Origin of the sequence: Desulfurobacterium indicum, assembly GCF_001968985.1 — a bacterium.
Taxonomy (GTDB): Bacteria; Aquificota; Aquificia; order Desulfurobacteriales; family Desulfurobacteriaceae; genus Desulfurobacterium_A; species Desulfurobacterium_A indicum.
In genome coordinates this window covers 57,672-104,798 of sequence record NZ_MOEN01000002.1, presented here as the reverse complement: position 1 = coordinate 104,798, position 47,127 = coordinate 57,672, and the positions used below count along the sequence as shown (strand labels likewise).

Here is a 47,127-nt window from a genome sequence, read left to right as displayed (position 1 = left end):
TATTTCCTCTAAGGTTACCTGCGATATTTTGCTTATGGTTGAGGGTGAGTATTTAAGTTCAAACACGCTTTCAAGAGCCTGGGCTACTGCTCTTGCACTCATACCAGAGGCAAACATCCCAAGTATTAAGTCTTCAAGATTGATATCTCTTCTTCTATAAGGTTCTATCAACTTTGTTCTGAATTTTCCCTCTCTATCTCTTGGAATTCTCAGATTTTCAAGCTTACCGATAACAGTATCTAAGTTTCTAACGTAAAAGCCGTTCTTTGTTCCTCCATGTTCTTTAAGAAACACTTCTCTTTCAGCCGTCATGATTGACTCTAAGGTTTGCTTTACCACTTCCTTAACTAGGTCTGGTAAAATCTTCTGTAGTTCCATTTTTGCCTCCTGGGGTTGGTATTTGTGGGGTGTTCCCCAGGAGGTTATCCCATTTCTCAAGCTTACACAAAATATCGTACACTACCAGGCCGTGGACTGCTTACGGAAGAATCTCACCAATGTTCGGAACAAGTTTTGGAAAAGTAGGATTAAACTTTGAATATGCAAAACAGGGCGGAGATACAACCACGGGAAGCAGCTATGACGGCTCTTTCTATAACATTTCAGTTAAACTGGGCAAAAAAGCATGGGGAACAGAGGCAGGATATGAATTCTATTCGGGAGATGACTCCACAACAACCGATGTCGAAAGCCTCAACCCTCTTTACTGGGCAGGACACAAATTTCTCGGTCTTGGCGATTATTACACAGGTTTCGTTGTCAAAAAAAAGGGAGCAAAAGATACCTATGTTAAATTTTCATTCAAACCTATCGCAAAAATGAAAATAGGAATTCAATACCACTACGTGAAAACCGATATTGGAAGTGCAACGGCAGGACAGGAAGTTGACTTTACCGCTTCATACAAATACACAAAAAATGTATCACTATTTGCCGGTGTTTATGTAATCATGCCTGACAAATCCTACACTTTAACAGATGTCGACGCAACAGGAACAAAAGGCGAAATCACAATGACCGTGAGGTTCTAACTCTGAGGGGGGTATCCCCCTCTTCTCAAATTATGTCCTCTTACTTTGAAGAAATCTTTTCCCGGCTTTATATATTGTTTGTATCGATTTTTTGTTTTTCCTGTAAAAAATCATAATATCTCTTATCAGGAGAACCAATGAAAAAAGCTGTATCACCGTTTTTATCTTACTTTTCTTCGCCATCACTCACCTTCTGCAAATTTTATTGTTGAACCGTTTGCAGTCCTTTCAACACGTATAATTTTATCACCTGCAACTTCAAGTTCCGGATCATGTGTTACAACAATCATCTGAGGTATTTTCCCCCTCAGGCTTAAAAGTATGTCTGCAAGCTCCCTTTTTCTCTCATCATCAAGATGTATGGTAGGCTCATCAAGGATCAACAGTTCAAATTTGGACATAAATTTCCTTGCCAGTGCAAACCTTAAAGCAAGGGCAAAAGCGACCTTTTGTCCCCCTGAAAGTTGATCAAGCGTAACGACGCCTTGTCCTGGAATGCCAAACTCTACCGTCAAATCTTCAGCTATGGTAAGCTCGCTAAAATCAAAGTTAAACTCGGCAAATATGGTTTTGCAAATGTTGGCTATTTCCGGCAAAAGCTGACGCCTCAATTCTGTCACAAAACCGGTTGACGGATGAAATCCTGATTCAACCTGTTTTATAACGTCATAAGCGCTTTTAAGAAGCTTTATCTTTTCCTTTACCTGTTCAAGCTCTTTTATCTCTTTTTCTGTTGTTACCAGAGTTTCTCTTTTTTCTGCTAAAGTTCCTCTTTTTTCGTTTAAAATCTTCAAAGCCTGAGATAGTTTTTCTTCACTATCTGCAACAGTTTTTATAATCGTTTCGTGCTCACTTTTATCGTAATCAACAGCTTTCAATTTTTCATCACAGTTCTTTATCTTTTCCTTTAAAGTTTCAATATTCTCTAAAAGAAGGGCGATTTCCCGCTCAATTTCGGGACGTGCTTCAATGTAAGCGGTAATCTTCTCTATCTCTCTCCTTGCTGCTTCTACATCTTCTATTGCCTGCTTCAACTCTTTAGCAGTTGAGATTGTTATCCCGGAAGCCTTTTTAAGCTCTGAAATGGCAGTTTTCAGCCGTCCAATCTCCTCTTCTGCGGAACGTATCTTCTCAGCATTCTTTTCCTCATCAAAAGCTTTTAGCTCTTCACTTAACTTTTCAATTTCAGGTTTCAGACGACCTTCTTCACTTTTTAAAGAGGAAAGATTATTTTTTAAAGACAAAAATCTATCTTTCAGCTTTTCAAGTTCTTTTTCTGTCGCGGCAAATTTTTCAGGAGAAAAGGAAAGCTTTGACAACTCTCTGAAAATACTGCTTTCATCATTTTTTAACGAAAGAAGCTCCTTTTCCAGGTTTTCCCGTTCTTTTAAATAAAGCAATGCTTCCTTTAAATCATTTTCAAACTTTTTTCGCTCTTTTTTCAAATTTTCAAGCTCTTTCCTCAATGTCTCTAATCTAATGCCATGTTCTCTTATAAAGGAAGAGGACTCAGCAACAAGCTGTTTAACCTTATCTGACGAAAGAACACTTCCACAAATAGGACACCTATCCACCTCACCGACTTCAAGTTTTTCAAGACGCTCTCTATGTATCTTAAGAAGAGATTCTATTTCAGCTATATCCTTTTCAACCTGTGAAATTCTCGTTTCCAGTTTATTAAGATGAATTTTCAGACTTTCTAAATCAAAAAGAGGCAACTTTTCCAGCTTTTCCTCTTTTCGTTCTATCTCCTTTCGAACGTATGAAAGTTTCTCATTCAAACTTTCATATTTTGATTTTGCAACCTTTAACGATTCATAAATTCCCCTCTTGTTGCTGACTTTTTCTTTAAGTCGCTCCAGCTCGGAGACTGCTCGAACGATTTCCTTCTCTACAAACTCAAGACGCTCTTTCTTCTTAGAAAATTCCCTTTTTAAGAGTTCAAATCTTTTCCTTTCTTCTTCAAGATTTCTCTTTCTCTCTACAAGAAGTTTAAGCTCCGTTACTTTTTCTTTAATATCTTTTAAAACAGGCAGTATTTTAACTTTTTCCTTTAATTCAGGAAGCTTTTTCTCTTCTCTATCTATTGTTACAAGTCTGTTTTTCTTTTTTTCAATCTCGGAAAAAAGTTTATCGAGTTGCTCTTTATATATTTTTTTTTCCTTTTCTATCGCTTCTACCCTGGCTTTTCTCTCTTCAAAACTTCTTAAAATTTCCTTCTGGCGTAAAAACAGAATCTTCATATCGGCAGTTTTCTTTTCTTCTTCAGTTATTTGACGCTCAAGTTCTTTTATCTCATGATTTATAGTTGAAAGTTTCTGACGAAGATTCTCAAGCTGATGAAGCTGGAATTCAAATTTACTAAACTCCATCTCTATCTGTTTCGCAAAAGCTTTTATAGTTTCGTGCTTTTTTGCTATCTCTTCAAGCCCGAACAGACGATTTAAAATTTCCCGTCTCGCTTTAGGTGTTCCCTCGAGGAAGGTAACCAGTTCTCCTTGAGGAACATAAACGGTATTCTTGAAAATTTCCGGCTCAAGACCTAAATCGCTTCTTAAAACCTCTTCGCAAACCTTAACACCGGTAGCATGTTTGATACCATCTCTATATAGCTCAACAGACTGATTACCTTTTGGAGTAATTTTCCTAATAACGGTATATTCCCGTCCACCTGTAAGAAAAGAGAGAGTAACTTCAGCCGACGTTTTCTCCCGATTAACAAGATTAATTAAATTTCGCCTGCCAAAAACTATATCTTCTCCGAAAAGACCGAAAAAAATACCCCGGAGGAGGCTTGTTTTTCCTGAAGCGTTTGAACCTAAAATAATGTATGAAGCATCCTCAAACGGCAAATCGGTATTTTTATGAGAGAGAAATCCTTTAAGGCTTAAGTGCCTGATGCGCAGCATATTATCTCCACAAAAAGAGCCGGTATTAAACCGGCTCTGGAATTATTATTTCTTATCCTTTTTCGGAGCAAGTATCATAAACATATCTCTACCTTCTTTTTTCGGCTTCCTTTCTATCTGGCCAATATCATCAACAGCTTTATAAATCTTATCAAGCTGAGCATATCCAAGCTCAAGGTGAGCCTGTTCTCTTCCTCTAAACATAATAACAACTTTTACCTTATTGCCCTTTTCAAGGAAACGCCGTGTCTGTTTTATACGGACGTTTATGTCATGCTCGTCAGTCCTCGGCCTGAGCTTTACTTCTTTCACTTCTATAACTTTCTGCTTCTTCTTTGCTTCCTGTGCCTTTTTCTGCTGCTGGTATTTATACTTACCGTAATCCATAATCCTGCAAACTGGTGGTTTGGCGTTCGGTGCTACCTCAACAAGATCAAGCCCCTGCTCTTTGGCAAGTTGCAGTGCCTTAAGAGCCGGCATCACTCCAAGTTTTTCACCTTCAGCACCGATAACAAGAACTTCTCTTGCTCTGATAGCCTCGTTAACCCTTGTTTTTTCTACTTTCTTACTTATGGCTCCCTCCTTCAAATTTTGTTTTCTATCTCAAATTTTAGCTTATCAACAAGTTTATCAAGGGGCATTGAACCTACATCTCCCTCTTTTTTACTTCTAACAGAAACTGTTCTGCTCTCCTGCTCCTTCTGCCCCACTATAAGCATGTATGGGATTTTGTGAACTTCTGCCTTTCGTATCTTAAACCCTACTTTTCCGCTTTCATCATCAAGCTTCACTCTTATTCCTGCTTCTTTAAGCTTTCTATAAACCTCATCAGCATAGTTCATATACTTATCACTTATGGGAATAATTACAGCCTGAACCGGGGCAAGCCAGAGAGGGAAAAGTCCCGCATAATGCTCTATCAAAAGCCCTATAAATCTTTCTACACTTCCCATTATCGCCCTGTGAACAAGAACAGGACGTTTCTTTTCTCCATCTCTATCTACATAATGAACGTCAAACCTTTCCGGAAGGTTAAAGTCAACCTGAATTGTAGGACCGTCCCACTTTCTGCCTATGGCATCGAGAACAGCTATATCTATTTTCGGACCGTAAAATGCTCCATCACCTTCAACTATGTTGTAGTCAAATCCTCTCTCTTTCAAAGCTTCGATCAAACTATTAGTGGCATGCTCCCACTGCTCGTCGGTTCCGATATATTTTTCCGGTTTAGTTCCTATATTTATCACATAATCAAGCTTAAATGTTGAAAGAAGATCCATAACATAATCGAGAACAGATTGAATTTCCTCTTTAAGCTGTTCGGGACGGCAGAATATATGTCCATCGTCCTGAGTAAACCCTCTAACCCTGAGAAGACCATGAAGAGAACCACTTTTTTCATATCTGTAAACAGTCCCAAATTCAAAATACCTGATAGGTAAATCCCTGTAAGATCTCGGTTGAGACTTGTATATAAGAATATGAGCAGGACAGTTCATGGGCTTGACAGCATACCAGTTGGCCCTTTTAATCTCTTCTGGAGTAAGAGGAATTTCTTCGTTACCAAGCTTTTCGTCTTCATCGTGTTCAACCACCGGAACAAAAAACATATTTTCTTTGTAAAAATCGTAGTGGCCGGAAGTCTTCCACAGTTCAGCCTTCATAAGATGAGGCGTATAAACCCTTTCATACCCGCGTTTTCTGTGCTCTTCTTCAGCCCAGTTTTCTATTGTCTGGCGCAGTATTGCTCCGTTTGGATGCCAGAATACAAGGCCGGGACCGGCTTCTTCATGAATTGAGAAAAGGTCAAGCTGTTTTCCCAAAATCCTGTGGTCTCTCTTTTTAGCCTCCTCAAGTCTATGAAGATATTCATCAAGTTGACTCTTTTTCCAGAAAGCAGTACCGTAAATACGCTGAAGCATTCTGTTTCTCGAATCGCCACGCCAGTAAGCACCGGCTACGGAAAGAAGCTTGAAAGCTTTTATCATTCCAGCATGTTCAACATGGGGACCGCGGCAAAGATCATAAAAATCATCTCCAAGCCAGTAAATAGTGATTTCAGCATCATCGGAAAGTTCACTTATAAGCTCAAGCTTGTATGGTTCATTTTTAAACAACTCTAAAGCTTTTTCTCTTGAAACAACCTCCCTTTTAAAAGGTTCTTTAGCTTTTATAATCTTTGACATTTCTTCTTCTATTTTTCCAAGATCTTCTTCGGAAATCGATTCGGGAATATCAAAATCATAATAGAACCCTTCACTGGTTGAAGGACCAATAGCAAGCTTAACACTATCTTCACCATAAATTCTCTTTACTGCTTTGGCAAGCACGTGAGATGCACTGTGCCTTAAAATGTGCAACGAATCTTCATCCTTTGCAGTTAATATCTTTACATCTCCGCTTACCTTTATAGGTGTCAATGTATCAATCAACTCTCCGTTAAAAACCGCTCCAACTGCATTTTTTTCAAGACTTTTAGCAATTTTACCCGCGATCTCCTTTACAGTTACGCCTTTTTCAAACTCCATTATGCTACCGTCAGGCAATCTTATCTCTATCATCTCTCTACTCCCGCTGAAAAATTACTTGTTTATTTTACGATAACCTTTCTTATATGGAAAATCCTGATTAATAGGTTTCCTTTCCATTTTATCTCCAACAAAGTAGTACTTATACTTATCCGGCTTTTCCCTCTCATAGAGCAAAATTCTTTCTGCTATTTCTCTAAATACAGGAACTGCAATATCGCTTGCCCAGAGTTTATTTTTGGGAACCCTGGGCTCATCTACGGTAACAACCATAACAAAATCGGGATCCGTTAACGGAAAAGCACCTGCAAACGTCGCAGTGATTTTACTCCGGTTGTAAGCCCTTATCCTCGGATCATATTTAACGGCAGTTCCCGTCTTACCACCGATGTAAAAGTTTTCCATCTTAGTATTCGTTCCTGTTCCACCTTCGACAACGGTGGCAAGAACCCTTCTCATCTCTTTTGAAACCCATGGTTTTATAACCTGACGTACCCTTATAGCAGGAAATTCTTTTATAATTTCTCCTTTATCATTGATGATCTTGGCTATTATTCTCGGTTTATAAAGGTAACCGCCGTTTACAAGAGCACAATAAGCAGTGGCAAGTTGAAGAGTATTAACCATTATATTGTGACCAAAAGCAAGCGTTGCAAAATCAACATTTTTCCACTTTTTATAGTTTCTCAAAGGATAAACAGACTCGCCAGCTATTTCTATACCAGTTTTTTGCCCGAAACCGAAAGCTTTTAAGTATTCATAATAGCGTTTCTTACCGAGCTTTTGAGCTATTTTGATAATACCAACGTTATCTGAATACTTTATAACTTCCCACGCAGCCAGTGTAACATTTTCTCCGTGAAATTCATTATGGAAAACCTTATCATCAACTCTGTAATTTGCAGGAGCCCTTATAGGAGTCATCGGAGTAACAAGTCCATCATTAATAGCAGCAGCCAGAACAAACGGCTTTATAACAGAACCGGGCTCATAAGGTGCACTTATAAATCGAGGATTTATCTCAGATACAAAATGTTTTCCTCTTTTAGAACCATACTTGTAAAATGGATACGAAGCAGCAGCAATAACATCTCCCGTTTTTGGATTCATAACTACTACATTAATAAAATCTGGATGCCACTTTTTCGCATACTTTTGAATTGTTTTTTCTATTATGTATTGAATATTCGCATCCACTGTAAGAACAACGTTATTTCCTTTTTTATAAGAAAGAAAAAGTGCATCAGGATCATTGACATAAAGATTTCCGCGAGCATCTTTTAGAGCCGGAATTACAACTTTATCACCCAGGATAATCTTCTTTTTTTCAAGGTAAAGCTCTAGCCCGCTTATACCTTTCCCGGCAGAATCAAGAACTCCAACAAGTGTAGAACCAACGTCATAAGGATGAACCCGATCATATTCTGGCATTACACCAACAAGATCAAAAAGTCTCGGTTTCGGTTGATGACTCTTTTCAAGATACTCTTTAACAACTTCAACTGCTTTTTTTCTAAATTCTTTTAAGCTTCCGTCTATATTCTTTTTTAGCCAGGTAAACTTTACATCTTTAGAAAAAACATCCTTAAAATCTTTCGCGGTAATACCTGTTTGATTTGAAAAGATACGTAGAAAAATGGTCTCAAAAAGCTTTTTATCCTTTATGAGTGCAGGTCTTATATAAAAAGAACATTTCTTCTTGCTTACAGCAAGGGGAATACCGTTCCTATCAAATATTTCTCCCCTTTCGGAGCGAAGCGTTAATTTACCAGTATACTGACGTTGGAGGAATGAGATATATCTGTTTTTATCAACGTAACATAAATCAAAAAGTCTTAGTGTAAAAATAATAACAAGAAAAATGGAGATGAACAGGAAAGAATTGAGTCTATCGTCCTCAAACGGTTTCACGAAATAATAAAGACGGTTCAGGAAATTAACTATATAGTAATATAATTTTCTCATTCTATATACAGAACCTCGTTCTCCTTCAAGTATCTCATTTTTTTCGTGGCATTATCCACATTTTCAGGCTTCAAAATACCGTAATATTTTATCTGCAAATTATTGTATTCAGATTTCAACTCCTGTATTTCGCTTATCGTTTTCGCTATTTTTCTCTTTTCTATTATGCACACGGAACGAAGATGTGCAAGCTTAAACAGTAGAAAAATGAATATAAATGGAGAAAGAAACAAAAATAGAAAATTGGCATAACCAAGATACTTTGACATCACGTTGCACCTTCAGCCTGTTTAACTATATTTTATTTAACCACTGCGCCTGTAGCTCAGCTGGATAGAGCCCAGGACTCCGGATCCTGGTGTCGCGGGTTCGAATCCCGCCAGGCGCGCCAATTAACTCTCCTTTTTAGCCTGCTCTATAATCTCTTCTGGTATTTCAACAGGATACTTACCGTCGAAGCAAGCAGTGCAGTAACCGCATTCTCTACCGCCAGCAGCTTTTATCATACCGTCAAGGGAAAGATAAGCAAGTGTATCAGCCTCTATGAATTTAGCTATTTCTTCAACCGTATAGCTCGAAGCAATAAGCTGATCTTTTGTAGGCGTATCTATACCAAAATAGCACGGCCATCTTGTCGGAGGCGAACTTATTCTCATATGAACTTCTTTTGCGCCAGCTTCTTTAAGCATTCTAACTATTTTACGGCTTGTAGTTCCTCTAACTATCGAATCGTCAATAACTATAACCCTTTTTCCACTTAAAACGTCAGGAACAGGATTTAGTTTAACTTTTACACTAATATCTCTTGTCTTTTGCGTCGGTTTAATAAATGTTCTACCAACATAATGATTCCTGATAAAACCGAGCTGAAATGGTATTCCGCTCTCTTCAGAATATCCTATGGCAGGGACAAGTCCCGAATCTGGAACAGCTATAACAACATCAGCATCTACCGGATTTTCTCTTGCAAGAGTTTTTCCAAACTCCTTTCTTACGGAATAGACACTCTTTCCAAAGATGTGGCTGTCGGGACGGGAAAAATAGACAAACTCGAAAATACATTGAGAACGACGGCAGTTAAGCCCCTCAAACGGATAAATCGTTTTTATTGAATCCTTTGAAACAATTATCATCTCTCCAGGTTCTACATCTCTGATATATCTTGCTCCGACAAGATCAAGAGCGCACGTTTCAGAAGCAAAAACTATTGAATCCTCCAATTCTCCCATTACAAGCGGCCTGAAACCCCAGGGATCTCTAACGGCAACTAACTTGTCATCTGCCATAATAAGCAGGGAAAAAGCACCTTTTAACTTTGTTATCGCATCAACAATTTTATCCTCAAAAGTAATTGCTTTTGATTTGACTATCAAGTGGACGATAACTTCCGAGTCGGTAGTCCCTCTAAAAATTGAGCCTTCATCTTCAAGCTTCTTTCTTAAAAGGAGAGCATTTACAATGTTTCCGTTATGAGATATCGCTATTTTTCCTATCCTTGAAGACACCACAATAGGCTGAATATTATCAGGGGAATCAGAAGCCCCTGATGTTGAATATCTATTGTGACCTATGGCAGTAAAGCCTTTCAGTTCCTCTAATATCCTGTGAGAAAAAACACTGGAAACAAGTCCAAAATCTCTATGATAAACAATTTTCCTGCCATCAAATACAGCAATTCCAGCACTTTCCTGGCCTCTATGCTGAAGAGCATAAAGTCCCAAATATGTATAATAAGCTGCATGAGGATTATTGTATATCCCGAAAACACCGCAGTATTCCTTCATATTTTTCATAACTTAGCCTCTCCAAAAGCACTTATTTCAGGCTAACAATTATAACATTGCCGGAAGCCTTTAAGGTATAATTTAAACTTGATTAGTATCAGAAAAGCACAACTTTATAGATAAAGGGAGGAAATCGTTATGGAAAGAGGAAAGCTCCTCTACGAGGGCAAAGCAAAAGCTCTTTACGAAACAGACAATGACAACCTGCTCATTCAGTATTTTAAAGACGACACCACCGCTTTTGATGGAGCAAAAAAAGAGCAACTTGAAGAGAAAGGAGTTATCAACTGCGCAATATCCACAAAAATTTTTGAATTTCTTGAAAAGAATGGTGTAAAAACGCACTTCGTGGAAACGCTTTCTCCAAGGGAAATGCTGGTTAAAAAATGCGAAATTATTCCAGTAGAAGTTGTCGTAAGAAACATAGCCGCCGGAAGTTTTTCCAGAAGATACGGCGTGAAAGAAGGAACTCCACTAAAGGAACCGCTCGTTGAATTCTTCTACAAATCTGACGAGCTTCACGATCCTATGGTGTGTCCGAACCATGTTTACCTTTTCGGATGGGCAACCAGAGAAGAACTTGCCTACATGACAAAAGAAGCGCTAAAAATAAACGAACTCCTTAAAAATTTCTTTGACGCTATAGATATAACGCTGGTTGACTTTAAACTGGAATTTGGAAGACACAACGGAGAGGTTATCCTTGCCGATGAGATAACACCGGACAGTTGCAGGCTCTGGGATAAATCAACCCACGAAGTTCTTGACAAGGATAGATTCAGGAAAAACATGGGCAAGGTTGTTGAAAGCTACAAAGAGATATACAGAAGAATTATGGAAAAATACGGAGAGTAAAGATGGAACGCAAGCTCATAAGCAATGTTGACAGGGAAATGAAAATCGCCCTCGAAAAATATAAGGAGCCGAAGAACATAAAGCGTGTTCTATCAGGAATGAGACCTACCGGGAAACTACACCTTGGTAACTATTTCGGAGCACTAAAAGCATGGATTAAACTTCAAGATAAAGCGGAAAGTTTCTTCTTTATAGCCGACTGGCACGCCATAACTTCCGCCTATCAAGATCTATCTTCTCTTTCTGAAAATACTGTTGAAATGATGGCTGACTGGCTTGCTGCCGGCCTTGACCCGGAAAAAGCAACTCTTTTCGTCCAATCCTGGGTAAAAGAACACGCCGAACTTTATCTTCTACTCGGTATGACTGTTCCTGTAAAGTGGCTTGAAAGAAACCCTACATACAAGGAACTCATGGAAAACCTGAAAGACAGAGAACTTGCAACTTACGGTTTTCTCGGATATCCTGTTCTTCAAGCTGCAGATATTCTGATATATAAAGCTGATGTTGTTCCTGTAGGAATAGACCAGATTCCTCACCTTGAACTTACAAGAGAGATAGCAAGACGTTTTAACAACTTCTTCGGCAATCTCTTTCCCGAACCAAAACCATACCTTTCCGAAGCGCCGAAACTTCCAGGCCTTGACGGAAGGAAAATGAGCAAAAGCTATGACAACTGTATTTACCTCTCAGATAGCGAAGAAGAGGTCAACAAAAAAGTCAAAACCATGTTTACAGATCCTTCAAGAATTAAGAAAACCGATCCTGGCCATCCGGAAACCTGCCCAGTATTTGCCTACCACACAATATTCACCGACGAAGAAACACTAAAAGAGATAGAAACAGACTGCAAAGCAGGAAAAATCGGATGTGTTCAGTGCAAGAGGAAGCTGGCAGAAAATCTTAACAACTTCCTTGAACCTATAAGAGAAAAACGAAACACCTATCTTTCAAGAAAGAAAGAAATGGTTGAAATCTTTGTAGAAGGAAGCAAGAAAGCCGAAAAAGTCGCACAGGAAACGATGGAAAACGTAAGAAACGCTATGAATTTCTTTAAACCGGAGGATATGTGAACATAAGAAAAATTGCTATAAGACTCGCAGTTGCATCTGTTCTTATTTATCTTTTAATTCTGTTTGTTAACCAGCACTGAGGCAAATGTGATGAACGACGACAGATACATGGGAATTGCAATAGAAGAGGCCTTAAGAGGGAAGGGTAAAACCCTTCCCAATCCTTCCGTGGGGGCCGTAATAGCCAAAAACGGAAAGATAATCTCAACAGGTTTCCACGAAAAAGCGGGAATGCCTCATGCGGAAGCTTTAGCAATAGAAAAAGCCGGAGAAAATGCAAGAAACGCAACATTATACGTAACATTAGAGCCGTGTAACCATTACGGAAAAACACCGCCATGCACGGAAAAAATAATAAAAGCTGGCATAAAGCGGGTAGTCATAGGTGTGAAAGATCCAAATCCTGTAGCATCCGGCGGAATTGAAAGATTAAAAAAATCAGGTATAGAAGTAACAGTTGGAGTAAAAGAGAAAGAGTGTAAAGAGCTAATAGATGATTTTACTGTACTTCTTAAAAAGAAACGAACCTTCTGTTCTTTAAAACTTGCCATGACGCTTGACGGGAAAATTGCTAAAAAGGACGGTTCGTCAAAATGGATAACAGGCGAACAATCCCGCCGCCTCGTTCACAGGCTCAGAGCAATACACAACGGTGTAATGGTAGGAATAGGTACCGTTTTAAAAGACGACCCATTACTGAATGTAAGACTCGTATCGGCTGAAGAGCAACCAAAAGCCATAGTCATAGATACCAGCCTTAAAATTCCTGTTCATGCAAAACTTGTAAAAGAAAGGGCAAAAGAACTTATAATAATAACAACCGAAAGGGCACTGCTATCATATAAAAGCGGTATTCTAAAAGACCTCGGCGTTACGTTAATTCCTGTTGAGGAAGATGAAACAGGAATAAACATGGAAGCAGCTTTAAAATCATTAAAAGAGATAGGTATTTACAGCGTAATGTGCGAAGGTGGTAGCAAACTTGCTTACTCTCTAATGAATAAAAATCTAACCGATAAGTTCTATCTATTCTACGCTCCAAAATTTTTCGGAGAAGGTATTCCACCGTTAAACGGAGGGGAGCTATATAAAAAGGTATCCATATTTGACATCGAACCGGTTGGTGATGACTTCCTTATAAAGGCTTATCCGGAGGACTCGTGAAAAAGAGACTCTTTATAGGAACAACGGTTACAATACCTTCATCAGAACTCAAAAAAATCAAAAAAGATATAAGTAATCTGGATATTTTCGGTAAATGGGTGGAGGAAGAAAATCTGCACTTTACATATAGATTTTTAGGAGAAGTCCTTTCTCCCTTTATCCCGGAAATCTCTAAAAACCTGATGAAGGCTCTCTCAAATGTTAAAAAGGTTGAAGCCGAATTGAAAGGATTAGGCGTCTTTCCGAATAATAAAACTCCAAGAGTTTTATGGATAGGTGTAAATGCACCTGGTATCGAAACCATTAAAATCGCCGTTGATGAATCCTTAAAACCAATGGGATTCAAAGAAGAAAACAAAGAATTCATACCCCACGTAACAGTTTTAAGGATAAAAAAATTTAGACATCGTATAAAATTTTCAAACTATCTGAACAAAATGAAAGATCATCTATTTTTGAAAACCACTGTAAAAGAAGTATCTTTAATAGAAAGTATCCTAACATCAGACGGTCCTGTTTACAAAAAACTGGAAACGGTGAAATTACTATGAACATACAGTTGTTAGTCCCTCCAGTAGTCGGCGGAATAATAGGATATTTCACAAACTACGTCGCGATAAAAATGCTTTTCAGGCCAAAAAAAGCAGTTTATCTTGGAAAATGGAAACTACCCTTCACCCCAGGACTTATTCCTTCAAAGAGGGAAAAGCTGGCTGTTTCCATAGCAAAAGTGGTGAAGGAGAATCTTCTAACGGAAGAAACAGTAAGAAAGAGATTAAACGAAAAAAAAGTCAAAAAAAGCATTGAAGATCTTGTTGATAAAGGAATAGATAAAATGATCGAATCTATACCAGAATATATGAAGAAAATAATTTCCTCCATAACAGACAAAAAACTGTTTGAAATAATAAACATAACCGATGTGGAAAGAGCTATTCATAGACTTGTTAACCATTTATATGAAAACAGAACAACCATAAAAGATCTAATCCCGGAATCCATTTTAAAGAGAAAAGAAGAAATCGCACAAAGCCTCACATTTAAAATTCTTGAAACAGCACAAGAAAAACTGAATTCCGACGATTTTCTGGAACTGATAACAGAAAAAATTCAAAGCTTCATGGAAAATTCCGGAAAAATACCGGATATTCTGATTTTTAAAAAGCCTGTTAAAGCCATAACCACCACAATAGCCACAAGAATAGTGAAAACCCTTAACGAAACTATAGAAAGTCCTGCGTTTCAAGAAACTGTAAGAACTTACATATTGCAAACAACTGATAGTTTTCTTGAAAAAGAGATTATTAATCTACTTGACAAAGATGCGGATAAAGAATCTCTATCAAGAAAAATTACGGCAATCATTTATGAAAACTTTAATACTTCAATAGGTGATCTACCTCTTATGAAAGAAGAAAACTACCGGCTTATTGCCAGCTGGATAAAAGCAGTAATCGAGAAAAACAGAGCAACACTTATTGAAACAACGACTTCAAAACTCCTTCAACTTATTGAGAAGGAACTTCCCATAATAATGGAATCAATAGACATAGAAAACCTTATTGCAGAAAAGGTGAACTCTCTCCCAATAGAAGAGGTGGAAGGAATAATTCTGAAACTTATTGACGAAGAGCTAAAGTATATAACCCTTTTAGGAGGAATTCTTGGCTTCATTATTGGAGCTTTTCAAGATATTCTATTTTTTGTAAAATAACTTATAAGACCGTTCGGTTTAGCTGTTGGGAGTTGAAAGTTATTTTATTATATATTCAGTTTATAAAACACAAAAGTTAAAGGATTAAAAATGTTAATCTTCAGGGGACGGGAGGTTTCAAAATCAAACCTGTTGATAAGCATACTTTTGACCCTCCTTTTTGTCGTATTTTTCGGATTTAACTTCATAATAAATACGGTGAAAATCTACAGGACAGATGATGCATTTATAATAAATCGTCTTGGACAGATAAGAGGTTCAATACAACGATATGCAAAACTAAAAGTCATAAACTTACCTGAAGCCACTCAGGTTAAAAATTATATAAATAAAGCATTTAAAGAAGTTGACAGAAAATACTTTAATAATAAAATTCTCGAAAGTTATCAAAAAAAGCTTCAATTTAGAAAATCCTATATAAACCTTAAGACCGAATGGAAAAAACTGGAGAGAACAAACTCTACACCTCAAATTCTCATCTTAAGCGAGCGATGCTGGCAACTTGCAGACCAGACAACAACAAAAGCACAACGCATAGCGGAGATGAAAGACGAACACCTATTAACCATCATGGAAAACGTTAGAAACTTAATTTTTTGCATAATTTTCATACTGATAGTAGCCATCTATTTCTTTGTTAAAAAAGACCTTGAAAAGAATGCTACTTTTGACAGTCTAACGCTTCTTTATAACAGAAACTATTTTGGCAACCAGCTTCAAAGATGCATATGGAAAAGTAGAAAAGATAACCTGCCCATATCTATTATTATGATTGACATAGACCACTTTAAAAAGATAAATGATACTTACGGTCATGCAAAGGGTGATGAGGTTCTGGCAAAAGTGGCACAGATAATAAGAAAACAGATAAGAGAATCAGATCTTGCCTTCAGATACGGAGGAGAAGAGTTTCTTGTTGCACTTCCTGGAACAGCTTCGGACGAAGCAGTTAAAATAGCCGAAAGAATAAGAGAGGCTATAAAAAATACAAATTTCGGAATAAAAAGAAAAGTAACAGTGAGCTGCGGAATAACAGAATATCGGGCAGGAGACACCTTGAAAGAGTTTGTAAAAAGAGCCGACAAAGCACTTTACACAGCGAAAAACAGAGGAAGGGACAGGTGTGAAATATGTTAACCGGGAACGACTTCTACCATTCCCGGTTTATGATTATTTTCTCGCCATTCTCTTTCTTTCGCTTATATCAAGGTATCTCTTTCTTATTCTGATACTTTCGGGAGTAACTTCTACAAGCTCGTCTTCCTCTATCCACTCAAGAGCTTTTTCTAGAGTCATTTCAACAGGAGGAACTAACTTTATTGCATCATCACTTCCGGCAGCCCTAACGTTAGTAAGCTTTTTACCCTTTATAGGATTAACATCAATATCACCGTTTCTACTGTGCTCTCCGATTACCATTCCCGTATAAACCTTATCACCCGGTTTAACAAACAGTTTTCCTCTCTCCTGCAAATTGTAGAGGGCATAGCCTGCCGCTTCTCCGTTTGCCATTGAAACCATGGCACCGTTACCGCGTTTGTATGGAACGCCTTTAAACTCCCTATATTCGAGGAAAGAACTGTTCATTATTCCTTCACCTTTAGTATCTGTTAAAAACTCACTTCTGTAGCCGATAAGGCCCCTTGAAGGAATCTCGAACTCTATTCTTGTTCTTCCATTTCCCATAGGCATAATCGTTACCATCTCGGCTTTTCTCCTGCCAAGTTTCTCTATTACTGTACCGACAAATTCATCTGGAACATCAACAACTAAAAGCTCGAAAGGCTCAAGATGTTTTCCTTTTTCTTCTTTAACGATAACTTGTGGCCTGCTTATGGAAAACTCATAGCCTTCTCTTCTCAAATTCTCGGCAAGGATACATATCTGAAGTTCCCCTCGACCGGAAACCTTAAACTTACCCTCCCCAATCTCTTCGAACCTCATGGCGATATTGGTTCTCGCCTCTTTAACGAGGCGATCCTTTAACTTTGTAGCCGTTACATATTTACCTTCCGTTCCGGAAAGGGGAGAATCGTTAACGCTAAGATAAACACTGAGAGTCGGTTCCTCTATATGAAGAGCCTCAAGAGGCTCAGGATATTCCATATCGGCAACGGTATCTCCGATGTCAATTGTTTCAAAACCTGCAAAAGCTATGATATCACCGCAAACTGCCTCATCTATTTCAATTCTTTCAAGTCCTTTAAAACCGATTAACTTTGTAATTCTTCCGTTCACCGCTTCACCGTTCTTTTTAAGAAGCAAAACACTCTGTCCTTTTTTAACTTTCCCGTTGAATATCCTCGCTACCGCCATTCTTCCCACATAATTATCGTAATCAAGAGTAAATGCCTGCATCTGAAGAGGAGCGTCCTCACTACCGGAAGGAGATGGAACATGAGACACAATCGTTTCAAAGAGCGGTTTCAAATCGACATTTTCATCGGTTAAATCATACTTTGCATAACCATCTCTTGCAGCAGCATAAAGCACCGGAAAGTCAAGCTGTTCATCCGTTGCACCTAAATTAATGAAAAGGTCAAAAACTTCATCAACAACCCTGTCAGGTTCTGCCGCTGGTTTATCTATTTTGTTAACAACAACTATCGGCTTTAGACCCAAAGAAAGTGCTTTCTTAACAACAAACTTTGTTTGAGGCATAACGCCTTCCTGGGCATCAACAAGGAGAAGAACACCGTCAACCATCTTCAGGACACGCTCAACTTCACCCCCAAAATCCGAATGTCCTGGTGTGTCAATAATGTTTATCTTATAAACATCGTAGTAAATAGCGGTATTTTTTGAAAGGATTGTTATACCCCTCTCTTTTTCTATGTCATTACTGTCCATTACCCTTTCACCAAAATCTCTTCTTTCGTTCAACGTTCCGCTCTGCTTCAAAAGTCCATCAACAAGCGTTGTTTTCCCGTGGTCAACGTGAGCTATAACTGCAATGTTCCTTATTTTCATCATGTCACCTCTTTATAGTTTAGACGGCTAAATATACCCGGAAAAAGTAATAAGTCAAATAGTATAATTTTCCGATAACCAGACCACCGCAGGGAGAGAAAAATGTTTGAACTACCGAAACACATAAAAGAAGTGCATGTTTACGAACCAGGAAAACCTATTGAGGAACTTGAAAAAGAACTAGGGATAAAAAACATTGTAAAGCTTGCTTCAAATGAGAACCCTTTGGGCCCTTCTCCGAAAGGCGTTCAGGCTATCATTGAAGACCTTAAGAACCTGAACCGTTATCCTGACGGAAATTCTTACTATCTAAAAAAAGCTCTGGCACGACATTTAAACGTAAAACCTGAAAGCATCTTCGTCGGGCTCGGCTCAAATGAGGCACTGGACATCATATCAAGGGCTTACCTTCGTCCCGGAAAAAATGCCGTTTACAGCGAAAAATCTTTTGCAGTCTATCCGATAGTTGTTCAACTTTCCGGTGCAGACCACAAAATAGTGAAAGCAAAAGACAACTATTACATGGATTTGAAAGCTCACCTTGATGCAATAGATGAAAACACGGCCGTTGTCTTCCTGGCAAATCCGAACAATCCGACGGGAACTGCATTTACAAAAAAAGAGTTCGAAGAATTCTTAAAAGAATTCCCCGATGATGTTTTACTGGTTCTTGATGAAGCATATTACGAATATGCAGTCGGTGCAGGCTTTGATATTGAAAACGGTGTTGAATACATCTACGACAAAAACATTCTTGTAACAAGGACATTTTCGAAAATATACGGTCTTGCAGGCTTAAGACTTGGCTACGGAGTGGCAAGAGAGGAAATAATCGCAGATATGAACAGGATAAGACAACCCTTCAATGTAACAAGACCTTCTCAAGTTGCTGGCGTTGCGGCATTAGAAGACAAAATGTTTATAAAGCAGTCGCAGGTAGTTAACGAAGAAGGCAAAAAGTACCTTTATAAGGAATTTGAAAAATTAGGACTGAACTATGTTCCCACCTATGCAAACTTCATACTGGTGGACGTTGGACTTCCCACAAGAGAAGTTTTTAAAAGACTCCTTGAAAAAGGCATTATCGTTAGAGCAATGGACGGTTACGGCTTTCCAACATGTATAAGGGTAACAATAGGAACAATGAAAGAAAACATTATCTTTATTGATAAGTTGAAAGAAGTCCTTGAAGAGATGAAAAAATAAGGAGGGAAACAATGGAATACCACGTAAAAGACCTCTCTCTTGCAGATAAAGGAAAAGACAGAATAGAATGGGCAGAGATGGATATGCCCGTTTTAAGGAAAGAAATCAGAGAACGCTTCATGAAGGTACAGCCCCTCAAAGGAATAAAATTGGGAATTTGCCTTCACGTTACAACGGAGACGGCAAACCTTGTAAGGACACTCAAAGAGGGCGGAGCAGAAGTTTATCTGTGTGCGTGCAATCCCTTATCAACTCAGGATGACGTTGCGGCAGCCCTTGTTAAACATTATGACATCCCGGTTTTTGCCATAAGAGGCGAAGACGAAAAAACCTATTATGACCACATAAAAACGGTTATATCAAAAGAGCCGGACATAACAATGGATGACGGTGCCGATCTTGTTTCAACGCTTCACAAAGAATACCCAGAACTCCTCGAAAAAGTCATGGGCGGAACGGAAGAAACAACAACAGGCGTCATCAGACTGAAAGCAATGGCAAAGGACGGCGTTTTAAAATACCCTGTCATAGCTGTAAACGAAGCCCTTACAAAACATCTCTTTGACAACAGATACGGAACAGGACAGTCAACAATAGACGGTATCTTGAGAGCCACAAACAGATTACTTGCAGGTTCCGTCTTTGTCGTTGCAGGTTACGGCTGGTGCGGAAGAGGCCTTGCAATGAGAGCAGCCGGCATGGGAGCAGAAGTTATCGTAACGGAAGTGGATCCGATAAAGGCAATAGAAGCGAGAATGGACGGATTCAGAGTTATGCCAATGGCAGAAGCAGCAAAGTTAGGAGATATCTTCTGCACGGTAACAGGAAACATCCACGTAATAAGAGAAGAACATTTTAACGTAATGAAAGACGGCGCGATTGTCTCAAACTCAGGCCATTTCAACGTTGAAATAGACGTTGCAGCCCTTGAAAAGATGGCTGTTAAGAAAAGAAGAGTGAGAGATTTTGTTGACGAATACACGATGAAGGACGGAAGACGTATCTATCTTTTAGGCGAAGGAAGACTTGTAAACCTTGCGGCAGCAGAAGGACATCCGGCTTCAGTCATGGATATGAGCTTTGCCAACCAGGCGCTGTCAGCTGAATTCATAGTCAAGGAAGGGAAAAATCTAAAACCCGATGTTTATGTTGTTCCCGGCCATATTGATAACAAAGTCGCCGAATTGAAGCTGAAAGCAATGGGAATAGAGATAGATACACTGACTCCCGAGCAGATGGAATATCTCAACTCCTGGGATGTGGGAACTTAAATTTTCGAAATGTTAAAATGAAGTTAAATCCTTATAGTGGAGGAAAGCAATGAGAAAGATTTTAGGACTTTTAACAGTCGTACTCTTCGTATCCTCAACAGCTGCAAACGCTCTGCCTCTTTTAACAATAGAAGCCGGAGCAGGTGCAGTTCAGGAACAACCTTCAGGATGGATCAACTATCAGGGAACTAATGCTGACGTAAAAAATGACCTTAACTTAGGAGATGAAACAAAACCTTTTGGGTGGGTAAGAATAGAACACCCGCTACCTATTATTCCGAATGTGAAAATTGAAGCAACAAAATACAACTTTACAGGTTCTAGAACCATTACTCAACAATTCCAGTTCGCAGGAAAAACATTTACTGCGAATGCAGATATTGATAGTGAACTGAGACTTGACCAGTATGATTTAACACTCTACTGGGGAGTTCCGTTTCTTGGACTTGCAACTCTCGGAACAACACATCTAAACTTCGGTTTAACACTTAAATACATTGACGGTTATGCATCCGTTAAATCATCAACTCTTGGTTTAGATGAATCAACTGACTTTCAGGTACCGCTTCCTATGCTTTACGGCCAGGGAGATTTCGGCGTAGGACCTGTCAGGGTAAATGCAGAAGTTAAATGGATAGGTTATTCGGGTAACCAATTTTTAGATGCAAAAGCAGAAGTCAGATATTCACCGATTCCACTGCTCTTTGTCGGAGCAGGTTACAGATATGAAAACCTGAAAATTGATGATATAGAAGACGTATCTTCAGATATCAAAATCAAAGGTCCCTATCTTGAAGCAGGCCTCAGCTTTTAATGCTGGGGCTTTTGCTTCTTACCTCCTTTTCCACAGAGGACGGTTTTCAATCTTTAATGAAATCAGTCCCTCATTGTAAAGATAAGAAAGGTAAGCTAAAATCCCTGCGTGAATCAGAAAATAATGGTGAACGGCCTTAACTTTCAAACCGATTTCCTTGAGAACAAAATCAACAATCTCCTCAGAAGAAGCCTCTTTTTCAAGGAAACCGAATATCATCCCTTTAATACGTTCTATCTGCCTTAAATTTTCAAGAACATAGAATTCAATATTTTCAACAGGCTCTCCATGAGAGGGAACATAAAGAGAAAAAGCAGTATTCTTCAAAAAGTTAAGAGTCTCTTTTTCCGTCTTTATATCAACGTTAAACGGAATAACAACCTTTTCAATAACTTCCGGGGCGAAAACCGCATCCCCGCAGAAAAAAATATCATCTGCTACAACTCCTATCTGCCCCGGAGCATGACCTGGAAGAGGAACAATCTTAATAACGGCATCCCCGATTTTAATTTCTCCCTCTTCTATCTCAACATCAACATTGGACGACTCAGCCATAACAAACTTGTTCATCAAATCCTTCACAGGATAAACACCGGAGAAAAGAGAAAAAGGATTTATGAAAGGATATCTTATAACCGTGGCTGCCACACTGGAAGCGTAAACTTTAACACCGACTTCCTCTTTCAAAATTTTATTCCCGCCGCAGTGATCCGTGTGAAAGTGAGTATTAACAACGGCCACAGGTTTTAACTTTTTATTTTCAAGAAACCTCAGAATCCTCTTTCCGCTACCTGAATCAATACCGGTATCAACTAAAATCACATCACTACCACCACATTTAATAACACCAACATTCGTCCTCCCGGGAATATAAGAAACATTTTCAGTCAAAGGCTTAATCTCCACAAAATCTCCCTTTATCAGAATTTTAATCATTTTACAAAATTTACAATTAGCTGGAAAAAAATTTTTTTCATCTTACCATAAATGGCTTTTTCATCATTCTGAAGCTACGTAGCCACAAAACAACCGAACGGTTTACCTGCTGTGTAGAATTAAATTTTCAATCTCTCTTACAACTTCCTTTATTGTTTTTCCCGTTGTGTCTATTATGCAGGCACCTTCCGGCACCGTTAAAGGTGCCACTTTTCTGTTTCTATCCTGATAGTCTCTTTCTTTAACCTCTTCCAAAACCTGATCAAAACTCACGTTATAACCCTTTTCTTTCAGTTCTCTGTATCTTCTTCTTGCTCTCTCTTCTGAAGAAGCGGTCAAAAATATTTTAACATCTGCATCAGGGAAAATATTTGTTCCCGCATCCCTCCCGTCGGTTATAACTTGTCTACCTTCAGCCGCTTTCCTTAAAACTTCAATAACCTTCCTCCTTACTTCAGGGAATCTTGCAATCTTAGAAGCTAAGATTCCACCTTCCGGCTTTCTTATTTCTTCCGTAAGGTCAACACCGTTCACGAAAACTCTACCACTATTTTTTATCTCTATAGAAAGAGATTTTAAAAAAGAAGAAACCGCTTCCTCATTATCAAGGTCAATTCCCTTTTTCTTTGCAGCAACTCCAATTGCTCTGTAAACCGCTCCTGAATCAAGATGCAAAAAACCCAATTTTTCCGCAAGAAGCTCTGCTATAGTGCTCTTACCCGCTCCAGCAGGCCCGTCAATCGTTATTTTTGTCACTTCCATTTCTGTTCCTCTATCTCTTTATACGTCCTGTCATAAAGTTTTTTCAATTCTTCCGAAATCTCCACCGGATAAACATACTTTGCGTAAATATCTTTCACTCTTTCATCCAGTATCTCAAACTCCGAGAGGAAATGCTCCCTTATCTCATTCAGAGAAGGAAGTCGTTCGGTTCTTTTTCCGTTGAGAAAAATTGGCTTTAAAAGAGGTCTACCGTTACTTTTTTCATCCCAAACAGTAACTCTGTCAAAAGATTCAAGGCGATAAACCTGCTTTCTACCGGGATACATTTTCTTACCGCTGCTCGTTTTCATTACAGGTTTTCCACCAAGTTCAACAAGCTTATAGACAAAATCAACATAAGGAGAATCTGATGACGTACCGACTTTCGTTCCGATACCGAATATATCTATTGGAGCACCACTGGATAAAAGTTCATCAACTTTATACTCATCAAGGCCACCACTGACTATAATTTTTGTCTCCTTAAATCCTTTTTTATCAAGCATTTCTCTTGCAAGTTTTGCAAGCTCAAGAACATTGCCGCTATCAAGTCTTATACCTCTCAAAGTGTAGCCCTTCTTTTTCAATTCAAGTGCCACTTCTATTGCCTTCTCAATACCTTTCACCGTGTCATAGGTATCAACAAGAAGGATAGATCTATCGGGAAATGTCTTCAGATAAGCTTTGAAGGCCTCCTCTTCTGTTTCAAAACTCATGATAAACGAATGAGCTACCGTACCTACAACAGGAATACCGTAAAGCTTTCCTGCCAGAACGTTGGAAGTGGAAGAAAAACCTGCTATGTAAGTGCTTCTTGCAACCTTTATACCGGCATCTTTTCCATGAGTTCTTCTTAAAGAGAAATCGGAAAGCACCTTTCCTCGTGAAACAGAATATACCCTTGCTGCCTTTGAAGCAATCAATGTACCTATGTGAGTCATGTTAAGTATGGCCGTTTCAAAAAGCTGCGCTTCATAGATCGGTGCCTCAATCCTTAAAACAGGTTCGTGGGGGAAAAAGGGCGTTCCCTCATCCATACTGTAAAGATTCCCGGTAAAACGAAATTCTTTCAAAAAATCCAGAAACCAATCAGGGAAAAGGTTAAGAGAGTAAAGATAATCTACATCATCTTTTGAGAACGAAAAATTTTCAAGATAATTAACAACATCCTGAAGCCCTGCATAAACAAGATAATTCCTTTTTTCAGGAAGAACCCTTGTAAAAAGTTCAAATGAAGCCGTTTCGGTTTTCTTGTTATCAAGATAGGCACACATCATCGTAAGCTCGTAAAGGTCTGTAAACAGCGCTTCAGTCATTACATTTCCTCCGTTACCTGCTCCTTTTTACACCCACTTTCCGGCAGTAATCTTTTATAGGACATACGCTACATCTTGGTGAAGTAGGATGACATATATGCTGACCAAGTGCGACCAAGAGCTCATTTATAATTTTCCAGTATTTTTTTGGAAGCTTTTTCCTCAGGGCAAATTCGGTTTCTTCCGGTGTTTTCGTTTTAACATAGCCAATGCGGTTCATTATTCTGTGAACGTGAGTATCCACACATATACCGGGCTTATTAAACCCCAGCGTAACAACAAGATTGGCTGTTTTTCTTCCAACACCTTTAAGCTTTAAAAGTTCATCAAGAGAATCGGGAACTTCACCGTTATACTTTTCAATAAGTGTTTTGCAGATCTCTTTTATCGTTTTTGCCTTGTTTCTGTAAAATCCAACAGGATAGACAAGTTTTTCTATCTCTTCTTCGGAAAGTTTAAGCATATCATAAGGATTATCAGCCTTTTTAAAAAGCCTCTCGGAAGCTTTAGCTGTCACTTCATCTTTTGTTCTTAAACTGAGTATCGTTGAAATCAAAATTTTAAAAGGATCTCTATCGTGCCGGGACATTAAACTCACAACGGGAACATCCCATTTTTTTGATTCTCTTTCAAGAATTTCAACTATTCTATCTATATCAATCTTTTTAACCTTTTCCGTCACTATTTCTCCTCACAAACTTGTAGAGTCTTACAAGCTCTTCAACAAGTAGCGGAAAATCCTTCAAAGGAAGCATGTTGGGACCGTCAGAGAGTGCTTTTTCAGGTTCCGGATGCGTCTCAAAAAAGAGTCCGTCAGCACCAACAGCAATAGCTGCCCTTGCAAGATATGGAACAAACTCTCTGTCTCCATCAGAAGCAGAACCAAGGCCGCCGGGTCTTTGAACAGAATGGGTGGCGTCAAAAATAACAGGAACCCCAAAAGATTTCATTATAGGAATACTTCTGAAATCAACAACCAGATTATTGTATCCAAAAATTGTTCCTCTTTCCGTTAAAAATATCTCTTTTGCTCCTGACTCTTTAAGTTTTTCAAAAACATTTTTCATATCCCACGGAGCCATAAACTGTCCTTTTTTAACATTAACAGGTTTACCAGTCTTTGCTGCAGCAATAAGAAGGTCTGTCTGGCGACATAGAAAGGCAGGAATCTGAATGTAATCAACAACACTTCCCGCAGGCTCTGCCTGATATGATTCGTGAATATCCGTCAGGACAGGCAAATCAAAATTTTCCTTAACCTTTGCAAGCATCCTCAAACCTTTATCAAGCCCTGGGCCTCTGTATGAACGGATTGAACTTCTGTTTGCCTTGTCAAAAGAAGCTTTGAAAATAACCTTTAATTCAGGAAATTTCTCCTGAACTTTCTTCACAACCTCTGCAATTTTAAACAACGTTCCTTCAGTCTCTATAACACAAGGGCCTGCAATTAATATCATGGTTTTTCTCCTTACTCATCTCTCTGTGGTAAAACAGGTATTACGCGACTATCTATCGAAGGAAGAGCAGTTAAGGATTCAAGAAACGTCTTTATACGCCAGGCTTCAACGTCGTTAAGTTTCTCACCCAACATCTTATCTGCCATAACCTTAACTGCAACATCAAGTCTTCTGACAGAACCGCTGTGAAAATATGGAGCTGTAAGCGCAACATTCCTCAAAGGTGCTGTTCTGAAAGCACTCTTATCAGTATCGTTCCCGGTTACCTCGTAACGTCCCGGATCATCATCAATCTTAAAAACGTGAAACTTGTTATCCGTGAGCATAGGCCCGTAATGGCAGGATATACAGCCCTTTTCTATAAACAGATTCATCCCCATCTTGGCATCATCGGAAAGGGCATTTGTATCACCGTTTAAAAATCTATCAAACGGAGAACCGAAAGTATTCAATGTCCTGACATAAGCTGCTATCGCCTTTGCTATATTATCAAGAGTCACAGGATCACCTTCATCTGGAAAGGCTTTCCTGAAGAGCGCAACATACTCAGGTATCGTTTTAAGCTTATCTGCTACATCTTCCGAAGAATTCATCTTTACAGGATCCTGAATATTCATTTTTATCATGTCCTCAAGCGTTTTAGCTTTCCCTGTCCAGCCGTAAATTTTAAGGTAACCTGCATTAAATATGGTAGGAGTATTCCTCAGGCTTTTTCTCCAGCCATAACCAATGGCAACAACCTGATTATCATCACCGCCGGAAGATATATTGTGACAGGTATTACAGGAAATTGTGTTGCTTTTTGAAAGTCTTGCTTCAAAAAAAAGCATTTTCCCGAGAATAACCTTAGCCGGTGTTTGAGAGTTATCCTGAGGGATTGGAGGAACAGAAGGCAGAGGCTTTAAATCAATTCCTCTTGTTGTACTTGTTGACACAGGGACGGAAACTGCACCATTAAACAGTTCCCGTGCTGCAGCATCAAAATTAAAAGATGGCATTATCTTTTTATCCGCCAATGCTTTTGCTCTTGCAGCAAGATCTTGAGGTGTTTTGAATTTTTGAAGTAACTCTTCTTTAGACGGTGCTATCAAACCATGGCAATCAGAACACTTGGTCTCCCAAAGACCGGCATAAGAAGCAGAGGAAAAAAGAAGGACTGATAAAAAAATCAATGTCTTTTTCATGATATACCTCTTTAAATTAAAGTTTAAAACCTGGAATTTTAACTTCAAGTTCAAGCTCAACACCAAAAGTGTTGAATACCCTATTTTTTATAACATCTACAATTTTACAAAAATCTGAGAATGTTGCACGACCTTTATTAATGAGAAAATTGGCATGTTTTTCAGAAACCTTAAGGTCACCTATAGAAAACCCTTTCAATCCAACTTTTTCAATAAGGAAACCTGCAGAGTAACCTCCAGGATTTTTAAATGTAGAGCCGGCAGTTTTTAAATAGAAAGAAGGATGCCTGTCAAGCCGCTCTCTTACAAATCTTTTTATAGTATCCTTTACATAATTGGAAGGGGAAACTTCAAATTCAACAGAAATAATCATTTCTCCACTTTTAAAAGGAGAAATCCTGTACCCGAAATTCGAAACATCGTTTAATTCTTTTAAAACACCTTTTGAATCTATATACCGCACCGATTTTATAAACTCTGCCGTTTCCTTTCCGAAAGCACCGGCATTCTGGAAAACTGCTCCGCCGACAGTGACTTCAGGTATGCCGGCAAGAAACTCAAACAGAGAAAACTGCTTCTTTATCTGCAGGTTTAAAATCTCTTTTATCTTTACACCAGATTGAACAAAAAGAGAATTACCGTTTAAACGAAACTTTTTAAATTTTGAAAGAGAAACAAACTTTAAATTCGATTTATCGGGAAGAACAAGATTACTGCCGCCACCAATAACAAAAATTTTTTTAGAAGCAAGCTGAAAAAGCTCCTGCTCACTCTCTGGGAAAAATACAGGAAATAGACCTCCTATACCAATAGTGGTAAGCTCTTTACCTGAAAGCTCTTTTATCTTCATATATCCTGCCTACATCTTCAGCCATAGGACTTTTACACCCGAAATAATAAATTGAGATGCTATTGCACCAACTATAAGTCCCATAATTCTCGTAATTATCTTAAATCCTGTAATACCAAGCCGCTTCATAAGTATCCTGGCATTTTTAAGAACAACATAGGTGATCCATGAAGCAACAGCTATTGCACATATAAGAAGTGCAAGAGTAAACAGTGAACCACTCCTTTCTTTTAAAATGATAACGGTAGCTATAACTCCAGGACCAAAAAGCACCGGAATACCAAGAGGCACAATGGCAATATCTTCCCTCTCCGCAGCTTCAGAAATCTCTTCGGCAGTGTGCTTTGTTCCTATCGAAAGTTTACCGTTAATCATGTTAAGTGAGAGAACAAGGAGAACCAACCCACCGATAACCTTTATAGAGTTTATGTTAATTCCAAAAATTTTAAAAATTAAATCACCAAAGAACAAAGTTACCAGGCAAGCGATAAAAACAAGCCTGGCTGTTCTGAGAGCAACATTATCAGTAACAACTTTCGGCGTCTCCGGCGGCAGAAGAGATATCATAACTGCGGCAGCTGCCACCGGGTTAAGAATAGCAACCAGAGATATCACATCCTGCAAGAAAAGATTTCCCGCATTAAGATGAAACATTATCTCTCCTTAACACGGAAGCTTTAACAAAATCAACAAAGAGAGGATGAGGTTTCCACGGTCTTGATTTAAACTCAGGATGAAACTGAACACCTACAAACCACGGATGCTCTTGTATCTCCACAATTTCCACAAGAGAATTATCCGGAGATGTGCCCGCAATAGTAAGACCCGCATCCTCAAGAACTTCTCTGAAACGGTTATTAAATTCATATCTGTGTCTGTGTCTTTCAGAAATCTCCCTTTCACCGTAAGCCGCAAAGCTCTTTGTTCCCTCTTTCAAAACACAAGGATAGGCACCAAGTCTCATTGTCCCGCCTTTTTCCTTCACCCCTTTTTGAGACTCCATCAAATCTATAACAGGATATTCAGTTTCCGGACTAAACTCGGCACTGTGAGCACCTTCCAATCCAGCAACGTTTCTTGCAAATTCAATAACCGCACACTGCATACCAAGACAAATACCGAGAAACGGAATTTTGTTCTCTCTCGCATAGCGAATGGCTTTGATTTTCCCTTCAACACCTCTTTCCCCAAATCCACCGGGAACAAGTATGCCGTGAACATCTTTCAAATACTCTTCAGGCTTTTCAGCATCAAGAAGGTCTGCATTCACCCATCTTATGTCCACCTTCACGTTATTCTCTGCACCAGCATGGACAAAAGATTCTATGATACTCTTATAGGCATCAGGAAGCTCTATATACTTCCCAACAACAGCTATCAAAACTGTTCCGTTTTCTGGCTTTTTAACCCTGGTAACAAAATCTTTCCACTCATCAAGATCCGGTTCATCGGCCGGTATTTGAAGCTTTTCAAGAATTATCTCGTCAATCCTTTCTTTTTTAAGGTGAAGGGGTACTTCGTAAATCGTTGATAGATCTTTTGCGTTTATGACATCCTGCTCCTTAACGTTGGTGAAAAGAGCTATTTTCTTTTTAACAGAAGAAGGAATCGTTCTCTCTGAACGGCAAACTATGATATCAGGCTGAATACCTATTGCTCTTAACTCTTTAACTGAATGCTGAGTCGGCTTTGTTTTAAGTTCCCCAGCTGCTTTCACATACGGAACATAAGTAACATGAACATAAATAGCATTTGTTTTTCCTACCTCTATACCAACCTGTCTTATGGCTTCAAGAAACGGAAGACCTTCAATATCACCAACGGTTCCACCGACTTCTACTATTGCAACATCTACATTGGAAGAAGCTATTTTCCTAATTTTCTCTTTAATACTGTCTGTAACATGAGGAATAACCTGAACAGTGGCTCCTAAAAATTCCCCTTTCCTCTCTTTTGAGATTATCTCCTGGTATATTTGACCTGATGTAACATTGTTTATCCTTTTCATTACACTGTGGGTAAAACGCTCATAGTGACCCAGGTCCAGATCCGTTTCGGCACCATCATCGGTTACGAAAACTTCCCCATGCTGATAAGGATTCATTGTTCCCGCATCAACATTCAGGTAAGGATCAAGCTTTTGAATCGTTACTTTCAATCCTCTACTCTCAAGAAGTGTGCCTATAGAAGAAGCAGTTATACCCTTACCTATAGATGAAAGAACTCCACCTGTTATAAATATTAGTTTAGCAGCCATTAAACTTCTCCTTAAGTAGTTTTTCTGCTTTTAAGAGATCCTCTTCGGTATCAACACCCATTCCATAATGCTCAACAACACAAACATATATCTTCTCACCGTGTTCCAGAATCCTCAATTGCTCAAGCTTTTCAGCTTTCTCAAGAAAACCTTCATCCCACGAAACAAAATCAAAAAGGGCATCCTTTTTGAAACCGTAAATTCCCACGTGCTTAAGATAGTCTTCCGACAAAAGATTTCCATCTCTATCAAATGGGATAGGACTCCTTGAAAAATATATCCCGTAACCTTCTCTGTCTCTTACAACTTTCACATTTGAAGGTTTATCTACTTCTTCAAAAGAAGAAAACGGGACGGCAACTGTTGCAAACCTATCCCCTTTTCTTAATCTCTCAACTATCGGAAGAACATGTTCGGCCTTTACAAAAGGCTCATCTCCCTGAACATTTATAATATATTCAAATTTAAGATCGGACTTTCTAACTGCCTCTGCTACTCTGTCCGTCCCACTGGGAAGCCCCGAAGGCGTCAATACTGCTTTACCACCAGCATCCTCAATAATTTTCAAAACTCTCTCACTATCGGTAGCCACCAGAACATTGTCACAAAAAGAAGAAACAGCCCTATAAACCCACTCTATTAAAGGCTTTCCGTTTAAAACTCTCAACGGTTTCTCTGAAAGTCTCGTTGAACCTAACCTTGCAGGAATAACAACTAAAAAATCAGAACTCAAAATCTACCTCTCTCCCTGTTTTGGAAATTATATCTCTTTTATCATCATATCTGGAGAATGAGAAATTGGAGTATAATATTTTTGTCTTTTAATTGTTATGGAGGAGGCTACCTTGAAAATCGGAAGATTCAAAAAAGGAGACAGTATATTCTTCGGAATAGTAAAGGGAAGAGATGTTATTCCTTTAGTTGAAAAACGCGTTTCAGACCTTATGGAATCCAAAACACCACTTGATGAAATCTACAATATAAAAGAAGTAAAGTTCTTACCGCCAACAAAGGTAAGCAAAGTTGTCGCCGTAGGACTTAACTATAAAGCTCATGCCGAAGAGATGGGAAAACCTCTCCCTGAAGAACCTCTTCTGTTTATGAAGCCGTCAACAGCAGTCATATCAAACAAAATGAAAATTATCCTTCCGCCTATCTCTAAAAGAGTAGATTACGAAGGAGAACTGGCCATTGTAATAGGAAAAAAATGCAAAAACATAAAGGAAGAAGAGGCAAAGGACGTAATTTTAGGATATACATGTTTTAACGATGTAACGGCAAGGGATTTACAGAAAAAAGATGTTCAATATACACGAGCAAAATCGTTTGATACTTTTGCTCCTTATGGACCCTGGATAAATACAGAAATAGACCCAATCGGACTGCCAATCACCACTCGCGTAAACGGTGAAGTGAAACAGCAGGGAAACACATCGGATATGATATTTTCACCATTCTTCCTGGTATCTTACATATCAAAGATAATGACTCTCCTACCGGGAGACGTTATAATCACAGGAACACCTCCAGGAGTTGGTCCTCTCAAAGACGGAGACAAAGTTGAAGTTGAAATCGAAGGAATTGGAACTCTCATAAACTACGTAAAAACTGAAGAAAGGGAGGAAGCGTGAAGAAAATAGCAATAGTAATGGGAAGCAAATCAGACATGCCTGTAATGGAATCATGCTTTAAAACACTAGAAGAGTTTGGAATACCTTACGATGTTAAAGTTCTTTCAGCTCACAGAACAATAGATGAAGTCATAAAGTTTTGCGAATCTGCTGAAGAGGAATACGAAGTAATCATTGCCGCTGCCGGATATGCAGCTCATCTTGGCGGAGTTATAGCAGCAAAAACAATTCTTCCCGTAATCGGTGTGCCTATCGATGCATCTTCACTAAACGGAATAGATTCACTTCTCTCTATTGTTCAGATGCCCGGGGGAGTACCGGTTGCAGCGGTAACAATAGGAAAAGCCGGAGCAAAAAATGCGGCAGTTTTCGCAGCCGAGATAATGGCTATAAAATACCCGGAACTCAAAGAAAAGCTGAAATCTTACAGAGAAGCAATGAGGAAAAAAGTTTTAGAGGGCTAATAATGAAAGTCTACCCTGAATGTATTCCTTGCTACATGAAGCAGGTTTACAACATATTAAAATTTATAGATGCTGACAGAGAACTCTCGTTAAAAGTTTTAAGAGAATGTTCTCGATTTATAGGAGAAGATTTAAATCCTAATGAATCTCCAGGCCACAATGCAACTCATATTCACAGACTTTTCAAAAAAATTGTCGGTGTCAACGACCCATTTAAACCTCTGAAAGATAAATACACCGACATAGCACTCCGTTGGGAGCCGGAAATTGAAAAAACTTTCTACGAACCATCGGAAGATAAACTCGACATAGCGGTAAGGCTTGCAGCCGTTGGCAATATCATAGATTTCGGCATTCCGAGAGAAAGTGAAAAGAAAGGAAACGAGGCATTTGAACCTTCAGCTTTTGACCTTACAGAAGAAGTCAAAAACCTGCTTCAACAGAAATTTGCCTACTATGACAAAGAAATATTCGAAAGATTTATCGTTCCCGGGAAAACAATTCTCTACGTTGCCGACAATGCTGGAGAAATCGTCTTTGACAAATTTCTGTTGAGATATTTGAAAGAAAAGGGCATGAAAATTATATTCGCCGTGAGAGGTGGCCCGATACTAAATGATGCCACAATCGAAGATGCCCTGAAAAGCGGAATAGATAAAATAGTTGACGAACTCATAACGACAGGCGGAGATTTTATAGGAATAGACTTTGCATATGTGGGAAAAGAGTTTAAAGAAGCGTGGGAAAAAGCCCACGCTATAATATCAAAGGGACAGGCTAATATTGAAACGCTTGAAATAATCGATAACAGGGATATCTTTTTTATATTAAAGGCAAAGTGTAATGCAATGGCAGAAGAACTAAGGTGCAACAAAGGAGAGCTCATATTCCTCTACAACAAGCACCTTATAGAGATGAAAAGTGAAGATTCTGACATTTGAAAATGACTTTTGCACCATAAAGAAACTTATCCTCTCAGGGGAGCTTTTATGCTCCCCCACAGACACACAGTACGGACTGATAGGCAATGCTTTAAACCGTAAATCCATAGAAACTGTCTACAAAATAAAAAAAAGAGACCGAACTAAGCCTCTTATTGTCCTTTTTGATTGCATTGAAACACTTAAAAAATACGGCATATACATACCTTCAAGATATAAATCATTCCTCGAAAAAATCTGGCCAGGAAGAGTAACGGTAATACTCCCTCTAAAGATGGAAAGTCCCTTTAAAAATTTGTTTGAGAGAAATGACCTAGCCGTCCGCATTCCGGCATTCAAACCATTAAGAGACCTCATAACGGCAACTACTCCCCTGTTTGCTCCAAGTGCAAATATTCAGGGAGAAAAACCGGCATCAGGATGTAGTGAATGCGAAAGATACTTCGAAGGAAACATCAAATATTGCATAAAAGGTAAAACAATACCCTTACCTTCCACTCTCATATCACTAACAGGCAAAAGTCCTAAAATTATCCGCGAAGGAGTAATACCGATAGGAACAATAGAAAAATTGTTAGGAGAAACGGAGAAAAAAGAATGAGAACAATCCTATTTGGTAGTTTAACTCCTATTCATGATAGACTTATAGAAGCTGCCGTTGAGCATCTCGGATATGATGCTCAACATCTGCCCCAGCCGGACATTGAAGCTCTTAAAACAGGAAGGGAACTTTGCAACAAAGGTATGTGTAATCCGGTTTATTTCACCGTTGGGAATCTTATAAATTTTCTCAAAAAAGAAGCAGAAAACGGTATAAAAGTCGAAGACAAATACATATTCGTCACTATTGGTGCTTGCGGTCCTTGTAGGTTCGGAATGTATGAAATGGAATACAAAAACGCTCTAAAACTTGCCGGTTTTGAAAATCTTAAAGTTTCTCTTTTAAACCAGACAACCTTCTCAGCAGAAGGTGAAATAACTTTGACCTGGAACTTTATCTATTCCCTGATGAAAGCAGTAATAATAGCCGACATTTTGAGAGATCTGGGATACAAAATCAGGCCTTACGAAATAAACAAAGGAGAAACTGACAGAAAACTTAGTGAAGCAACAGAGCTTATGTTCAGAATTATCAGAAATAGTGGAAAAGCAAAAGACATAATTACAGGCCTCAGAGAAGTTAAAAAATTATTTTCAACAATAGAAATAGACTACTCGATTCCAAAACCGATAGTAAACGTGATAGGGGAATTCTGGGTTCAAACAACAGAAAGCGACGGTAATTATCATATTCATCGTTGGCTTGAAGAAGAAGGAGCGGAGGTAAAAGTAGAACCCATATCCGGATGGATAGATTACCAGCTTTACACAGAAAGAGAAAAAATATTTATTGAAGCAAAAGCAAAAGGATTTTCATTAAAATTGCTCAAAAAACTGGCTTTTCTTACAGGACTTCAGGAATTTTACAGACACCTGTTTGAAACCTTCAGGCATATCGTAAAGGAAAGAGCCGGAACTTTTGTATCTCAAAAGTTGTTGTGGAATCTTGCTAAAGAATACTACGATCCACTTGTAACAGGCGGCGAGGGACACCTCGAAGTGGCAAAACATATATACAATGTTAAATTCCAAAAAGCCCATATGACTCTTTCTCTAAAACCTTTTGGATGCATGCCGTCAACTCAGAGCGACGGTGTTCAGACGAAAGTGATATCAGACTATCCAGAAACAATATTCGTATCGGTAGAAACTTCAGGAGACAGTGAAGTGAACGTTAAAAGCAGAATACAGATGAAGCTTTATGAGGCCAAAGAACTGGCAGTTGAAGAATTTGAAAAAGCACTGAAAGAAACAAACCTGACAAAAAATGAAGTAAAAGAAGCCGTAAAAACAAACCAAAACTTAAGAAATCCGTTTGTCAAACTCAGTAAAACCGGACTCCTTACAGCAGAAAGATTCATTAGAGGAAACAGAAAAGAGATTAAAGCATTTCTCAAAGTAAAACAGGAGAAAAAATGGACTCCCTCTACATTGAAAAAGTAGCCGAAAACCTGAATGCTAACTTCAGGAAGAAAAAAATTACAGGATACGATTTCACTAACAACAAGTTTCAAATATCAATAGAAGGAACAATTTTAAGTTTTATACTATCCAATCCTAACGGCCTATTAATAGACAGAGGAAAGATAGAAAATAAAACCCTGCTCAAACGCTATCGAAACCTCTTCATAAAAGAGGTTAAAAATCTTAATTTAGATAGAATCCTTATGTTTAATCTTGTAAAAATAACCGTATCCGGCAAAATAGAAAACTATCACTTAATAGTAGAACTAACAGGGAAAACCAGCAATGTGTTTTTTGTAGATGAGAACGGAAAAATATTATTTAGAGCCAGGGAAGCACAAACATCCGCAAGAGAAATCAAAACAGGAAAAATCTACCAACTCCCTCCCTTAGATAAAAAACCTTTTAAAGAAGTAAAATTCGGAAAAATAACTCCTGAAGGAGTTGAAAAAAGTCTCTATAAATATGTAGCAGGAATCTCACCTTTAAATTGCAAAGAGATAGCTTTTTACATGAAGCAAGGGATGACTCTCAAAGAAGCGTACGAAAAGTTTATAAAAAAACATAAAAACTCCCAAAAATCTTTTGTGTATTTTAAAAATGGAAACCCAAAAATACTTACCACTTTTAAATATGATAGCCTTGCAGAACTAAAATTTAAAAGCTTTGAAGGAGAATTAAGTTTTATAAATGCATGGGACTTTTTTTCAAGAGAAAATCAGAAAACAGAAAATTTAGAAAAAATAAAAAGAGAACTCTTAAAGGCAGTGAAAAAAAAGATAAACTCCATAAAAAACCGGCTTAAACAGATAGAAAATCCAGAAAAATTACTGGAAGAAGCACAAAAACTTCAAAAGCAAGGAGAACTTCTCAAATACAACTTACATCTTATAGCTGCCGGAAAAGAAATCGTTGAAGTAACAGATTTTGAAACAGGAGCAACTGTTGCAATTAAAGTTGACCCATCAAAAACACCTAAAGATAATTTAAAAACAATCTTTAAAAAAGCAAAAAGATTAAGGAATCGTGCAGAACACGAAAAAGATGAAAAAGAAAAGCTAAAAAGAGAACTCCTCTGGTTGAAAGTTTTGAAAGATAAAATCAGCGAGAATAAAGATATAGAAACACTTGTGGAAATAAAAGAGACTATTTTCCCTGAGAAAAAGTACAAGAAAAAGAAAGAAAAAACAAAGCCATTCAGAGAAATTGTTCTTCCATCAGGTAAAACTCTTCTTATTGGAAAAAACAGCATGGAAAATGAAATTCTTTCCTTAAAAGTAGCAAACCCTTGGGATTTATGGTTTCATACCAAGGAAATTCCAGGCTCTCATGTAATACTGAGACTTGAAAAAAACGAAATACCTGATGAAGAAGATATCGAAACAGCAGCATCTGCCGCCGTATTTTATAGTAAAGGAAAAGAATCTGGCAAAGTTAAAGTTGATTTTACAAGGGCAAAAAACCTAAAAAAACCCCCAGGAACACCTACGGGATTCGTTATTTATAAAAATGAAAAGACAATATTTACAACGTCTGAAAAGTTTAAAAAGCTACTGAGAAATAACCTTCTCAGGTTTCAAAATACCTGAACTGACAAATCCAACACCTAAAAACCTCCCGGTTTCATCAACAACAGTATATCTACCATCAGAAACAGGAACGGAAAATCTTCGGCCGTTTAAAAACCAGCTACAATGACTAAAATCAAGAAGCAACCTATCAAATGGCAAAATTTCAGCAATAGAAACAATATAATTACCAACATTATCAGAACTTAAAACGTCAATCGATACGGCATTTTCAACAGAAATTCTCCCGATAGAAACACGTTTTAAAGAAGTAACAACCGCATCACCGCCACAAGCAACACCTATATCGTGAACTAAAGATCTGATATATGTTCCTGAAGAGCAGCAAATTTTTAGAGAAAAATCTGGATAAGAGAAAGAGAGAATATCCATAGAATAAATCGTTACCATACGGGGCCTTAACTCAACCTTTTCTCCTCTCCTTGCCAGCTCGTAAGCTCTTTTTCCATTAATTCTCACAGCAGAAAAAGGAGGAGGAATTTGTTCTATTTCTCCGCTAAAAGAAGAAATAACACTCTGGAACTTTTTTTCAGAAACTTCATTCATTTTGACATTTTCAACACGACCATCGATATCATAAGTATCACTAGAAAGGCCAAAACGACCGGTCACAAGATAACATTTATCCTGCTTTAACAAATATTCACCAAATCTCGTTGCTTTACCAATAGATAAAATAAGAAGACCTGTAGCTAAAGGATCAAGAGTTCCAGTATGACCAACCTTCGTTTTAAAAGGGAAAAGCCTCCTGACGCTCCTCACAACCTCAAAAGAGGTAACGTCCGAAGGCTTATCTATCAACAAAAATCCGTCCATACGTTATTCTTCTACTTTAGGCAGAGTTTCACTGGCAGAGTTAATAACCTTTGGCGTGATAAATATTAACAACTGAGAATTGCTATTTTTAATAACCTCACTCTTGAATAACCAACCTAAGAGAGGAATCCTTGAAAGGAGAGGCACACCTGCCGTACTTTTAGACTTCTCCTGTTCATATATACCACCTATAACAAGCGTATCTCCGTTATTAACCATAATTTGTGTTTTCACACTTCTTGTATCTATCGCAGGCTCAGTGTTTCCGGTGTAAGAGATATAATCATAGTTAGGCTTATCTTTTCTAATTTCAAGATCAAGAACTATCTTATTATCATTTGTTACATGCGGTTTAACTTTAAGAATAAGAGAAGCTTTCTTAAACTCTGTAGAAATGTTCCCATTCTCGTCTATTACTTTATAAGGAATCTCCATACCCTGCTCTATGGTAGCCTCTTTATTATCCAAAGTTATAACTTTAGGCTGAGATACCAATTTACCATCACCGTTTAGCTGAGAAGCCTGCAATGCCAATTCAGCCCTTAAAGTCTCCTGATGATTAAGAACGCCCAGGGCTATAGAATATGGACTACCTTCAACATCAATAGGAGCAATGTTTGCACTTGAAGAAAAAGTGTTTTTAAGAGCCTCTTCATGAGCTGGATAAGTCAAATGATTGGTATAATAAAAATTCAAACCCCATTTAATACCCAAATCTCTTTCAAAATTAGAACTGACAAGTACTATTTTCGCTTCAATAGAAACCTGCTTGGTTATCTTATCAGTATTTTTAATTATTTCCATTATTTTATTATAATGTTCTTTCGTTACTTTTAAAATCAGGCTGTTTGTCCTGTCATCAACCTCAACCAGCTCCTTAGTTGCAGCTTTCTTACCTTTGCCTGTTTCTGCACCCAAATAAGCTTTTATTACCTTTGCAACCTCTGAAGCATAAGCATAATTAAGTGGAACTATATAAGTATGAACAGGCTCATATGCTGTCTCTTCCATCAAACGTTTTTTAGAAGCTATCCTTAAATAATCATCCTGCTTCACATAAGTAAATCCTAAAGGTTCAAGAACGGCTTTAAGTGCTTCCTGCCAATCAACCGGCGTCAAAAATCTAACGGAAACTGTTCCTTTTACCTCAGGATCGAAAACGACATTGATACCTACCGTATCTGCAATGGCTCTAACAACTGTCCTAACATTTGCATTTGTGAAATCCAGCTTTATTTTTTTATTAGCAATATTTGTGTTTGCAGTCTCAACAGGTCTTAAGAATTTTATTTCATAAGTATCTCCTACTTTCATAACCTGAGCGGGGATATCCGTTTTCAGAGAAATAATGATATAAGATTTGGTCCCCGTAGAATATGTTGATACTTTATCAATGTAAGGAGAAGAAACCTTTTTCTCCATCGTTTTAAGCACCGCTCCATCAGAGGAAAGAATTATCTTTTTGTCAGACTTTGATATTGAAAAATCAACATCACCGTTAACAGTAATATTAACACCTTCATCTGTCGTTTTAACTACAGGAGCCACAAGGGATTGAGGAGATACGACAATTGTAGTAGCTTTAGGATAAGATGTATAAGATATTTTCACCTTACCAACCGGAACTATCTTTACCAACGTTCCGTCATTCTCTGGAATTATATCTATCAACCTAACTAAGTCATCCTGTTTCCCAAAAACTTTTCTGCTGTCGATTTTACAATTTTTAAGATAAAGGTTATAAATATCTCCTGCTTTTTCTTCTAAAACCTTACACTGCTCATCTGTCAATAGGGTAATTCTGAGTTGATTATCCAGATTTACAAGATTAACATTTGAAATTGCCCCGGCATAAACCGTTCCGGTCAATAGAGGTACTGCCGTTAATATATTTAATAATTTTCTCATTTCCCTTCCTCCGAATTGAAGTTGATAATAACCACAGATGAAATCAATTTTTTGCCTTTCTTTTCATAAACTTTTAATACCAGTTTGTTAGGTAAAACTTTTAATACTTTTGCATTTACATCAACAACGTCTCCTGGAGCTATTAAATAAACCTTTCCGGTCACAGGATCTGCAGCTACTGCTTTTAAACTATTACCGCTACCAATAACCCCCTCTAAAACGAGTTTACCTATAGGGGGTTTTGTCAATTTAAAAATTTTAGGCTTTTTAATTACTGTAATAACGGTCTTTTCCGCCTCAAGCTCTCTCTGCTTTTTCTGCCACTCCATAATTTCACGAACATAGATAGGATTCAAGAACGGATCTATATAAGCATATGCAACACCTGAGAAAACCAACGTTAGCACGAAAGCTTTCAAAACTTTTTTCATCTGTTACCTCTTAAGCGTATAAGCATTTAAATTAAGATTAACCTGTACAGTATATTTATAAGAATAATATTCTTTCTCTTTTTTTTGTTCTTTTCCTTTAAATAGTTTTTCTATCGTCATCTTCTTCTTTTCAGGAGTCAACCCTACCATTGACATATCGCCAAAGGTCATTATACGATTAGCTTTAACGAGACTTTCACACCAGGCAATAAAGTTCGGAAATCTTGTTTTCATAACAACTGTGTAATCAATCTGATTATAGTATTCTTTGTTCTGCTCCTTACCTCTTTTAATTAAACCTATCTCTGTATTCCCGGTATTTTTTGCTATTGACTTAATTATGTCACTGACTTCCTCGTTACCTGTAGGCAGTTTGATTTCAAGAGCAGCTATTTTTGCTTCCAATTCATCTATCTCTTTTTTAAGCTCATTCCTTCTTTTTTCAACAGCAAGAAGTCTGGTTACTTTAACCCTCTTTTGAGATATTTGTCTCTTTAATTGCTCTATTTTGAGATTAATAGGATCAATAACATTCATCTTATACACATAAGCAGCAATTATCAAAACTACTACATAAGCTATCCATTTCTGCCATTTAGGAATCTCAGCCCACCTATCTTTTAAATCATCAAGTAATCCTTCAAATGCCATCACTTCATCTCCACGTTAAACTGGAATTTGTAATAATGATAGGTCTTCCCGGTATCCTTAGATTTATACTCTTCATAACTCGTCTGGCGGAACTTCACAGATCCAAGGCCCTGCTCAATGTTTTTGAGGAAAGTAGAAACCAATTTAAGATTGTAAGCGCCACCTTCAATAAAGATATTATCTCCTGACTGTCTCAATCCAGTAAGCCATACCCCGTAAGGAACATTTTTTCTATCGGCGAAAAAGTAGATATACTGAGGAACATCTCTTTTTCTGTCCAATTCACTTATTACTTGAAGTTTCTTTTGAAGTGTTTCCCTTGTTTTAATAAGCCTTTTTTCTTCCCGCTGAATTTTCTTCAACCTTGCCAGTTCTTTATCCAGCCTGGCATTTTCCTGCTTTAAAGTAGCTTCCTGCATTTTAAGTTGTCCCGTATACCAGCTTAATCCTCCTGCAAGTGCAAGAGCAAGTAAAACCGCCAAAATTACATCGGGTTTCAGAAGCTTCTCTACAAATGTTTCTTTTTTTTCTAAGAAATTAAACCTTAACATGTTCGTCACCCTTAAACCTTAGACTTAGTCCGCAAGAAACGGCATATTCTTGAGCCCCCTCAATCCCACTAAAGTAAAGGGGCTCCCCGAGCTCAATTTTTTTATTGGTAAAACTTTTTAAAAGAGAAACAAGATTTTTCTGTTTTGCACCGCCACCGAAGAGATAGATTTCTTCCACATTCCTTCCGAAACGATCATTAAAGTTATCTATAGCCCAGATTATCTCTGTTGATATTTTTCTTATTATTTTTGATATAACCTCATTCAGAGCCTTTTCGTAAGAAATAGACTCCAGATCATAACCAAATTTCAACCTTTCAGCTTCCCCATAACTTATCAGGTATTCTTTCTGAAGTTGCTCAGTTATAGTGTTACTTCCCATCTCAACATTTCTGGTAAGATACGGATATCCCCCGTAACTTATAATTATTTTTGTAAATGTCGCCCCTATATCTACAAGACAGACACAATCAATCACTTTATCTGGATAGTTAAGATAGAATTGATTGTTAATAGCACAAGGTTCTATATCTATAACTTGAATCTTCAGACCTGCATTCTCTGCAAGAGCAATATACTCTTCAAGTATATCCCTCTTAACTGCAGCAATAGCTATATCAATATGATCATCAGAGATGGAAACGGGCAACGTCTGATATTTGACAACTACTTTATCTAGATCATCTTCAGAAATAATCCCCCTGATATGCTCTGAGGCAATCTTATCGGGATTTTCTGTTGGAGAAGCACTTATAACAGTGTAAAAGCACAAAGACAGGGGAACCTGAACAGCTATATTTTTTGTATCAGAAGCAACAGTCTGCACACTTTCTTTCATTTTAGCAGAAAGAGAAACAAAATCAATAATTTCGGTACCGACTATATATGACTCTTCATATTCGGTTTTTCCGTAATTAACAACGCTATAAAGTCCTTTTCTTTCCCTTAATTTACAAACTTTTATACTCGACGTTCCTATATCAACACCTGTAAAAAGAACTTTTCTTCCGGTAAAAACCCCAATTATACTGTCAAGATTTATCATTCCTCATCCCCTAATTCTATCATTAAAACAAATCTGTAAATCTATTCTTTTCAGCATTTCTCATCTGTAATGTTACGAAATTTTTTCTTCACATGTCAAGAGCATCACTTTAATAGAAATTTTAAATCACTCAAAAAATTCGGATAAGATGTAGCTATACAATCTATATCATCAATATAAATTGTATCTTCAGAAATTAAAGAAGCGATTAAAAATGACATAGCTATTCTATGATCCCCAAAACCACTAACTTCTCCGCCGGCAATTTTAGATTTTCCTTGTATCATAAATCCATCCTCAAATTCTTCCACGTTAATTCCTAAATTCTTAAGGTTGGAAACAATTGATTTTATCCTATCGCTTTCTTTTACTCTGAGTTCTGCTGCATTTCTAATTACTGTTTTTCCTTCCGCTTGCGTAGCCAAAATAGAAATTATTGGTATTTCATCTATTAAACGCGGAATTATATCTCCTGAAATTGAAATGGCTTTTAATTCAGAAGAATAAGATACCTTTATATTCCCTACTTCTTCACCAGAGACCACTCTCTTATTAATAATTTCAAAATTCACACCCATTTTCTCCATAACATCAAGAATACCCGTTCTTGTCGGATTAAGAATTACATCTTCCAAAATAATCTCAGATCCCGGAACAATTGCAGCAGCAACCATAAAAAATGCCGCAGATGAAATATCCGCAGGAACATCTATCTCCATATCAGCTTTTAATACCCTGTTTTTCCCCAATGAAACTGTCAATCCGTCAACTTCAACATCTACTCCAAACGCTTTAAGCATCCTTTCCGTATGATCGCGGCTCCTGGCAGGTTCAGTTACTTTTACTTCTTCATCTGTAAAAAGTCCCGCGAGCAGGATACAAGATTTAACTTGTGCACTTGCTTTAGGACTTTTGTAATCAATACCGTTCAGTGGATTCTTACCAATAATAGTAAGAGGAGGATATTTCCCGTTCTCTCTACCTAAAATGGTAGCTCCCATCATTCTTAACGGAATAGCTATCCTGTCCATAGGCCTTTTTCTCAGATATCTATCACCGGTAAGAACAGAATAGAATGGCTGACCGGCGAGAATTCCTGATATTAATCTTATTGAAGTTCCTGAATTCCCTACATCAAGAACATCAAAAGGTTCTTTCAAAAACTTACCTTTACCGTGTATCTTTATAAGAGTCTCGTTGTCTTCTATGTTAACGCCCAATGCCTTAAAAGCCTTAAGAGTATTCAGGCAATCTTCCGAACGGAGAAAATTTTTAACAACCACCTCTCCATCATTAATAGAACCAAGCATAATAGACCTGTGAGAGATAGATTTATCTGATGGAACTCTCAAGGTGCCTTTTAAACTTCCTTTAAATTTAACTTCATACATAAGCCAACTCCCTGGAAATAGATTGATAAACAGAAGAAAATTATAGCAATCTATATTAAAATAAACTATGCAGTTTCAATAATTTAAAAGCCGGGAGGTAAGTTATGAAAGCTTTAAATGTGGAGGAGATTAAAAAATCTCTTAAAGGTATCGTTGAAGTCAACGACAAAGAAGTAAAAATACTCAACGAAGAGGCTCTAAGGAAAGGCATTATTGACGATCTAATTTACACAGCCGTTTTCGGAGATGAGGAAGCAAAGCGATTTAGCCGATGGCTAATCAGAGCAATTGCCCTTGATTTTGGAGCAATCCCTGCATCCATCCATGATCTTTACATAGACGGGATGGGAAAAGAAAAATTGGACAGATGGTTCACTGTTCCTGCAATGAACATAAGAGGTATGTCTTACGACGTTATGAGAAGAATTTTCAAAATCGCTGTTGAGAAAGATATGACAGCCTTCATCCTTGAGATTGCAAAATCCGAAATAGGTTACACGTATCAAAGGCCTGAAGAGTATGCCTCATGTGCTCTTGCTGCTGCAGTAAAAGAAGGTTACAAAGGTCCTGTTTTTATACAGGGAGACCACTTCCAGTTTAAGGCAAAAAATTACTTTGAGGATCCTGAAAAAGAGCTTAAAGCAATTCAGGATTTAACAAGAGAAGCTATAGAAGCTGGCTTTTACAACATTGACATTGATCCTTCAACACTTGTTGACTACTCAAAACCAACACTTACAGAGCAACAGTATCACAACTACCTTAACACCGCAAAAATGACAGCATTCATAAGGGAAATCGAACCAGAAAGAATAACAGTCTCAGTCGGTGGTGAAATAGGACATATCGGTGGTAAAAACTCTACACCGGAAGAATTTGAAGCTTTCATGGAAGGATACCTGAAAACCTTAAAAGAATATGGAGACAATCTCTCTTACATAAGTAAAATCAGCGTCCAAACAGGAACAGAACACGGTGGTATTCCTCTCCCTGATGGAAGCGTAGCAAAAGTTAAACTTGATTTTTCAGTTCTTGAATCCATTGGTAAAGTGGCAAGGAAAAAATACAGTATGTCAGGTGCCGTTCAGCACGGTGCATCTACACTTCCGGACGAACTATTCCATAAGTTTCCTGAGGTGAAAGCTTCTGAAATACATCTTGCAACGGGATTTCAGAACATAATTTACGATCACCTTCCTGAAGAAATGAAAAAAGAAATTTATGTATACCTGAAAGAAAACTTCTCCAACGAGTGGAAAGAGGACTGGACAGAAGAACAGTTTATTTACAAGCTTAGAAAAAAGGGATTTGGACCGTTCAAAAAGCGGTTCTGGGATCTACCGTCAGACATAAAAGAAAACATATTAGACGCACTAGAAGCAAAGTTTAGATTTCTGTTCGATCAGCTCAAAGTCTACGACACGAAAAAATATACCGATGAATACATCAAACCTGTCAAAGTGCTTCCTGAAAAACCGGAATAAAAGTTTATCGAGGGGGATTAGTCCCCCTCTTTCAAACCTACTGCTTCTTTCAGTTTCTCAACTTCCTCCCTTGTCAGCTCCCTGTAATAACCTCTCGGTAAATTCCCAAGCTTCAAAGATCCTATGCTAATTCTTTTTAATTTAAGAACAGGATGTTTAAATCTTTGAAAAAATCTTCTAACTATTCTATTTCTACCGACATCTATTGTTATCTCCAGGTAAGTGTTTTTTCCTGTCCTGCTTGGTTTAAGATATTTAATCGACAACGGTTTAACAAATCCATCCTCCAATTTTGCTCCCTTTTTCATCCGTTCTATCTCTGCTGGAGTCACCCTACCTTTTACTTTAGCAATATACGTTTTAGGAACATGGTATCTTGGATGCATTAGCCTGTCTGCAAGCTCTCCATCATTTGTCATAAGTAGAAGCCCCTCCGTATTGTAATCAAGCCTTCCAACGGGGAAAATTCTGACAGGATACTTTCTGAAAAAATCCCTTACCGTTGTTCTTCTGTCTCCCTCTACCTTCTCCATTGTAGTTAAAACACTCTGTGGCTTATTAAACAGAAGGTAAACAAACTTTTTAGGAAGCCTGACTCTCTCACCGTCAACCTGAACAACATCTTTTTTTGGATCAACATCAACTGCCGGAGAATCAACAACTTCCCCGTTAACAGTTACTCTTTGCTGTTTAATAAGTTCTTCAACTTTTCTCCTTGCACCGAAACCTGCGTATGATAAAAATCTGTTTAATCTCATTATTTCCTCCCTCAATAAGGTTATAATATTTCTAAATTTCAAGGAGACACCGTGATGAAAGAGATACTTTCAAAGATAGACCATTCAATCCTTAAAGCAACCACAACAGAAGACGATGTAGTAAAAGGTGCCGAACTTACAAGGAGATTCAATTTCGCAACACTCTGCATACTACCTAAACATGTGAAACTCGCATCAACACTTTTGCCGTCGGAAAAAATAGCAACGGTCATCGGCTTTCCTCTTCACGGAGTTTCTTTTCGCTCCATAATCGTTGAAACCGAAAAAGCCATAAGCGACGGAGCTAGCGAACTTGATATTGTCCTAAACATATCTCTCGTAAAAGAGAAAAAATGGCAAAAACTGGAGAAAGAACTAATAAGAGTTAGAGAAATCAGTGAAGAACAGATTATAAAGCTAATAATGGAATGTTGCTATCTAACAGAAGAAGAAAAAATTACCGTAGGTCAGATTGCCGTTGATACAGGCTGGGACTTTCTGAAAACATCAACGGGCTACGGAAAGTATGGTGCTACCGTTGAAGACGTAAAACTTTTAAAAACGATAGCAAGAAAGAAAGCAAAAGTAAAAGCGTCAGGCGGCATAAGGAACCTTGATGATGCCGTAAAATTTATAGAAGCTGGCGCTGATAGAATAGGCACAAGTTCTGGAGAAAGGATAGCCAATGAAATCATGCATAGTAGGGAAGTTTGAAAGCTTTCACAGAGGACATCAAAAACTGATAGAAGACGCAAGAAAACTAGCCAAGATTGTAGAAATATTTTCAATATGGCCTCCTCCCAACAGTGATAATCTGCTATTTACAGAAAAAGAAAGGGAATACCTTGCAGAAAAGTTCAATGTGAAATTGAACAATATAAAATTTGACGAAATAAAAAATCTTACCCCCGAAGAATTTTTTGCATTTTTGAAAACCTGTAATTGCACATATTTAGTTGTAGGTATTGATTGGCGGTTCGGAAAGGGAAGAAGCGGTAACGTAGAAACAGCAAAAATACTGGGGAAAAAGTATGGTATAAAAGTCATTCCTGTTCCACCAGTAGAGGAAAACGGCAGAAAAATCAGCACATCATGGATAAAAGAGCTTTTAAAGCAGGGAAGTATAGAAAAAGCGAATCATCTCCTTGGCTTTAAATTTTTCACCATGGGTGTCACTGTTAAAGGACAGGGAATAGGAAAAACCATTGGATTCCCAACTGTAAATGTTAAAACTGAGAAAAAACTTCTGCTGCCTTTTGGAGTATATGAAGTTGAATTGACATATAACAAAAAAACATTTAAAGGCATAGCAAACTTTGGAACAAGACCCACCTTTAATGGAGAAAAACCAATTCTG

45 protein-coding genes and 1 tRNA gene (1 of these 46 cut by a window edge) are annotated in these 47,127 nt (G+C 38.0%); 20 read left to right on the top strand and 26 right to left on the bottom strand.

Features of this window, described 5'->3' with window-relative positions; translation table 11 throughout:
* A partial coding sequence (locus BLW93_RS01150; protein WP_245791970.1) for a transposase occupies positions 1 to 438 on the bottom strand: 438 nt, incomplete at its 3' end.
* A gap of 59 nt (positions 439 to 497) precedes the next feature.
* Here BLW93_RS01150 and BLW93_RS01145 point away from each other — a divergent pair.
* Complete coding sequence (locus tag BLW93_RS01145) at positions 498 to 1,031, top strand: alginate export family protein (protein ID WP_076712274.1); 534 nt, start codon at positions 498 to 500, stop codon at positions 1,029 to 1,031.
* A 182-nt stretch (positions 1,032 to 1,213) separates the two neighbouring features.
* Here the strand turns inward: BLW93_RS01145 and BLW93_RS01140 are convergent, their stop codons facing one another.
* The 5 genes from BLW93_RS01140 to BLW93_RS01120 are packed head-to-tail and all read right to left on the bottom strand — an operon-like array spanning position 1,214 to position 8,702.
* Positions 1,214 to 3,940 carry an AAA family ATPase gene (locus BLW93_RS01140; RefSeq protein ID WP_076712273.1) on the bottom strand — a complete coding sequence of 909 codons (2,727 nt, stop codon included), beginning with the start codon at positions 3,938 to 3,940 and terminating at the stop codon, positions 1,214 to 1,216.
* A 45-nt stretch (positions 3,941 to 3,985) separates the two neighbouring features.
* Complete coding sequence (gene infC, locus BLW93_RS01135) at positions 3,986 to 4,528, bottom strand: translation initiation factor IF-3 (protein ID WP_144443979.1); 543 nt, start codon at positions 4,526 to 4,528, stop codon at positions 3,986 to 3,988.
* Complete coding sequence (thrS, locus tag BLW93_RS01130; protein ID WP_076712272.1) at positions 4,525 to 6,501, bottom strand: threonine--tRNA ligase; 1,977 nt, start codon at positions 6,499 to 6,501, stop codon at positions 4,525 to 4,527. The genes infC and thrS overlap by 4 nt, the downstream gene beginning before the upstream one ends.
* Positions 6,502 to 6,522: 21 nt before the next feature.
* Positions 6,523 to 8,433, bottom strand: a complete 1,911-nt coding sequence (locus BLW93_RS01125; protein ID WP_076712271.1) for a peptidoglycan D,D-transpeptidase FtsI family protein — start codon at positions 8,431 to 8,433, stop codon at positions 6,523 to 6,525.
* The gene (locus BLW93_RS01120; RefSeq protein WP_076712270.1) at positions 8,430 to 8,702 is read right to left on the bottom strand and encodes a hypothetical protein; all 273 of its coding nucleotides are present in this window, start codon (positions 8,700 to 8,702) and stop codon (positions 8,430 to 8,432) included. Before BLW93_RS01120 ends, BLW93_RS01125 begins: the two co-directional genes overlap by 4 nt.
* A gap of 45 nt (positions 8,703 to 8,747) precedes the next feature.
* On the opposite strand from BLW93_RS01120, the gene BLW93_RS01115 reads away from it, so the two are divergent.
* Positions 8,748 to 8,824, top strand: a tRNA-Arg gene (locus tag BLW93_RS01115).
* 1 nt (position 8,825) lies between these two features.
* Here BLW93_RS01115 and purF read toward each other — a convergent pair.
* Positions 8,826 to 10,217 carry an amidophosphoribosyltransferase gene (gene purF / locus BLW93_RS01110; RefSeq protein ID WP_144443981.1) on the bottom strand — a complete coding sequence of 464 codons (1,392 nt, stop codon included), beginning with the start codon at positions 10,215 to 10,217 and terminating at the stop codon, positions 8,826 to 8,828.
* Between the two features lie 138 nt (positions 10,218 to 10,355).
* On the opposite strand from purF, the gene purC reads away from it, so the two are divergent.
* The 6 genes from purC (at position 10,356) to BLW93_RS01080 (ending at position 16,160) form a co-directional block, all read left to right on the top strand.
* Complete coding sequence (gene purC / locus BLW93_RS01105; RefSeq protein ID WP_076712268.1) at positions 10,356 to 11,072, top strand: phosphoribosylaminoimidazolesuccinocarboxamide synthase; 717 nt, start codon at positions 10,356 to 10,358, stop codon at positions 11,070 to 11,072.
* A 2-nt stretch (positions 11,073 to 11,074) separates the two neighbouring features.
* Complete coding sequence (gene trpS, locus BLW93_RS01100; RefSeq protein WP_144443978.1) at positions 11,075 to 12,145, top strand: tryptophan--tRNA ligase; 1,071 nt, start codon at positions 11,075 to 11,077, stop codon at positions 12,143 to 12,145.
* Positions 12,146 to 12,235: 90 nt separating this feature from the next.
* The gene (ribD, locus tag BLW93_RS01095; RefSeq protein ID WP_076712267.1) at positions 12,236 to 13,309 is read left to right on the top strand and encodes a bifunctional diaminohydroxyphosphoribosylaminopyrimidine deaminase/5-amino-6-(5-phosphoribosylamino)uracil reductase RibD; all 1,074 of its coding nucleotides are present in this window, start codon (positions 12,236 to 12,238) and stop codon (positions 13,307 to 13,309) included.
* The gene (gene thpR, locus BLW93_RS01090; RefSeq protein ID WP_076712266.1) at positions 13,306 to 13,860 is read left to right on the top strand and encodes an RNA 2',3'-cyclic phosphodiesterase; all 555 of its coding nucleotides are present in this window, start codon (positions 13,306 to 13,308) and stop codon (positions 13,858 to 13,860) included. The genes ribD and thpR overlap by 4 nt, the downstream gene beginning before the upstream one ends.
* Complete coding sequence (locus BLW93_RS01085; protein ID WP_076712265.1) at positions 13,857 to 15,023, top strand: DUF445 family protein; 1,167 nt, start codon at positions 13,857 to 13,859, stop codon at positions 15,021 to 15,023. Before thpR ends, BLW93_RS01085 begins: the two co-directional genes overlap by 4 nt.
* A gap of 90 nt (positions 15,024 to 15,113) precedes the next feature.
* Complete coding sequence (locus BLW93_RS01080; protein WP_078058049.1) at positions 15,114 to 16,160, top strand: GGDEF domain-containing protein; 1,047 nt, start codon at positions 15,114 to 15,116, stop codon at positions 16,158 to 16,160.
* A gap of 33 nt (positions 16,161 to 16,193) precedes the next feature.
* Here BLW93_RS01080 and typA read toward each other — a convergent pair whose 3' ends face one another.
* Complete coding sequence (gene typA / locus BLW93_RS01075) at positions 16,194 to 17,996, bottom strand: translational GTPase TypA (protein WP_076712263.1); 1,803 nt, start codon at positions 17,994 to 17,996, stop codon at positions 16,194 to 16,196.
* Positions 17,997 to 18,095: 99 nt separating this feature from the next.
* Between typA and hisC the strand changes: the two genes are divergently transcribed.
* Genes hisC through BLW93_RS01060 form a run of 3 tightly spaced genes read left to right on the top strand, consistent with a single transcriptional unit; the run spans position 18,096 to position 21,284 of the window.
* Entirely contained in the window at positions 18,096 to 19,199 is a 1,104-nt protein-coding gene (gene hisC / locus BLW93_RS01070; RefSeq protein ID WP_076712262.1) for a histidinol-phosphate transaminase, read from the top strand.
* 11 nt (positions 19,200 to 19,210) lie between these two features.
* Positions 19,211 to 20,470: an adenosylhomocysteinase gene (gene ahcY / locus BLW93_RS01065; protein WP_076712261.1), complete on the top strand. Its 1,260-nt coding sequence runs from the start codon at positions 19,211 to 19,213 to the stop codon at positions 20,468 to 20,470.
* 49 nt (positions 20,471 to 20,519) lie between these two features.
* Positions 20,520 to 21,284, top strand: coding sequence for a TIGR04219 family outer membrane beta-barrel protein (locus tag BLW93_RS01060; protein WP_076712260.1), 765 nt, complete (start codon positions 20,520 to 20,522; stop codon positions 21,282 to 21,284).
* An 18-nt stretch (positions 21,285 to 21,302) separates the two neighbouring features.
* Here BLW93_RS01060 and BLW93_RS01055 read toward each other — a convergent pair whose 3' ends face one another.
* The 10 genes from BLW93_RS01055 to kdsB all read right to left on the bottom strand — a co-directional run bounded on the left by BLW93_RS01055 (position 21,303) and on the right by kdsB (position 30,779).
* Complete coding sequence (locus BLW93_RS01055) at positions 21,303 to 22,190, bottom strand: MBL fold metallo-hydrolase (RefSeq protein ID WP_076712259.1); 888 nt, start codon at positions 22,188 to 22,190, stop codon at positions 21,303 to 21,305.
* Between the two features lie 132 nt (positions 22,191 to 22,322).
* Positions 22,323 to 22,982 (bottom strand): (d)CMP kinase, encoded by a 660-nt coding sequence (gene cmk, locus BLW93_RS01050; RefSeq protein WP_076712258.1) that lies wholly within the window; start codon positions 22,980 to 22,982, stop codon positions 22,323 to 22,325.
* Positions 22,973 to 24,298 carry a nicotinate phosphoribosyltransferase gene (locus BLW93_RS01045; RefSeq protein WP_076712257.1) on the bottom strand — a complete coding sequence of 442 codons (1,326 nt, stop codon included), beginning with the start codon at positions 24,296 to 24,298 and terminating at the stop codon, positions 22,973 to 22,975. Before BLW93_RS01045 ends, cmk begins: the two co-directional genes overlap by 10 nt.
* Before the next feature lie 13 nt (positions 24,299 to 24,311).
* Positions 24,312 to 24,980: an endonuclease III domain-containing protein gene (locus BLW93_RS01040; RefSeq protein WP_216818646.1), complete on the bottom strand. Its 669-nt coding sequence runs from the start codon at positions 24,978 to 24,980 to the stop codon at positions 24,312 to 24,314.
* Complete coding sequence (gene kdsA / locus BLW93_RS01035) at positions 24,964 to 25,755, bottom strand: 3-deoxy-8-phosphooctulonate synthase (RefSeq protein WP_076712256.1); 792 nt, start codon at positions 25,753 to 25,755, stop codon at positions 24,964 to 24,966. Before kdsA ends, BLW93_RS01040 begins: the two co-directional genes overlap by 17 nt.
* A gap of 11 nt (positions 25,756 to 25,766) precedes the next feature.
* On the bottom strand, positions 25,767 to 26,939 hold the full coding sequence (locus BLW93_RS01030) for a cytochrome-c peroxidase (RefSeq protein ID WP_076712255.1): 1,173 nt from the start codon (positions 26,937 to 26,939) through the stop codon (positions 25,767 to 25,769).
* Positions 26,940 to 26,955: 16 nt separating this feature from the next.
* Positions 26,956 to 27,789: a UDP-N-acetylmuramate dehydrogenase gene (murB, locus tag BLW93_RS01025; protein ID WP_076712254.1), complete on the bottom strand. Its 834-nt coding sequence runs from the start codon at positions 27,787 to 27,789 to the stop codon at positions 26,956 to 26,958.
* A gap of 9 nt (positions 27,790 to 27,798) precedes the next feature.
* Positions 27,799 to 28,443 (bottom strand): MarC family protein, encoded by a 645-nt coding sequence (locus BLW93_RS01020; protein WP_076712253.1) that lies wholly within the window; start codon positions 28,441 to 28,443, stop codon positions 27,799 to 27,801.
* Positions 28,430 to 30,046 (bottom strand): CTP synthase, encoded by a 1,617-nt coding sequence (locus BLW93_RS01015; RefSeq protein WP_076712252.1) that lies wholly within the window; start codon positions 30,044 to 30,046, stop codon positions 28,430 to 28,432. Before BLW93_RS01015 ends, BLW93_RS01020 begins: the two co-directional genes overlap by 14 nt.
* Positions 30,036 to 30,779 carry a 3-deoxy-manno-octulosonate cytidylyltransferase gene (gene kdsB / locus BLW93_RS01010; protein ID WP_076712251.1) on the bottom strand — a complete coding sequence of 248 codons (744 nt, stop codon included), beginning with the start codon at positions 30,777 to 30,779 and terminating at the stop codon, positions 30,036 to 30,038. The genes BLW93_RS01015 and kdsB overlap by 11 nt, the downstream gene beginning before the upstream one ends.
* Positions 30,780 to 30,891: 112 nt before the next feature.
* On the opposite strand from kdsB, the gene BLW93_RS01005 reads away from it, so the two are divergent.
* From BLW93_RS01005 to BLW93_RS00980, 6 genes are read left to right on the top strand one after another with little or no spacing between them, the layout of a single operon-like run.
* A complete protein-coding gene (locus tag BLW93_RS01005) occupies positions 30,892 to 31,677 on the top strand; it encodes a fumarylacetoacetate hydrolase family protein (RefSeq protein ID WP_076712250.1) in 786 nt (261 codons plus the stop codon).
* Complete coding sequence (purE, locus tag BLW93_RS01000; RefSeq protein WP_076712249.1) at positions 31,674 to 32,141, top strand: 5-(carboxyamino)imidazole ribonucleotide mutase; 468 nt, start codon at positions 31,674 to 31,676, stop codon at positions 32,139 to 32,141. Before BLW93_RS01005 ends, purE begins: the two co-directional genes overlap by 4 nt.
* Before the next feature lie 2 nt (positions 32,142 to 32,143).
* Entirely contained in the window at positions 32,144 to 33,082 is a 939-nt protein-coding gene (locus tag BLW93_RS00995; protein ID WP_076712248.1) for a damage-control phosphatase ARMT1 family protein, read from the top strand.
* Positions 33,063 to 33,683 carry an L-threonylcarbamoyladenylate synthase gene (locus BLW93_RS00990; protein ID WP_076712247.1) on the top strand — a complete coding sequence of 207 codons (621 nt, stop codon included), beginning with the start codon at positions 33,063 to 33,065 and terminating at the stop codon, positions 33,681 to 33,683. Before BLW93_RS00995 ends, BLW93_RS00990 begins: the two co-directional genes overlap by 20 nt.
* Positions 33,680 to 35,125: a hypothetical protein gene (locus BLW93_RS00985; RefSeq protein ID WP_076712246.1), complete on the top strand. Its 1,446-nt coding sequence runs from the start codon at positions 33,680 to 33,682 to the stop codon at positions 35,123 to 35,125. The genes BLW93_RS00990 and BLW93_RS00985 overlap by 4 nt, the downstream gene beginning before the upstream one ends.
* Entirely contained in the window at positions 35,098 to 36,735 is a 1,638-nt protein-coding gene (locus tag BLW93_RS00980; RefSeq protein ID WP_076712245.1) for an Rqc2 family fibronectin-binding protein, read from the top strand. The genes BLW93_RS00985 and BLW93_RS00980 overlap by 28 nt, the downstream gene beginning before the upstream one ends.
* On the opposite strand, the gene truB is transcribed toward BLW93_RS00980, so the two are convergent.
* The 7 genes from truB to aroA all read right to left on the bottom strand — a co-directional run bounded on the left by truB (position 36,697) and on the right by aroA (position 43,528).
* Positions 36,697 to 37,551, bottom strand: a complete 855-nt coding sequence (truB, locus tag BLW93_RS00975) for a tRNA pseudouridine(55) synthase TruB (RefSeq protein ID WP_076712244.1) — start codon at positions 37,549 to 37,551, stop codon at positions 36,697 to 36,699. The two genes, BLW93_RS00980 and truB, sit on opposite strands and share 39 nt — an antisense overlap.
* A gap of 3 nt (positions 37,552 to 37,554) precedes the next feature.
* Entirely contained in the window at positions 37,555 to 39,459 is a 1,905-nt protein-coding gene (pilQ, locus tag BLW93_RS00970; RefSeq protein ID WP_076712243.1) for a type IV pilus secretin PilQ, read from the bottom strand.
* Positions 39,456 to 39,890, bottom strand: coding sequence for a hypothetical protein (locus BLW93_RS00965; RefSeq protein ID WP_076712242.1), 435 nt, complete (start codon positions 39,888 to 39,890; stop codon positions 39,456 to 39,458). The genes pilQ and BLW93_RS00965 overlap by 4 nt, the downstream gene beginning before the upstream one ends.
* A gap of 3 nt (positions 39,891 to 39,893) precedes the next feature.
* Positions 39,894 to 40,541: a type IV pilus inner membrane component PilO gene (locus BLW93_RS00960; RefSeq protein WP_076712241.1), complete on the bottom strand. Its 648-nt coding sequence runs from the start codon at positions 40,539 to 40,541 to the stop codon at positions 39,894 to 39,896.
* Positions 40,541 to 41,092: a PilN domain-containing protein gene (locus tag BLW93_RS00955; protein WP_076712240.1), complete on the bottom strand. Its 552-nt coding sequence runs from the start codon at positions 41,090 to 41,092 to the stop codon at positions 40,541 to 40,543. Before BLW93_RS00955 ends, BLW93_RS00960 begins: the two co-directional genes overlap by 1 nt.
* Positions 41,079 to 42,137 carry a pilus assembly protein PilM gene (pilM, locus tag BLW93_RS00950; RefSeq protein ID WP_076712239.1) on the bottom strand — a complete coding sequence of 353 codons (1,059 nt, stop codon included), beginning with the start codon at positions 42,135 to 42,137 and terminating at the stop codon, positions 41,079 to 41,081. The genes BLW93_RS00955 and pilM overlap by 14 nt, the downstream gene beginning before the upstream one ends.
* A 104-nt stretch (positions 42,138 to 42,241) precedes the next feature.
* Complete coding sequence (aroA, locus tag BLW93_RS00945; protein ID WP_076712238.1) at positions 42,242 to 43,528, bottom strand: 3-phosphoshikimate 1-carboxyvinyltransferase; 1,287 nt, start codon at positions 43,526 to 43,528, stop codon at positions 42,242 to 42,244.
* A 104-nt stretch (positions 43,529 to 43,632) separates the two neighbouring features.
* Between aroA and BLW93_RS00940 the strand changes: the two genes are divergently transcribed.
* On the top strand, positions 43,633 to 45,012 hold the full coding sequence (locus BLW93_RS00940; RefSeq protein ID WP_076712237.1) for a class II fructose-bisphosphate aldolase: 1,380 nt from the start codon (positions 43,633 to 43,635) through the stop codon (positions 45,010 to 45,012).
* Between the two features lie 17 nt (positions 45,013 to 45,029).
* On the opposite strand, the gene BLW93_RS00935 is transcribed toward BLW93_RS00940, so the two are convergent.
* Positions 45,030 to 45,770: a pseudouridine synthase gene (locus BLW93_RS00935; RefSeq protein ID WP_076712236.1), complete on the bottom strand. Its 741-nt coding sequence runs from the start codon at positions 45,768 to 45,770 to the stop codon at positions 45,030 to 45,032.
* A 54-nt stretch (positions 45,771 to 45,824) separates the two neighbouring features.
* On the opposite strand from BLW93_RS00935, the gene deoC reads away from it, so the two are divergent.
* Complete coding sequence (gene deoC / locus BLW93_RS00930) at positions 45,825 to 46,484, top strand: deoxyribose-phosphate aldolase (protein ID WP_076712235.1); 660 nt, start codon at positions 45,825 to 45,827, stop codon at positions 46,482 to 46,484.
* Positions 46,456 to 47,127, top strand: partial view of a riboflavin biosynthesis protein RibF gene (gene ribF / locus BLW93_RS00925; protein ID WP_076712234.1) — the 5' portion only. It continues 156 nt past the right edge of the window; the window shows 672 of its 828 coding nt (coding positions 1–672); its start codon is at positions 46,456 to 46,458; the stop codon falls past the right edge of the window. The genes deoC and ribF overlap by 29 nt, the downstream gene beginning before the upstream one ends.

Coding starts and splice junctions, on each gene's coding strand:
- BLW93_RS01125 (WP_076712271.1), bottom strand. CDS start 8,433: ATGAGAAAATTATATTACTATATAGTTAATTTCCTGAACCGTCTTTAT.
- BLW93_RS01080 (WP_078058049.1), top strand. CDS start 15,114: ATGTTAATCTTCAGGGGACGGGAGGTTTCAAAATCAAACCTGTTGATA.
- BLW93_RS00995 (WP_076712248.1), top strand. CDS start 32,144: ATGAAAGTCTACCCTGAATGTATTCCTTGCTACATGAAGCAGGTTTAC.
- ribD (WP_076712267.1), top strand. CDS start 12,236: ATGAACGACGACAGATACATGGGAATTGCAATAGAAGAGGCCTTAAGA.
- BLW93_RS01085 (WP_076712265.1), top strand. CDS start 13,857: ATGAACATACAGTTGTTAGTCCCTCCAGTAGTCGGCGGAATAATAGGA.
- BLW93_RS01145 (WP_076712274.1), top strand. CDS start 498: ATGTTCGGAACAAGTTTTGGAAAAGTAGGATTAAACTTTGAATATGCA.
- BLW93_RS01020 (WP_076712253.1), bottom strand. CDS start 28,443: ATGTTTCATCTTAATGCGGGAAATCTTTTCTTGCAGGATGTGATATCT.
- truB (WP_076712244.1), bottom strand. CDS start 37,551: ATGGACGGATTTTTGTTGATAGATAAGCCTTCGGACGTTACCTCTTTT.
- BLW93_RS00935 (WP_076712236.1), bottom strand. CDS start 45,770: ATGAGATTAAACAGATTTTTATCATACGCAGGTTTCGGTGCAAGGAGA.
- pilM (WP_076712239.1), bottom strand. CDS start 42,137: ATGATAAATCTTGACAGTATAATTGGGGTTTTTACCGGAAGAAAAGTT.
- purC (WP_076712268.1), top strand. CDS start 10,356: ATGGAAAGAGGAAAGCTCCTCTACGAGGGCAAAGCAAAAGCTCTTTAC.
- purF (WP_144443981.1), bottom strand. CDS start 10,217: ATGAAGGAATACTGCGGTGTTTTCGGGATATACAATAATCCTCATGCA.
- aroA (WP_076712238.1), bottom strand. CDS start 43,528: ATGTATGAAGTTAAATTTAAAGGAAGTTTAAAAGGCACCTTGAGAGTT.
- BLW93_RS01030 (WP_076712255.1), bottom strand. CDS start 26,939: ATGAAAAAGACATTGATTTTTTTATCAGTCCTTCTTTTTTCCTCTGCT.
- BLW93_RS01060 (WP_076712260.1), top strand. CDS start 20,520: ATGAGAAAGATTTTAGGACTTTTAACAGTCGTACTCTTCGTATCCTCA.
- pilQ (WP_076712243.1), bottom strand. CDS start 39,459: ATGAGAAAATTATTAAATATATTAACGGCAGTACCTCTATTGACCGGA.
- BLW93_RS01120 (WP_076712270.1), bottom strand. CDS start 8,702: ATGTCAAAGTATCTTGGTTATGCCAATTTTCTATTTTTGTTTCTTTCT.
- thrS (WP_076712272.1), bottom strand. CDS start 6,501: ATGATAGAGATAAGATTGCCTGACGGTAGCATAATGGAGTTTGAAAAA.
- BLW93_RS01015 (WP_076712252.1), bottom strand. CDS start 30,046: ATGGCTGCTAAACTAATATTTATAACAGGTGGAGTTCTTTCATCTATA.
- BLW93_RS00960 (WP_076712241.1), bottom strand. CDS start 40,541: ATGGCATTTGAAGGATTACTTGATGATTTAAAAGATAGGTGGGCTGAG.
- BLW93_RS00955 (WP_076712240.1), bottom strand. CDS start 41,092: ATGTTAAGGTTTAATTTCTTAGAAAAAAAAGAAACATTTGTAGAGAAG.
- deoC (WP_076712235.1), top strand. CDS start 45,825: ATGAAAGAGATACTTTCAAAGATAGACCATTCAATCCTTAAAGCAACC.
- BLW93_RS00965 (WP_076712242.1), bottom strand. CDS start 39,890: ATGAAAAAAGTTTTGAAAGCTTTCGTGCTAACGTTGGTTTTCTCAGGT.
- murB (WP_076712254.1), bottom strand. CDS start 27,789: ATGAAGATAAAAGAGCTTTCAGGTAAAGAGCTTACCACTATTGGTATA.
- trpS (WP_144443978.1), top strand. CDS start 11,075: ATGGAACGCAAGCTCATAAGCAATGTTGACAGGGAAATGAAAATCGCC.
- kdsA (WP_076712256.1), bottom strand. CDS start 25,755: ATGATATTAATTGCAGGCCCTTGTGTTATAGAGACTGAAGGAACGTTG.
- ahcY (WP_076712261.1), top strand. CDS start 19,211: ATGGAATACCACGTAAAAGACCTCTCTCTTGCAGATAAAGGAAAAGAC.
- BLW93_RS00940 (WP_076712237.1), top strand. CDS start 43,633: ATGAAAGCTTTAAATGTGGAGGAGATTAAAAAATCTCTTAAAGGTATC.
- typA (WP_076712263.1), bottom strand. CDS start 17,996: ATGATGAAAATAAGGAACATTGCAGTTATAGCTCACGTTGACCACGGG.
- BLW93_RS01140 (WP_076712273.1), bottom strand. CDS start 3,940: ATGCTGCGCATCAGGCACTTAAGCCTTAAAGGATTTCTCTCTCATAAA.
- BLW93_RS00985 (WP_076712246.1), top strand. CDS start 33,680: ATGAGAACAATCCTATTTGGTAGTTTAACTCCTATTCATGATAGACTT.
- hisC (WP_076712262.1), top strand. CDS start 18,096: ATGTTTGAACTACCGAAACACATAAAAGAAGTGCATGTTTACGAACCA.
- cmk (WP_076712258.1), bottom strand. CDS start 22,982: ATGGAAGTGACAAAAATAACGATTGACGGGCCTGCTGGAGCGGGTAAG.
- BLW93_RS01045 (WP_076712257.1), bottom strand. CDS start 24,298: ATGACTGAAGCGCTGTTTACAGACCTTTACGAGCTTACGATGATGTGT.
- BLW93_RS00980 (WP_076712245.1), top strand. CDS start 35,098: ATGGACTCCCTCTACATTGAAAAAGTAGCCGAAAACCTGAATGCTAAC.